Origin of the sequence: Tahibacter aquaticus (assembly GCF_004363655.1) — a bacterium.
Classification (GTDB): Bacteria; Pseudomonadota; Gammaproteobacteria; order Xanthomonadales; family Rhodanobacteraceae; genus Tahibacter; species Tahibacter aquaticus.
In genome coordinates, this window is sequence record NZ_SNZH01000008.1 from 210392 (window position 1) to 268062 (window position 57671).

Sequence of the window (57671 nt, forward strand, 5' to 3'; positions counted from 1 at the left end):
AGCTGGCCCAGTCCAAGAACGGCGTCAAGGTCAAGGGTGCCAATCTTTTCTTCCGTATTTCCAATGGCAACATTGTGCAATTCGGCAGCAACCTGGTCGCGCCGGTGGAAATCGACACGGTTCCGGTGTCGCGTCCGGTCAAGGCCTTCGACCTGGCGTTCGCCGAGCTGGGCTTCCCGGCCGGTACCAAGGTCGTCGAATGGCTGGAACAGGGCGAGCTGCAGCTGCTGCCGTTCGCCGCCGATGGCAAACAGGCCGGCGAAGGCTTCTCCGGTGCCGACGGCAGCGGCTATTCGCACCGCCTGGCCTGGCACTTCACCTTCCGCATCGACGGCGATGCGACCACCTACGACATCCGCGTCGACGCCAAGACCAACCGCGTCATCGACGTGGGCGCGCTCGACCGGAACGTCAGCGCGGTCGTCGACGGCGGCATCTTCGAAACCTTGAACACGCTGCCGGAAGTGATCAAGCCGATGCCGTTCGCGGCGGTGACCAACGGCACGGCCAAGGTCACCGATGCGCTGGGCATCTATGACTACAGCGGCGGCGCGGCCTCGGTCACGTTCGACGGCAAGTTCTTCAAGATGACCGACACCTGCGGTGCGCTCAGCCTGAGCAACTCCAGCGACGGCAACCTGCACCTGGGCACCGATACCGGTACCGATTGCGGCGCGGCCGGCGGCGTCGGCGGTGCGGGCAATACGCGCGCCTCGCGCAACGGCTTCTACTATCTGACCAAGATCAACCGCAAGGCCGCTACCTTCCTGCCCGGCAACAGCTGGATCGCAGGCAAGGTCACCGCGAACATGAACGTCAACGACGTCTGTAACGCGAACTGGAACGGCTCGACGATGAATTTCTTCAAGTCCGGCAGCCTGCAGAACAACGTCTGCGCCAATACAGGCGAACTCCCCGGCGTGTTCCTGCACGAGTGGGGCCACGGCATGGACCAGAACAGCGGCGGCGCCGCCAACGAGAACGGCACTGGCGAGGCTGTCGGCGATACGTTCGCCTTCCTCGAAACCAAGCAGGCCTGCATCGGCAACGGCTTCTTCACCCCTGCGGGTGTCAACGGCTGTGTCAACTGCGCCAGCACCTGCTCCGGCGTGCGTGATCTGAACGCCTTCAGCACCCTGGGCAGCCGCACCGTGGCCAAACCGTCGACCATTACCGACGACAACGGAGCGAACTGCGACCGTCTGGCCTGTCCGTTCCTCGCCAGCGGCATTTTTGCGTACCAGGGGCCGATGGGTTACGAAGGCCATTGCGAGTCCTACATCGCCGGTTCGGCCAACTGGGATCTGGCCCAGGCGCTGGTATCGGCGCACGGTTCGACTGCAGGCTGGGCGCAGATGGACAAGATCTGGTACGCCAGTCTGACGCCGAGCAAGAGCGCCTACCAGGTCACTGCGGGCGGCAAGTGCAATACCGCAGCGACGGTGAACGGTTGCGGCGCGAACAACTGGTACACCGTCTACCTGGCTGCCGATGACAACGACGGCAACCTGGCCAACGGCACGCCGAATGCCTGCCGCATCTGGGATGCGTTCAACGCCCACGGCATCGCCTGCGGCACGCGTCCGGCCTGTTCCGGCGGCGGCAGCAATGTGCCGCCGGTGGCAAACTTCGCCTCCAGCACCAGCGGCCTGACCGCCAGCTTCACCGACAGCTCCACCGACAGCGACGGCACGATTGCTTCGCGCGCCTGGAACTTCGGCGACGGCGGCTCTTCGACGGCGACCAATCCGACGCGCACCTATGCGGCGGCCGGCACCTATACCGTCACGCTGACGGTGACCGACAACGGCGGTGCGACGAATACCAAGACCGCTTCGGTCACGGTATCGGGCGTCAGCAGCAATGTGCCGCCGGTGGCGAACTTCACGTCCAGCACCAGCGGCCTGGTCGCCAGCTTCACCGACAGCTCCACCGACAGCGACGGCACGATTGCCTCGCGTGCCTGGAACTTCGGCGACGGCGGCACCTCGACCGCGACCAACCCGAGCCGCACCTATGCGGCAGCCGGCACCTATACGGTCACATTGACGGTGACCGACAACAGCGGCGCGACCAACACCAAGAGCGGTTCGGTGACGGTTTCGGGCGGCGGCGGCAACAACCCGCAGACCTACAGCAACCCGGCCGACTTCAGCATCACCGACTTCGCCACGGTGGACAGCCCGATCACGGTGTCCGGCCGTAGCGGCAATGCACCGAGCAACGCCTCGGTCACGGTGGCGATCGTGCACACCTACCAGGGCGACCTGAAGGTCGACCTGGTCGCGCCGGACGGCACGCTCTACAACATTCACAACCGCACCGGCGCGGGCACCGACAACATCAACAAGACGGTGACCCTGAACCTGTCCAGCGAAACGCTGAACGGCACCTGGAAACTGCGCGTGAACGACAACGGCCCGGGCGACACGGGCAAGATCGACAGCTGGAGCATCACGTTCTGACGGCAGCCGCAAGGCCAAGCCAGCATTGAAGCAGCCCCGGCCTGGCCGGGGCTGTTCCTGCTTGAATTCCCGCTTGAAGTCCCTGCTGCAGGCGGCGTAAGACGCCGCCTGCACATTGTCCACTTCCGGATAAATCCCGTGCGCCGAACGCGCATCGGTGGATCCGATCCGGCTTACTCTCAGGACCACGTCATGACTTTGCATCATCGTCTGCTGCTGTCGATCTCCGCTGCGCTGCTGGGCGCTGCGGTATGTCCGTCCACCCTGCTGGCCCAGGCAGACACGCCGCGCGCCGGCTACGACGCCGAACGCGATCCGTTTGCCGCCGTCTTCATCGTCACCTCGCGCGATACCTACAAAGGCATCGCCGACCTCGCCCATAGCGCCGCCGAGATGCGTGACAGCAGCGGCACCGGCCTGGTCATCGCCCAGGCCGAAAACGGCCGCCTGTCCGAAATGACCGCACGCATCCACGAGAAGGAGCTGCGCTGCGGCGGCTATTTTGCTTTCCGCACGCGCGCCGAAGCCGAGGCGTTCGTACGCGCCGACCGTTCCGGCACGATCGCCAGGCAGCTGCTCGCCGCGGACTACTCCATCGACAACCAGACCACGGTCAATCCCTGGCTGGGCAGTGCGCGCGAGGCCGATATCCGCGCCACCATCACCCAGCTGTCGAGCTACAAGAACCGCTACTACTCCTCCAGCTACGGCCGCGCCGCAGCGGAAGGCATCCGCAACCAGTGGGCCGGCCTGATCGGCTCGCGCACCGATGCGACGGCGGACCTGTATACGGCCTGCACCAACTGCTCGACGCAGCCGTCAGTGATCCTGACCATCCAGGGCAACGAGCTGGCGAGCGAAGTCGTCGTGCTGGGCGCGCATCTGGATTCCATCAACACGGCCGGCAACGGCAGCACGGAACAGACCGCGCCGGGTGCGGACGATGATGCGTCCGGTGTGGCCAGCCTGACCGAAGTCATCCGCGTGGCGCTGGCCAGCGGCTGGAAGCCCCGCCGTACGGTCAAGTTCATGGCCTACGCGGGCGAGGAAGTCGGTCTGCGCGGCTCCAACTCGATTGCACAATCGTTCAAGAATTCCAATGTGAACGTGGTCGGCGTAATGCAGCTGGACATGACCAACTACAAGGCCGGCAGCGGTCCGGACATGCGCCTGATCACCGACTTCTCGAACGAGACGATCAAAGACTTCCTGGTGCGCCTGTTCGACGCCTACCTTGCGCCGCGGGGCTATACGCGCGGCACGTATACCTGCGGCTACGGCTGTTCCGACCACGCTTCCTGGAGCAGTGCCGGCTATCCTTCGGCGATGATGTTCGAGGCCGGCAACAGCAGCGGCGGCTACTTCGGCTCCATCCACTCCGCCAACGACACCCTGGCGAACATGGGCGCCACGGCGCAGAACAGCGTGAAATTCACCCAGCTCGGCCTGGCCTTCCTCGGCGAACTGGGCAAGACCAGCGGCGGCGTGACGCCGCCGGTGAATGTGCCGCCGGTCGCCAGCTTCAGCTCCAGCTTCAACGGGCTTGCCGGCACCTTCACCGATACGTCCAGCGACAGCGACGGCAGCATCGCCGCACGCAGCTGGACCTTCGGCGACGGCAGCAGCTCGACCGCAACCAACCCGGCCAAGACCTATGCGGCCGGCGGCACCTATACCGTTACCCTGACCGTCACCGACAACAAGGGAGCTACGAATGCCAAGTCCAGCCCGGTCACGGTGGTTGCCGGCGCTGGCGGCAATGCCTTGAGCAACGGCGTGGCCAGGACCGGCATCGGCGGTGCGCGCAACAGCTCGCAGGTGTTCACCCTGGTGGTGCCGGCTGGCGCGCGCAACCTCAAGTTCGTTACCAGCGGCGGCAGCGGCGATGCGGACCTGTACGCGAAGCTGGGGTCGGCGCCGACCACGACCAGCTATACGTGCCGTTCCGAAGGTGGCACAAATAGCGAAACATGTACGATTACTAATGTTCAGGCGGGCACCTACCATGTGCTGGTCTACGGCTATGCGGCGTACTCCGGTCTCAGCCTGACCGGCAGCTACACGCCGTAATCGCCGCAATCGGGCGGGGCTACGGGCCAGGGACGGCCCGGCTTTGCCAGCAGAAAGGGGCCGGCCGGCCAGGCCGGCACCGCACTGCAGGCAAGAAAAAACCCCGGTTTCGGCCGGGGTCTTTTTGCCGCAACGGCAGGCGGCGTTGCCGCGGCTATTGCCCCGCAGGGGGCTGCCACAGCTCGATCTTGTTGCCTTCGGGATCGACCACCCAGCCGAACTTTCCGTATTCGGATTCATCCACCTTGTCCTCGACGGCACAGCCTTCGCTGCGCAGTGCCCCCAGCAGGGCATGCAGGTCGTCGACGCGGTAGTTGACCATGAACGGCGCAGTGCTCGGCGCGAAGTAAGTGGAGCTATCGGCAAACACGCTCCACACCGTGGTGCCGCTGCCGCCGGGATTGCCGGCGTCGTTCCAGCGGAACGCCACGCCGCCCCATTCGCCGATCTCCAGCCCGAGGTGACGGCGATACCAGTCGCGCAGTGTGTCCGGGTCTTTTGCCTTGATGAAGATGCCGCCGATGCCGGTGACGCGTTTCATGCGCTTGCCTCAGGGGATGGGTGCGCATTTGTAGCGCCGCTGCCGGTGCTGCGTCTACCGGCTGGCGGCCGGCCCGCGGCGGCTGGGGTGCGAGCCCGAGGCGGACATGGCTGGTGCCACCGGCTCCGGCGCCGTTGCGCGCAAGGCCGGCCGTCCCGGGTGCGGACGCGGCGCCGAAAAGCCGGCAGCAACGGCCTTGTGCCCGGCCGGCTGCCTCAGTCCGGCGCGAAACCATCGCGGAAGATACCGACCGCAACGCTGCGGTTGATGCCGTTGTCGCCTCGTTCGTCCTCGATGGCTTCCGGCGCGGCAACGCTGGCTGCGATGGCCAGCGGCAGTTCGGGAACGGCCGCGACCTGGCCGCTGACGACGAAGGCGACGCTGCCGAACGGCTGAATAGCGACGAGCTGGTCGATGTCGCCGACGCCGCTGGCCGCGCAGTTGGCGGCGACGGCGCTGCAATGCCATTGCGCGCTGCTGACATTGGAGGGCAGGGCACTGCTCACGTGGCCGCCTGTGACGGGGTGTGGGCCTTGGTTGCGAAGTTTCAAAGTACACCGAAGCGGCTTGCCGCCCACCGCGAACGGGCCGATCCCGACCAGCGACATGACCAGCGCCACGCGTGGCAGGACGGTGACCGCGATGGCAGGCGATGTGCTGCCGGCGCAATTGGCATCGCCAGCGTAGCGCAGCGACAGGGCATGCGTACCCAGCCACAGCGCCCGCGATGCGAGCACGATGAATACCGTAAAAAGCGCGGCCCGCGTGATCAGCGGGCCGGCGGGGCATTGCCGATGGCGTCCGGCTGCGCCGGGGTATGCGGCGCAGCGCGAAACCTGTTGCCGGCGCGGGCTGCTGCCCGCGGCGTGTTCAGCGTTTGGCTTCGGCGACCAGTTGGTCCAGCACCGTATTCCAGCCGTCGTGGAAACCCATTTCCACATGCCTGCGTGCGCTGGCCTCGTCGCCGTGCCTGACCACGACGCGATAGCGCGTGCCTTCGCCCTGCGGCTTCAAGCTAATGATGGCGGTGAATTCGATGGTGTGGCAGCCGTCGCTGCCGTCGGTCGCGGCAGCGACGGGGCGGAAACCCGGCAGCAGTGCGGTAGTCCAGACCAGCTTTTCGTTGGGCACGACTTCCAGGTAGCAGCCGACGCTGTGCGGCATGAGTTCGCCCTCGGGTGTGCGCATCACGGTGCGGAAAATACCGCCGGGACGCAGGTCGATATCGCATTCCACGGTTTGCCAGGGCTTGGGGCAGAACCATTTCATCAGGCGCTCGGGTTCGGTCCAGGAGGCCCAGACCAGTGCGGGCTTCACGTCGACGACGCGTTCCAGTTCCAGGTCCAGGGCGGAGTCGAAAGGGTCTTCGCGGCTCATGGGCTTTCCTTCAGTTCGTTGAGGTAGTTGTCGAGGCGGTCGAGGCGGCTTTCCCAGGTCTGGCGCTGGCGCGTCAGCCAGGTTTCCGCGGCTTTCAGCGGGCGTGTCGCCAGGCGGTAGACACGCGTGCGGCCGGTCTTGCGCGAATGCACCAGGCCGCAGTTCTCCAGCATGGCGAGGTGTTGCGAGAACGAGGGCAGGGCCATGGCGAAGGGCTGCGCCAGCTCGCTGGTGCTGGCCGGGCCGCTGCTCAGGCGTTCCAGCACGGCACGCCGGGTGGGATCGGCAAGGGCCTGGAAGAGGGTGTTGAGCTGTAGCGATTGGTTAGGCATGTGCCTAACTATCCATGCGGGCTTTACTTAGGTCAATGCCTTTGTTTTGCCGGGCCTGCCAGATCGTGCCGACCGCTGCGCGCCCGACGCACCGCTCACTCTCGCGCGGGCCCGGCCTGGTCAGGCACGTTGCTGCTGGAGGCGCTGCGCAGCGCACGCTACGCTTGGCGACCCCGTCTTCGGTGCTGTGCCATGTCCGATTCCACGCCGCCCAGCGTCGCTGCACCGTCGCTGAGCCGGGATATTTCGCTGTCGGCGGTGGTTGCCGGCTTCGTCACCGTGCTGGTCGGCTTTACCAGTTCCGCCGCGATTGTCTTCCAGGCGGCGCAGGCGGCCGGGGCGAATGCACAGCAGATCGGTTCCTGGATGTGGGCGCTGGGCCTGGGCATGGGGCTGACCTGCATCCTGCTGTCCTTGCGCTACCGCATTCCCGTGGTCACGGCCTGGTCTACGCCGGGTGCGGCCATGCTGACTGCCAGCGCTGCCGGCGTGCCGCTGGAGCAGGCCATAGGCGCGTTCGTGGTGTCTGCCCTGCTGATCGCTCTGGCAGGTTTCTCCGGCGTGTTCGAGCGCATGATCAGCCGCATCCCGGTATCGATTGCGTCGGGCATGCTGGCTGGCGTGCTGCTGCGCTTCGGCATGGATGCGTTCGTCGCGCTGCAGACGCAGCTGGCGCTGGCCCTGTGCATGATCGCCGCCTATCTGCTGTTGCGGCGCTGGCAGCCGCGCTACGCCGTCGTGGCGACACTGGCGGTGGGCATCGCCATCGCTGCATTTCGTGGACAATTGGATTTTGCCCATTTGCGTCTGGAGCTGGCGCAGCCGGTCTGGGTGACGCCGGTGTTGTCCTGGCATGCGCTGGTCAGCGTGGCGATTCCGCTGTTCATCGTGACCATGGCCTCGCAGAACGTGCCGGGCGTGGCTGTGGTGCGCGCCTCGGGATATAGCCTGCCTATATCGCCGGTGATCGGCTGGACCGGCCTGACCAACCTGCTGCTGGCGCCGTTCGGTGCCTTTGCGCTGAACCTGGCGGCGATCACTGCGGCCATCTGCATGGGACGCGAGGCGCACGAAGATCCGTCGCGGCGCTATGTGGCGGCGGTGGCCGCCGGCGTGTTCTATTGCATCGTCGGCATTTTCGGCGCCACGGTCGCGGCCGTGTTTGCCGCATTTCCGGCCGAGCTGGTCATGGTCATTGCCGGGCTGGCCCTGCTCGGCACCATTGGCAACGGCCTGGCGGCCGCGATGGGCGACGAAAAAGAGCGCGAGCCGGCCGTGCTGACGTTTCTGGTCACGGCCTCGGGCATCAGCCTGTTCGGCATCAAGTCGGCATTCTGGGGGCTGGTCGCGGGTGTGATTGCCCTGCTGCTGCGCAAGCGCAGCTGAGACAGCAACGAAGAAGTACTGCGCGGCCACGCCGGCAGCATGGCATTGCTGCCATGCAGGGCCCCGACTTGCGCTCGATGGACAGATCGGGACTTGCGACCTTGGCACGGATCGGCGGCCGATTTGGCAGCAGGGCCGGGCTGCTGTGGTCTTCACCCTTGCCAGGCTGTGGACTGCCGGCGGGCGAAACCATCGCAATACCGCCGTTGCCGCGCGCTGCCGTCGCTGCCAGCTTGGTCGTGTCAGCCAGGCAAGCGTCTGGCTTTCGCTACACCCTGGTCTGCAGCGGCGCGTACCTGCAGCGGCCTTTGCGCCAGGTAACCGGTGGCAATGCGCGGCGCTCAGCCCGCTGACGGCGACTGCCGCAGATACACCTCGCTGTCGTCGTCCAGCGGCGTATGCAGCCGGGTCTTGTCGTCGAGGTTTTGCCCATCGATCACGATGGCGACCTGAGCGCGCAGCCGGCCGTGTTCGTCCATCACGTAGCCGCGTAGCTGCGGATGCAGGCCGAACAGCTCGTCCAGGGCGGGTTTCAGCGAGGTGCCGGTGACGGCGAAGCGCGGCTCGCCCGAGGGCGGCGGCGACAACCAGCGGGCCAGCGCAGTGGCCAGGACTATGGTCGGCATGCAGTACTCCGGCGGGCGCAATGCGGCTGCAAGCCTAGCCTATCTGCTGTTGCTGTTGCTGTTGCTGTTGCTGTTGCTGTTGCGCTGCGCTGGCGGGGCCGGGCGCGTTGCCGGCCGCCGGCTCGCTGTCGGTGGCGCGCAGCGATTTTCGCAACATGCGCAGCAAAAGTGCGGCGACGACGGCGTGCAGCAGCGTCAATACGGCGATGGCGGCAATCTTGACGTCCATGTACGTGCTCCTGGTGCGGTCTATTCCTTGTGGTCGCGCGAATAGCGCCGCTGGATTTCCTCCAGCCGCCGGCGCGCCTTGTCGAGGTTCTGCTGCAGGGTCTGCGCCAGTTCGGCCACGCGCGGCGTGATGCGCCAGCGGCCGTTGGCCAGCATTTCGGCCAGCCCGGCCAGGCGCAGGTTGGCCAGGTCGCGGGTCGTATTGCTGGGCAGGGTCGCCAGCAGGCGGGCAATTTCGCCCGGTGTAAGACCGTCGAGGTCGTGGTCGGCCAGTATCAACAAGGTGCGCAACGCACGTTGTTGGGCGGCATTGATGTACTTCTCGCTGCTCATTGCAAATCCCCGTTCGTCGTCCATGAATTGGCGTGCATGCAGTGACGTCGCGCTTCCGTACGCGCGCGTACTGAATAAAACTTCCTGTTTTTCACTAGGGGTGGTGGGGGTCCGTGGCCCGTGCACGGCGGAGGTACAAATTCCTGGGCGGTTGAAGAACTGACAAAAATGTCCGCTTGCAAATATCTCGTATTCCGTACTCACGCGTTTGCATAGGCGACTCCGTCGCCACAGCGGTTCGCGCGGGTGAATTTTTGGCAAGCGGTGAGTTTGCGTGGGGGTTTTCCCGCAATTTTCCTATTGCGCAATGCGCTTGCAGCAGGTGAAATGTCGGTCGCCAGGTTCGCTGCTTTTTTTGATGCAGCCGTATCGGTGCGTTGCGACTTGCGGGGGCAGGTCGCGCAGGGCGAAACAGCGATAGCAATGCCGGCAGGCAAGGGCGGACAGCTCCCGAGTCGGGAGGGGAAGGCCCGGAAGCTGCCACCGGTTGAAACCCGTTAGGCAATGCGTCATGGCGTCGTCGTCTAACATACGGGACAGAACTGTCCCTGTTGATAATCATGGGCCGGTTATGGGCTCATCGTCAAGTGGTGTACTCATGGACTTTTTTGGACGGTTACGGGAAGAGCGCGCGCGGCTGGGGCTGACCCAGCAGGAAGTTGCCGACACGGCGAATGTGCACGTCAAGACCGTACGGCGATGGGAATCCCAGGTCGCCATTCCGCTGGATGCGATGGTGCCGCTGCTCGGCATCGGCTATGACGTGCAATACGTCGCCAGTGGTCTGCGCAGCAAGAACGTGCACGAATTGCGCGAGAAAGGCATCGATTACGAAGTGGCGCCGGGCTCGACACGCGATGAAGTGGAAATGTTGAAAGCGTATCGCGCGCTCACGCCGGCGCAGCGCGATCAGGCACGGGCGATGCTGAGCGTGCTGGCAGTGAAGAGTTCGGGCGAGCGCAGTCCCCGTTCTGCGGCGGCGGCCGGCAAGGCCGAGCGTGGCGAGGCGCCTGCGGCGAAGGGGCGTCCGCGCCGCGGCAAGGGCTGAGCGGCAGCCGCGCGACAGCTTGCGCAGTCCATAGGCCGCCCTGCTTTGCCCGGCATCGATCGAAGAATCAAAAAAAAACCGGGCGGCCAAGCCGCCCGGTTCCCTCCCCGGCGAACGGGTCGCCGTGTAAAGCGCTGGCTCAGAAGCGGATGCTCCAGCTGTCGATCTTGCCGACATCGCCGGGGCCGTTGTCGTTCACGCGCAGCTTCCAGGTGCCGTTCAGCGCTTCGCTGGACAGGTTCACCGTATACGTGGCGACGATGTTGGCGGTGGCGCCGCCGGTGCGATTGTGCAACACGTATACACTTCCATCCGGCGCGACCAGGTCGACCTTGAGGTCGCCCTGGTAGGTGTGCTGGATGTTCACCGACACCGAGGCGTTGGACGGGGCATTGCCGCTTCGGCCCGATACCGCGATCGGGCTTTCCACCGTGGCGTTGTCGCTGATGGTGTAGTCCGTGGCATTGCTGTAGGTCTGCACGCCGCCGCTGCCGCCGGTGCTGTAGTCGCCGACGATGCTCAGGCCCGAGAACGCCGCATACGCCTTTACTGCGACGTAGTAGGTGCCGGCGCTGGGCGCGGCGATGGTGCAGGTTTCGGCATTGGTGGAGTTGGTCGACTTGCAGTCGTTGACGGTGTCGGTCGGCGCGCTGCCGAACTTCACGTACAGGTCGGCATCGCCGCTACCGCCAGAGGTGGTGAAGGTCAGGTTGGTGGCACCGGCGGGCACGGCCAGGGTATAGCTCAGCGTCGCATTGGTCGCGGCCGCTTGGCCGGTCTTGGCTACGCCCTTGGTCAGGGCGCCGCCTCCGACCGGTCCGCCGTCGCAGTTGTTCAGGCAGCTGCCGGCTTCGACGCGGTTGCGGATCGTCGTTGCCGGCTGCGTGCCGAAGCCGCGATTGAAGTTGATGCCGACGCTGGTCAGGTGGCAGTAGCTCATGATGGTACCGCCGCCAGAGGGGTTGCCGGGCAGCGGGCAGCCGCCTTCGGTGGCGCCGGAGCAGCTGTCGATGGCCGTGTTGTTGCCGTTCCAGACGCAGGCATGCGTGTGACGCGAACCGAGCAGGTGGCCGGCTTCGTGGGTCACTACGCTGACCGTCCACGAATAGGTCGGCACCGTGTTATAGGCCGCCTGCACGCCGCTGGTACACATGCTGGCCGAGCGCGAGGCATTGCAGATGCCGGCGAAGCCTGCGGCCACGCCGCCGCCGAGCGAACGGAAGGTCAGCAGCTGGGCGATGGTGCCGGTGAAGCTGCCGGCGCGGTTGCTCTGGAAGCTGGACAGGTTGGCGGTGGAGCTGGAACCGTTGTACGGATCGTTCGTGGTCCAGATGTACGCCTGCTGCAGCTTCAGCGAAATGCCGTCATTGGCATACAGCGTGGCCGAGTTGTTGAACACGCCGGTGACGTAGTCCGTCGCCGCCTGCAGGCTGCCGCGGTTCTGGAAAATGTCGTATTCCGCTTCCATCCACTCGGTAGCGCATTTCACCGTTTCCAGCGCATCGATGCCGCTGCCGCCGTCGGCCTTGACTGCTTCGGGCAGCGTGCTCTTGGCGCTGGCAGAAACGCTGTGGCTGGGTTCGTCCCAGAACTTGGCGAAGGTTTCGCGGCCCACGCCGGCGGCGTCCATCGCGCAGCCCGGCGCGCCGCTCTTGTCGAGCAGGGCCGATTCGGCATAGACGATATGGCGGTGATTGCGATTCAGCCCTTCCAGCTTGCCGACGACCCAGTTGCCTTCGGTCGGCGTGGAGAAGGTGCCGATGATTTCCTGGTCGAACACGCTGATGGCGGCGAAGGACTGTTCCTCGCCCTTGACCATGCCGCGGTAATGCAGGCCGCGTTTGATGGTGCTGGTGTCTTCGCCGCCGCTGGCGGTGACCTGGTAGTCGTGGGCAAAGATATCGTGTGCGAACAATTCCAGTTCTACTGTGCCGCGCTCGCGCGTCGGCAGGCGCAGGGTGATCGAGCTGGGCCGGCTGCGCTGCAGTTCGGCGATGCTGGCCAGATCGAGATCGAGCAGGGTGCCGCTGCTGACGGCGAGCTGCACCGAAGCATCGCTGGTGGCCCTTTCGCTGCTGCGGGCGGAAAAGAGTTCCACCGGACGCAGGCTGTCGGCCTTGCCGCGGTAGGTGTCTACCTGCAGCGACAGCAGGCTGGGCTTTGCCGCTTCGGATTCGGCGGCATGCAGGCTGGCGCCGGCACCCAGGGCGAACAACAGGCAGGCGGGCAGAGCAGCGCGCCACAGGCCAGTCAATGTTTTTGTTGCGTAGTTCATTTGTACAACTCCCTCCCGGATTGCAAATGGCCGCGGATGCGGCATGCAGACCTCCGTGTCGTTGACGACCCGGCGCGGGCAGGCAGCACGGCGGCGCGCCGGTTCCGCAAGACGCAGCAGTTCGCCACGGCCGCATTGCGGCCATGCCCGTTCTGCCTGACTTGCGGTACCCGTTGGCGCTTCCGTGACTGCAGCGCGTGGAGCCCCCGCCCCATGCGGCCTTGCGTCTGCGGCGAACAGCAGGTGCGACGGGCTGCAGCGTCGAATGTGCGCAGGCCGTTCTTGCGTACCCGTGTTGTCTACTGCCGCAGGCTTAAGGCCTTCTACCCGTTGCCGAGTACCTCTCCCAGCCCGACGATGTACACCAGGGAGGAAATGCGTTGCAACCGCCAACATAGGACAAATGCGTATATGTGATTACAGTCACTTTCCACTTTGTCGGGATGAAAGCGATTACCGCGCCCACCGGGTTGCGTCGCACCATGGCACGATACTGAACTGTGCAGGGATCGTGCGGACAACGTGCATTCTCAGGCCGTCTGCCTGCGACTGCGGCCATGTTTGTCCAGGGCGTTGATGCGGCGCAGCACGGCGAGGCCAGGCGACCACGAAGTCGGCCTGGCCTCGCACGGTGTGCTGGGCGACGTTCACGCCAGCGTCGCGGTTGTGTCCGCGGCGGCAGGAAAGGGCGGGCTTTCCGCCCGGTCCTGCTGCTGGCGATGGCACTGTCGCCACTACCTGGCGTGTTAGCGGTAGTCGCCGACGATGCTCAGGCCGGCAAACGCCGCATACGCCTTCACGGCGACGTAGTAGGTGCCGGCCCGGGGCGCTGCGATGGTGCAGGTTTCGGCGTTGGCAGGGCCGGTCGACTTGCAGTCATTGGCCGTGTCGCTGGGCGCACTGCCGAATTTCACGAACAGATCGGCATCGCCGCTGCCGCTGGAGGTGGTGAAGGTCAGATTGGTTGCGCCTGCCGGTACGACCAGGGTGTAGCTCAAGGTCGAGTTGGTCGGCGCGGCCTGGCCGGTCTTGGCCACGCCCCGGGTCAGGGCGCCTCCGCCGACCGGTCCGCCACCGCAGTTGCTCAGGCAACCGGCAGATTCGATCCGGTTACGGATAACGGCTGACGGCTGCGTGCCGAAGCCACGATTGAAGTTGGTGCCGACATTGGTCAGGTGGCAATAACTCATGATATTGCCGCCGTTGGACGGGATGCCCGGTCGCGGGCAGCTGCCTTCGGGTGCGCCGCAGCCGTCGATCGCCGTGCCGTTGCCGTTCCAGACGCAGGCATGGGTATGGTTGGAACCGAGCAGGTGGCCGGCTTCGTGGGTCACCACATCGACCGTCCAGGAATAGGTCGGCACGGTGGAATACGCGGCGTTTACGCCGCTGGTGCTCATGCTGGCCCGGCGCGAGGCGTTGCAGATGCCGGACAGGCCAGCCGCCACGCCGCCGCCGATGGAGCGGAAGGTCAGCAACTGGGCGATGGTGCCGGTGAAGCTGCTGGCGCGGTAGTTCTGGAAGCTGTTCATGTTGGCGACGGAAGCCGACCCGTTGTAGGGATCGTTCGTGGTCCACACGTACGACTGCTGCAGCCTCAGCGAAATACCGCTGTTGGCATACAGCGTGGCCGAGTTGTTGAACACGCCGGTGATGTAGTTCGTCGTTGCCTGCAGGCTGCCGCGGTTCTGGTAGATGTCGTATTCGGTTTCCAGCCATTCGGTTGCGCACTTCACCGTTTCCAGCGCGTTGACGCTGCCACTACCGCTGCTTCTGTCGCTGCCGTTGGCCTCGACCGCCTTGGGTGGCGCATTCAGAGTGCTGGCGGAAGCCGTTTCGTTGGGCTCGTCCCAGAACGTGGCGAAATTCTCACGGTCGCTGCTGTCCATCGCGCAACTCGGTGCGCCCTTCTTGTCGAGCAGGGCCGATTCCGCATAGACGATATGCCGGTGATTGCGGTTCAGCCCTTCCAGCTTGCCGACGACCCAGTTGCCTTCGGTCGGTGTGGAGAAGGTGCCAATGATTTCATTGTCGAACACGCTGACGGCGGCGAAGGACTGCTTCTCGCCCTTGACCATGCCGCGGTAGTGCAGGCCGCGCTTGATCGTGCTGGTGTCTTCGCCGCCGCTGGCGGTGACCCGGTAGTCGGCAGCAAAAATATCCTGGGCGAACAATTCCAGTTCTACCGTGCCACGCTCGCGCGTTGGCAGGCGCAGGGTGATCGAGCTGGGCTGGCTGCGCTGCAGTTCGGCGATGCTGGCCAGGTCGAGATCGAGCAAGGTACCGCTGCTCACCGCGAGCTGCACCGAAGGGTCGCTGCTGGCTCTTTCGCTGCTGCGGGCCGAGAACAGCTCTACCGCGCGCAGGCTGTCGGCCTTGCCGCGATAGCTGTCTACCTGCAGCGACAGCAGGCTGGGTTTGGCCGCTTCGGAGTCGGCGGCATGCACGCTGGCGCTGGTGCCCAGGGCGAACAGCAGGCAGGCGGGCAGCGCGGCGCGCCACAGGCCGGTCAAGGTTTTGGTTGCGTAGTTCATTTGGATAACTCCCTCCAGGTTTGCGAATAGCCGCAAAAATTGCGGCAGGCAGACCTCCGTGTCGTTGACGACGCGGCGTGGGTAGGCAGTACGGCGGTTCGCCGGTGCCGCAAGGCGCAGCAGTCCGCCACAGCCGCATTGCGGCCATGTCTGTTCTGCGTGACTTGCGGTACCCGCTGGCGTTTCCGTCGCTGCAGCGTCTGGAGCCCCCGCTCCATACGGCCAGGTACCTGCGGCGAACAGCGGCTGCAAAGCACTGCGGCGTGGAATCTGCGCAGGCCGTTCTTGTGTAGCCGTGTTCTCTACTGCTGCAGGCGTATGGCCTTCTACTCGTTGCCGAGTACCTCTCCTGGACCGCAGATGTACACCTGCGCGGAAACGCGCCGCAATTAAAAACGCAAAACCAATTTATATATGTGTTCGCAATTTGCGTTTTCGTGCCTGTCGCCGGCGCTTGCGGCAAATTTGTGAAGAATTTTTTCGCCGCTCAGCCCGCCATTGCTCGGGCGGACGAGAGGGCATCGATGTCCCGGACGCGCAAAGGCTGTGGGAAAATCGCCTTTCACATCGGCAGTCGGGGCGGCTTCATGGCAGTGGCATTTCTCATCGGCGCAGCAATCGGATTCGTCGCGGCCTGGCTGTTGCTGCGTACGCCGGCAAGACCGCCTTCCGACGCGGTCACCGCCAGTACGCCAGCCCACCCGCCAATAGATACGCAACCGTCCGTCGCCGAGCCGGTCGCCTTGCCGGCGGCCGAGCCGCCAGCACAGGTGCCGATGCCATCGCCGCGCGACCAGCTGAATGCCTTGCTGCGTCCGCTCGGCGAGCGCATGGACAGCTTCGATCATCCGGACGAACTGGCGGGTTTCGGCGAATTTGCCGCAGCGGTGGAACTGTTCGCCGGCCCGGCTTTCAGCCCGCGCGACCGCCTGGACGCGGTGCCCTCGCGTGCGGTGCCGCTGAGCTGCGCCGCGCTGGCCGCGCTGCACCAGGCCGGCGACGTGCTGCCGCTGGACGTCGTGCGCACCGTCGACCGCATGGGCTACTTCAGCCTGCACTACGCACTGGGCTATCTCGCCGCACATCCGCATCCGGCCACGCTGGAGGCCGTAGTGCTGCGCATGAGCGAATGGTGGATAGACCATCCGGTCACGCGCAGCGCCCTGCAGCGCTATTTCGACGCACTGCCGGCCGAGGCCGGCCTGGGCGCTGCGGTCGATGCCGCCGATCCGGAACACCTGGCGCGGCTGCAGGCCTGGCTGCGCAATTGTGGCCATGTGCGTGGCCAGCTGCTGGCCGACGCGCTGGGCGAGCGCCTCGGCGCGCGCGCCGACTACCAGACGCTGATGGAAATTGGCCGCCTGGTCGAGGTGCCCGACGACAGCGAAATCCTCGCTCCGGCCGACGACGAGGCGCTGCAGCGCCTGCTCGCCGTGCTCGGCCGCGAGCAGCGCACCAGCCCGGTGCTGGTCGGCCCTGAAGGCAGCGGCAAGACCACGCTGATCCGCCAATGCCTGTACCGACTGGCCGAACAGGGCTGGCGCGTGTTCGAGGCGACGCCAGCGCAGGTGCTGGCGGGGCAGAAGTACATCGGCGAGCTGGAAGGCCGCGTCGCTGCGCTGGTCAAGGCGCTGAGCCGGCCGCGCACCGTGTGGTACGTGCCCGAAGCGCACCAGTTGCTGGAGAAGGGCCGCACCACCAGCGATCCCACCGGCATTCTCGACCTGCTGCTGCCGCACCTGGAAAAACGCGAAATCCAGCTGATCGGCGAAAGCCCGCACGATGCCTGGAGCCGCGTGCTGGCGCAGCGGCCGCGGGTGCAGAACCTGACCCTGGGCCTGAGCGTCGATGCGCTCGATGCCGCGGCAACGCGTGCCCTGGCGGTGGCCTGGGCGCAACGGGCGCAGCAGCGGCATGGTGCCGCCGTGGCCGCGCCGGAACTGATTGCCGAAGCCATGAACCTGGCCACGCAACAGTTCCCCGAACGCGCCGAGCCGGGCCGCAGCCTGCGCCTGCTGCAGGAAACCCTGCGCGCAGCCCTGCAGTGTGACCCGCCGCAACTGCCGCTGACACGACAGCAGGTACTGGAAACACTGGCTGCGCAATCGGGCCTGCCGCTGGAAATCCTCGACGGCGGCGCGCGCCTGGACCTGGCCCAGGTGCGCGACTTCTTCGCCCGCCGCGTGATCGGCCAGGACGAAGCTGTCGACAGCCTGGTCGACCGCATCAGCATGCTCAAGGCCGGCCTGACCGATCCGCAGCGGCCGCTGGGCGTGTTCCTGTTTGCCGGCCCTACCGGCACCGGCAAGACGGAGCTGGCCAAGGCACTCGCCGAATACCTGTTCGGCTCGCGGGAAAAACTGCTGCGCTTCGACATGAGCGAATACCAGTCGGAAGACGCCTACTGGCGCCTGATCGACGAAGGCAGCGGCGAGCGCAGTACGTCGCTGACCGGCCGCATCCGCCAGAGCCCGTTCGCCGTGGTGCTGCTGGACGAATTCGAAAAATCCCATCCACGAATCTGGGATCTGTTCCTGCAACTGTTCGACGACGGCCGCCTGACCGACCGCCAGGGAAATACGGCCGACTTCCGCCACAGCCTGATCATCCTGACCAGTAACGTCGGCTCGACGGTGAGCCGGCGCAGCGGGCCGGGTTTTGTCGCCAGCGGCACTGCCTCGGCGCGCGGCGATGCGGAACAGGCCCTGTTCGCCACGTTCCGGCGCGAATTCCTCAACCGGCTCGACCGCATCGTCATCTTCCAGCCGCTGTCGCGCGCGGTGATGCGCGACATCCTGCACAAGGAACTGGCCCAGGTATTGTCCCGGCGCGGTTTCCGCGCCCGCGACTGGGCGGTGGAGTGGGAGCCGTCGGCGGTGGATTTCCTGCTCGAACGCGGTTTCACGCCTGACCTCGGGGCGCGCCCGCTGCGCCGCGCCATCGACCAGTTCCTGCTGGCGCCGCTGTCGCGCACTATTGTGGAAAACCGCGCGCCCAGCGGCGGCCAGTTCCTGTTCGTCACCGGCGCCAGCGATGCCTTGCAGGTGCGCTTCGTCGATCCCGATGCGGCGGCCGAACCACGCGCCGTTGCCAATCCACCGGCGGCGCGTGCCGACCTGCGCGCGCTGGCGCTTGACCCGTCCGCCGATGCCACGGCGCGCGCCGCATTGCAGCAGGCCCTGGCCGAAACCGAGCAGCGCCTGCAGCAGGCGGGCTGGCTGGCGCTGAAGGAACAGGCAGCCCAGGCCATGCAGGCACGCGATTTCTGGAGCAGCGAACAGCGCCAGGGCGTGCTCGACCGGCTGGAACGCATGGACCGTATCGAAAACGCCGTGCGCGGCGCGCATTCGCTGACCCAGCGCCTGACCGGCGGCGGCCGCGGCGTGCTCGACGTGGTGCGGCACCTGGCCATCCGGCTGCATCTGCTCGACCTGGCCACGACGGCTGTGCTGGCTGGCGAACCCGAAGACGCACAGCTGGAACTGGTCAGCGCCGACCGGCCGAACGCGCAGGCGCGCGCCTGGACCGAGCGTCTGGGCCAGATGTACCAGGACTGGGCACAGGCCCGCGGCATGCGCGTGCGCGTGCTTGAACACGAGCGCGAACCGGCGCGCCTGCGTCTGCTGATCGGCGGTTTCGGCGCCTGGCAGGTACTGCGCGACGAACGCGGCCTGCATGTGCTGGAACGCGGCGACGCGGCACCGAACGAACGTCTGCGCGTGCGCGTCAGTGTCATTCCCGACGGCGTCGGTGGAGCGGCACAGGAAGCCGACAGCGAATCGCGCCTGTGCCGGCGCTACCAGGAACTGCCGGCGCCGCTGGTACGCGACGCCGTGCGCGGCTGGCGCAGCGGCCGGCTCGATGCAGTATTGCAGGGCGATTTCGATCTGATGGCGTGAAGCGCGCCGGCCGCGGCGGCTCTCGCGTCACGCGGGGGGCGTGCTGGCGCGTGGTGCGAGCCCGGGCCGCAGCCGAGCCACCGGCACGCCGTCGTCGCGTTGGGTGCGGCCGCCTCGCCGGGCGCGCCGCTTGACCTTGTCCCAAGGGCAGACCGGAGTCTGGAGTCGATGTCGAAACCCGCTGCCACCGTCCGTTACCTGCGCATCGGCGATCTGGCCAGGCGCAGCGGCCTCAGTGCCAAGGCGCTGCGTCTGTACGAGCAGCGCGGCCTGCTGCGGCCGTCGGCGCATTCGCCTGCCGGCTATCGCCTGTACGGCGCCGAGGCATTGGTGCGGCTGGGCCAGATCGTCGTGCTCAGGCGCGCCGATTTCAGCCTGGCCCAGATCGCGCAACTGCTGGCGCGCGATCCGGCCGCGGCGGCGCATCTGCTGGGCCAGCACATCGCCGTGCTGGAACGCGAATGCGCCCAGCGCCAGCGCGCGCTGGATGCTCTGCGTGGACTGGTGCAGCGCGTGGTTTCTCCATCGCACATCGACCTGGATGAACTTGTGGAGACTATTGCAATGAGTACGCAATTGAACGTGGACTGGAGCGCCGCCGAGCGCGAGGACTTCCGCCGTCGCGCCGCGCAGCTGGGCGCCACCGGCATGGCCGAAGCACAGCAGCTATGGCCGGAACTGATCGCCGAAGTACGCGCGGCGCGGCAGGCAGGCGTACCGGCACAGGCAGCCGAAGTACAGGAACTGGCCCGGCGCTGGTATGCGCTGGTACAGACCTTTACCGGCGGCGATGCCGCCGTCGCGCAGAAACTCGGCCAGGCCTGGCAAAGCCAGCCCGCTGCCATGGCAGCGCAGGGGCTGGACCCGGCGCTGTTCGCCTACATCGGCGAGGCGATGCAGGCCGCAGGCTTGAGCCTTGCGCCGCCGGCAATACCGTAGGGCGCGATGAGCGCAGCGAATTGCGCCGCAGAACCCCCAGCGTCGCTCCGCCGTGCGCGTCGCGGTGCAATTCGCTGCGCCCATCGGACCCCGGGTGATGCCAAAGCGTCGATACCCATGCGGCGCACCGCACAGCAAAACCTGGCGTTCCTGCTGCTCAAGTCTGGCGTAAATGCCGCGCCTGCCGCGTCGGCGTCGCGCCGCTGTTCTTGCGTTCGCGCGGCGCCGGCATTGGTGCATCGGCGGCTTCGAACGGCAGCCGGCTGCGGCCGCCGGCGGCGTGGTAGTCGCCGGCCAGCTCGCTGCCGACTTCGCCGGCATCGAAATGGCGTATTTCACAAAGGAAATCGTACAGGGCGCGCACCAGGCGTTCCTGTGCCAGGGCATGGGTCTGGCCGGTGCGGGCATACAGCCAGTCGCTGAAGGCGAGGAAGTGCGCGAACGGACTGTCGCCGAGCAGGCGCCGGAGGCTGCGTGGATAGCGGCCGGAATTGGCCAGCAGATCCCAGTAGCGCGAAAAACGCGACAGGCGCTGCATGGTGGCGAAATCGATGACGTTGGTCGCGAGGATGTTGTACGGCGGGTCGGGATTGAAGCGCAGGCCGAATTCCTGCGTGTGCCGCGCGATCGGTGCGCCGCGCAGGCGTTTCAGGATGCCGAACTGGATTTCGTGCGGCGCCAGTTCCACCAGCTTGTCGAAGCCGCGGGCAAAGGTGTCGACGTCTTCGCCGGGCAGGCCGGCGATCAGGTCTACGTGCAGATGCGCATTGCACTCGTCGCGCAGCCAGCGCAGGTTGCTGGCGGCGCGCTCGTTGTCCTGGCGGCGGGAGATGCGTGTCTGCACGGTGGGATCGAAGGTCTGGATGCCGATCTCGAACTGCAGGGTGCCCGGCGGGAACTGCTGGATTGCGGCTTTCAGGCGTTCAGGCAGGTGGTCGGGAATCAGTTCGAAATGCACGAATACCGGGTCTTGCGGCGCTGCAGCGAGCTTGGCCAGGAAGAAGCCGAGGATGGCGAGCGAGGTATCGACTTTCAGGTTGAACGTGCGGTCGACGAATTTGAACTGGCGCGCGCCGCGCGCGTACAGCGTTTCCAGTTCGGCCAGGAACGGCTCCAGCGGAAAGGGCCAGGCGGTCTTGTCCAGCGCGGACAAACAGAACTCGCATTTGAACGGGCAGCCGCGCGAGGCTTCGACGTAGAGATAGCGCTGGCGCACGTCCTCGTCGGTGTATTCCGCATAGGGCAGGGCCAGTGCCGGCAGCGGCGGCTGCACGCCGGCGATGATGCGCGGCTCGGGTTTTTCGCCGGCCAGCAGCTTTTCCACCAGTGCCGGAAAGCTGACTTCGCCCCAGCCGGTGATGACGTAGTCGGCCAGCATGGCGATGCGCTGTTCCTGCGTTTCGTAGCTGACCTCGGGGCCGCCGAGCACGATGACCATCTCCGGCATCAGCGTCTTGAGCTGCGCCACCAGGCGCGCGGTTTCTTCCACATTCCAGATGTATACACCAAGGCCGAGGATGCGCGGCGCGTCGGCGAGGATCTTCTCGGCGATATCCTCGATCTTCTGGCCGATGATGAATTCCTGGATGCGGCAGTCGTCGCGGTGGCGGCCGAGGTTGGCGCGCAGATAGCGCAGGCCCAGCGAAGCGTGGGCGTAGCGGGCGTTGAGGGTGGCAAGAACGATGGCAGTCATGCGCCAAGTATGCGGGACGGCGCGCCGCGCGGCGATTCGCGCCGGCCGCGACGGCGGTCGATACCCGGCGCAATACAGGCTACCTCCCGCGACCGGCTTCGGCTTTTGCCCCTGGCCCGAAACGGATGAATCGGACAAACGAGCGGCTTTCGAGCTGGCCGCCGCCGGCCATCAGCCCAGTCGCTGAGCCAGCGGGCAGCTGCTGACGGGCTTGTCGTCGCCACGATGTTCCTTGAATTCACGCCGCCAACGATCACCATGCCGTTGTCCTGGCACTGCGGGCCGGGGCAGCATTGACCTCTGAAGAAGTACGCGGCTCGAATCGTCGGCGATGCTGGGGCGAGCGTGCACGCCGCCCATCCGGTATTTTCTGTCTTGAAGTGACCGTTGAAGAGGAAACATGCAGCCGACCCAGATTTTCGAACTCGTCATTGCGATGTTCCTGGCAGTCATCGCACTGCACTACCTGGCACACCGGATCGGACTGCCCCCTTCGGCGGCGCTTATGGCGGGCGGTGGATTGCTCGCTTTCGTTCCCGGGCTGCCCGCGATCACGGTAGACCCCAGCCTGGTACTCACCATCTTCCTGCCGCCGCTGCTGATGGATGGTGCCTGGTCGATCGCGATCAGCCCCTTGCGCCGGCATCTGTTCGGCGTTCTGTCGCTGGCTGTCGGAGCGGTGCTTTTTACCTGCGCCCTCGTGGCGTTCGTGACGCACCTGCTGTTTCCCTCGCTGCCCTGGGCCGCCTGTGCTTTGCTGGGCGCCATCGTCTCGCCGCCGGATGCTGTTTCCGCGAGAGCGGTGCTGGAACGGGTCAAACTTCCCCAGAGACTGCAGATCCTTCTCGAAGGCGAAAGTCTGCTGAATGACGCCAGCGGGCTCGTACTCTTTCGTTTCGCCGTTGCGGCCAGTATCACGGGCATGTTCAGCATCGTCGATGCCGCAGGCAGTTTCCTTCTGCTGGCCTTCGGCGGCGCACTGGTCGGCGCGGCAGTTGGCCTGGTCTGGGTGAAGATCGTTCGTCGTCTGGGCGACGAGTACATCATCATCGTTGGCACTGCGCTGATCTCGTGGACGTCGTACATCCTCGCCGAGTTCTTGCATTTGTCGGGCGTCATCGCGACCGTCACGGCAGCGGTCATTGCCAGCTGGAATCAGTACACCGTGCTGTCCGCATCGAACCGCGTGCGCGGCGGGTCGTTCTGGACGGTGATGGTCTTTCTGATGGAAGCCGCCGTCTTCATTCTGATCGGCCTTTCGCTGCGCGGCGTGATCGAACGCGCTGGAGGATTCGGCGTCGTGGCGGCAACGATGACCTGGCCCATCCTGGCCATCCTGGGAACCTTGATTCTTGCCAGATTCGCCTGGGTATTCGGATCGGATGGCGTGATCCGATTGCTCAATGCGTTGGGCATGCGGAAGTACGGCCCGCTCGGGGCCCGTGCGGCAACCGTCGTGGGCTGGGCGGGTGTGCGTGGTGTAGTCACGCTGGCGCTGGCGCTCAGCGTTCCCGAGGGCATACCGGGGCGCGACTTTATCCTGGTCGCATCGTTCTCTGTCATTGCCGGAACTCTGCTGATCCAGGGCATGACGCTGGGCAGAGTGATCGAATGGGCGCAATTGAAGGAGGTCGACAGCCACTTGCCTCGCCTCAATTTGAACCAGGCCGAAGCAGCCATGGCAAAGGTCCAGCTGGAGACGATGACGCGCCTGGCCTACGACGCGGAAGGCAAGCTCATTCATCCCATGCTGCTCGATCAATTTCAGAGAAGAGCGGGCGCGATAGCCAGGCTGGCGGAACGCACGGAAGAGCTGAGGCCGCAACTCCATGCGCATTTCGATACGCTTCTGGTAGTGGTTGCCGCCGGGAGAAAGGAACTGCTGCGGCTTCATCGTGACGGCGACATCGATGACGACACGCTGCATGAGCTGGAGCGCGATCTCGATCTCGAAGAGCTGATTGCCATCTCGAACAAGGCGTGATCGTCGCTGGCGCGGGTCTCTTGGGGAAATCCCGCGCGAACAACACCGAAGCCTGTTGTTCTGCCAACTTCGGTGTTGTTCGATTTTACTCAGTGCAAGCAGCGGATCGGGTCAGGCCTGCGGCGCAGGCTGCCTACAGCCGCGTCCATGCATCCGCCCACACCGTGCCTGTACCCGGCGCGTAGTGATACGCGCTGTTGATATTGCACCAGCCGCCCTCCGGCGCCGGGCGGCAGCGGTAGCGGTTGCCGTCGCTGCCCAGTACGACGGTGATGCCAGGCTTGTAGCTGCCGATGCCGGCGGGATAGACATAGTCGTAGCTGCCGCCCCCAGCCGGCTGGTGGGCGATGGAGACGGTCTTGGTCGCCGTGTTCACGCCGTCGCTTACGCTCAGGCGTGCGACGACCGTCTGGGCCTGCGCCGGTGCGGTCAGCTGCAGCGTGGTCTGCACGCCGCTGTTGCTGCTCAGGCTTGCGCCGCTGCCGCTGGTGACGGCCCATTGGTAGGTGAGCACGGCGCCTTCGGGATCGCTGGAACCGCTGCCGGTCAAGACCACGTTGGCCGCGCCGCTGACGCTGGTGCTGCTGGCGCCGATGACGGCAAGCGGCGGCTGGTTTGTCGTGGGCAGGCGAATCTCGACCTGGTGGCTGAGGTTCTGGCTGTTGCTGGTATAGACATGATTCGCCGTCGCGCTCTGCTGCGGCGTGATCGTGCCACCGGCCAGTACGCCGATGCGGGCATAGGCCGATTGCGCGTTGATGGTCTGGGCGAAGCGGAACGGCCATTCGCTGGTACTGCCCTGGCCCTGGGCGACGGTGTGGGCCGTGCTTTCCACGTCGTTGCCGGCGGCGTTGAACAGGCGCAGGGTGACGACGGTGCCGGCGGGCAAAGTGCTCTGCGCCGTGAGTACACCTTCGTCGACCCAGCCCGGGTTCGATCCGTTGCCGAGGTTCACATCCATACAGGTATAAAATGCCTCGGTGCTGTCGGCGCGCTGCCATACCGTGTAGATGACGCGCTTGCCGTTGCCCTGCGGCAGCGGACAGCGCAGGTGGTAATTGCCGTTGTTCAGCGGCACATTGCCCAGGCGGCAGAACTCGAACATGTCCGACCAGCGCAGCGGCTGGGTCGGCGACCAGCCGTCGCGGCTGATGAAGAAGATCCAGTCCTTGGTCGAATGCGGTGCGGTGCCGCGGAAGATGAACTCGAAGCTGCCGTCGGCGGCGGGGCCGATCGGCGTGGACTGCCAGTCGTTGCGCGGCAGGTCCAGCCCGCTGAAGGTGGGGTTGTTGCCGCTGCACAGCTTGCCGTCGGGCACCACAGCCTGGTGATTGCTGTTGGCATTGGCCTGGTTGACGCTCATCCAGTCGTAGAACGGCGCAGTGCCGTTGGCGTTCTTCAGCGCGACACAGGCCGGATCGGTCGTGGTTTCGGGCCCGCTCAGAAAGCAGGTATAGATGCGGCTGGGCGGCGTGGTCATGCTGCCGTGGCTGTGCGCGGGCACAGGGGCGAGCAGGGCGGCGGCGCAGCCGAGCAAGGCCAGCGCAAGCGGTGTTCTGATGGTCGGATTCATGGTGCTACCTCAAGGGTGGGAACGACGGACGACAGGCCGCGCCGGCGCGATGGCGAGCGTCGCCGGTGCGGCTATGGTCCTGTCCTGAGGTGGATAGACAGGGGTGCGACGGTGCATGCAGGGCATGCGCAAGGCATGGCGCGAGGCGCGGCATGCGGTAGTGCTGTTTTTATCTACGGACCGTCTCTGTCATCGCAGGCGGCCCGTTGCGTGGTGTGCTTGGTGTTACGGCGAGACGGCCTGGAAGCCCGAGGCGAAGATGGCATCGCCGCCATTGCCGAAATCTACATCAATACAGGTATAGAAAGCCTCAGGGCTGTCGGCGCGCTGCCATACCGAATAGATGGTGCGCTTGCCGCGCAGCGATGGCAGCGTGCAACGCAGGTGGTAGTTACCTTCGTCCAGCGCGACATTGCCCAGGCGGCAGAATTCGTCGAGGTCGGACCAGTGCAGCGACTGCGCCGGCGAATAGCTGTCGCGGCTGACGTAAAAAATCCACTCGCGCGTGGCGTGTGGCGCCGTGCCGCGGAAGATAAACTCGTAGCTGCCGTCGGGCCCGGCGGCTATCGGCGTTGCATGCCAGTCGCTGCGCGGCAGGTCCAGTCCGGCGAATACCGGCTGGTTGCCGCTGCACAGCGTGCCGTCGGGAACCACGGCCTGGTGATTGCCGTTGGCCTGGCCCTGGGCAATGCTCATCCAGTCGTAGAACGGCGCGGTGCCGCTGTGCTGGCGCAGGGCCTGGCAGGCCGGATCGGTGGGGTTTTCGGCGCCGTTGAGATAGCAGTAGTAGATGCGGCTCGGCGGCGTGGTCATGCTGCCGTGCGCACGCGCGGTCTGCGCGGTGAACGTCGCCGCCGCGCCCAGTGCGGCGATAAAAAGAAACTTTGTCATCATTTAACAATTCCTCGGGGTATGCGGCAGGTGCAGACTGCCCGTGGCGTAGGTGCGCCGCAGAGCTGAATTGGGTTGCGCTGCCCGGAGGTGGATAGACAGGCGATGCGGATGCATGCAAACGCATGCGTCAAACCTGCGGATGCGTATGCATTCCTGCAGGCGATGAAGCAATTTCTCTGTTTTTCGGCGCGGATTATCCGTGTCCGCGGCGGATTATCTAGATTCACGCCGGTACGGCTGTGCGCCAGTTACCGCTTTGGGTGCGTAGTCTCGCTTATGAAAAATGTGCCGGCCGTCTTGCAGAACGGCCGGCACGATGCCCTGCTTACGGGCTCAAGTAGCTGCTGAAGCTGGAGTACACATCGGCAAAGCGCGAGTAGTAGTCCGGGTCGCTGGGCGCCGAGCAATACGAAGTACCGCCGTACAGGCCGCCGCGCAGTTGGTAGCTGCCGCCGCTGACGGTGAACAGGCCCGAGCCGGACGAGCCGCCTTCAGTCACGCCGGTGGTCCAGCGTACGCGGTAGAACGGACCCTTGCCGTCGATGCTGCCCGACAGCTGCGTCACGGTGCCCAGCGAATACTTCTTCACGTCGCCGGCAGGATGGTGGATGCCTTCGATCGCGGTGCTGGTGGCTGCGATGGCGCTGCTGCTCCAGCCGGAATAGATCGCACCCGCCGGCGGTGCGGTCTTGAGTTCCAGCAACGCGGTATCGCGCGCGCTGTTGTTATGGCGCAGGAACGCGCCGCCGGTCAGCGTGCGTGCCGAAGAACTCACGGTAGAGCCGTTGCAGGTGGTCACTTCGTAGAACCAGTAGGTCTGCAAGGTGTTCGCCACGGTCTGCGTGCCGATGCAGTGGTTGGCGGTCCAGAACATGTGCTTCTTCGGTGAATTGCTGTTGTTGAGCAAGGTGCCCGTGCACAGGTAGGAGCTGCCGCTCTTGGTGAACACCATGCGCGCGACCGAGTTGGCCGTGCTGCGGAAACCCGACGGCGGGCTGGTGCGGCAGACGATGTCGCGCTCGCAATAGTCGCTGTCGCCGACGGCGCGGCCGATGGTGTTGTCGGTCGAAGCCGGGTTGACGTCGAAATGCGACAGCTGCGGCAGGCGCAGGCCATAGCGCGACAGTTCCTCGCCGGCGGCGACGACCAGCTCCACGCTGAGTGTGTCGCCCTGCACGATCGGCGACCAGTTCAGTTCGCTGCTGCTCAGGTCGGCGCCGTTGATTTCGAAGGTCTGGCCGTCGCCGCCGCGGAAGCGCAGGGTCAGGGCACTGAGGTCGTTGACGCGGCGCTGGCCGGCCGGCGGGCTGAAATCCAGGGCGGCGCGGATTGCGGCGGCGCCGGCGGAGCTCAGCGACAGCTGGGTGCCGCGGCTGCCGTCGGCCAGGGTTTCCCACTGCAGCTTGGTCAGGTCGATGGCCTGGGCATTGGTCTCGCGGCCGTAGGCGACTTCCAGCGGCTCGCCGCGGCGATCCTGCAGGCGGCGGCGTTCGGCCAGCAGGCCGAGTTCTTCGGCCGCCGGTGCGCCGAGGGCCGCAACCGGCAGCGGTGCCACCAGGGTGGCAAAGCGCGCATTGCCGGTACTGGCGTCAGAGGCGCGCGCGGCAACAGGCTCGGAGCCCATTTCGGCGGCGCCGCGAGTCTGGGCGATGGCGGGAATGGCAGACAGCGACAGCAGCGCGGCCACGGCCACGGCAAGATGGTGTGAGCGGATCATGTACGGTATTCCTCCCGGTTGATGTAACGGGCCCCCCGACCCGTGCCGCGGCAATGGCCGCGGCCGCGCCACTGTACGGAGCGGCATGGGCAGCGCACGTTGCGATGCAGCAGTGTTGTCCCGGCGGTACGCAGACGGCTGCGTACGGCTGGCGGCGAAAGTCAGCTGGGCCGCTGGGCGGAGAAAAACGGCTCACGCGATTGTTGGCCGCTGACGCGAAAGTCTATTTCCACTATGTAGATAGTGGCGGCGTTACCGGGCGGCTGCGCCCTCTACACCCGCGTGCCGGCCGGCTGGGCGCGCAGCGGTCATATATCGAGGTGGATATATGACCGCTGCATGCTCTGGCTGGTTTGCACATTTATTTAAAAATAGGGTTGGGTACAAAGTCCGTAATGCCACAGCTGCGGCTGTCGTTGTCCGTAACGTTGCTCGCTGACGTTGCCAATGTGCGGGATGTACAGCCGGATCTGGATTTTTTTATCAAGTGCAGCTGAACCAGGCCGCCTGTGTCGCCCGAGAGCTGCTGCGGGCGCGCTCATGAAGCCTTGCGCGAACAGGAACAGTCATCCAGTCCTGCCCTGCGGGGTTGGGTCGAGATCGTCTAGAAGCGTCGTTCCACTCATGAGCCGCTCGAACATCGTTCGCCGCGTCAGCGCGTCATCGAGCCGGTCCAGAGCGGCCATCAGGTCACCGGCTTCCGCGGTCAGTTCCAGCGCTACTTTCTCGCAGGTTCGCCAAAGCGGTTGCAGTCGTTCGATCAGCGCAAGGCCTGCGTCGGTGAGCATCAGCCTTCGCCGCCGGGCGTCCGAAGGATCGGCTTCGGATACGACAATGCCGGCTTTCTCGAGTGAATTTCGGGTCTGGCTGACCGAAACATGGGTAATCCGCAGCGTCGATGCCAGTTCGCCCACGGTTGCTGGTCCGTTGAGCGCGAGCTGATTCAAAACACCGAACCACCGTTGCTCGAACTGGACTCCCAACGCGGCGTACGCCCGCATGGTGTCGCCGTCGATCGATTCCGACAGCCGTCGCAACCGCGCCCCGATCGCAGCGCCTCCGCAGCTTCGCGTGTAGTCCATGGGTTCGATACCTTCGCCATTCGCGATTGACATTGTGTAGGCGCCTACATAACCATGCAAGCCCATTCATTTGTCGGCAGGCCACACATGACGGACTCCTTCCTGATTCAGCGGCGCCGTTTCCTGGGCGCCGGCCTGATGGCTCTCGCCGCTCCGGCAATTGGCAAGATGGGCGTCCAGCGCAGGACTACCGAAGAACTCGACGCCTACATCGCCAGCGAAATGCGCCGTGCCAACATTCCCGGTCTGGCGCTGGGCCTGGCCCGGGAGGGAACGGTGCGCTTCGTGCAGGCGTATGGCTATGCCGACATCCAGCGGCAGCGCCCGGCGAGCACCGACACCATGTTCCACATCGCCTCGATCACCAAGACGGTGACTGCTACCGCCGTCATGCAGCTGGTCGACGACGGCCGATTGAAGCTCGATGAACCGGTCTCCGGCTATCTCGACTTCCCCCTGGAAAATCCGCATCACCCGGCCGTGCCGATCACGTTCCGTCAGCTGCTGATGCATACCTCGAGTCTTTCCGACGCGAACTACTACGCCATCGATTTTCGCCAGCAAGGCCGCGATGCGACGTTGCCGCTGGCCAGCTTTCTCAAGGACTACCTGGTCCCGGGCGGCCGCACGTATTCCGCAGAAACGTGCTTCTCCAAGGCCGCGCCGGGTTCGGCCTGGGACTACAGCAATGTCGGCTATGCCCTGCTTGGCTATCTCGCCAGCCGTATCGGCAGTCAGGACATGCGCGAGCAGACTCGCGAGCGGATTTTTGCCCCGCTTCGCATGCGTCATACCAGTTGGACGATCAGCGGCACGCCGGAGCCGCTGCGGGCGATACCTTACGATGACGTCGACGGCGCGCTTGCGCCGGTCGAACCCGTCGGCTTTCCTGACTGGTCGGCAGGCATGCTGCGATCCTCCATTGCCGATTTCACACGATTTGTGGCTGCATCCGCGAACGGCGGAATCGCCGAGCGCAACAGGATCGTCAGCGCGCGAAGCATGGCGCAGATGCTCGAGATCAAAACGCCGCCCGAGCTGCCGGACTGGCTGACGGGACAAGGGCTCGGCTGGATGGCCTCCCAGCTGGACGCTGCGGCGATGCCGAATCATTGGGGCGGCGACCCGGGCGTTTTCACGGCCGCCTATATCGACTCCGCAAGCCGCGCCGGCGTCGCCATCTTCACTAACGCGACGGCATCTGCCGAGAGAAGGACGGCCGTGAAAAACATCGCGAGCCGGATGCTGAAGTCCAAAGCGCCTTGATGCAGTAGCCGGGCAAAAACGGCACCCTCCGCGGGCTTCCCGTACGCGTTGGTCGATCCGTCTTGCTGCACGCGGCGCGCGGCAAACGCGGTCGATTTCCTGCCGGCCGGGAACGCCTCTTCGCTCCCGGTTTTTTACACGTGGATAGTGGCCGCGCGCGACAGGGTTTGCGCACAGCAACAACGGCCGAACGGATGATCGCCGCGTCTTGTCAGTGCCGACGCGGCGATCCTACTGGGCTGCGCCGCATTACTCGCCCGGCTGCTTGTACTGCTCGATGCCGCGCTTCTTCTTCTCCGTCGCAACCATCTCGCCCACTTCGGCCAGCAGCTTCTTCGCATCGAACACGATGCCGTCCTTGATGGTGTATTCGACGCCGCCGACGCGGCCCGGCTTGCCGTCGCTGCCCAGGCGGATATGGCCGGTGCCGTAGAGCACCTTGAGGTTGGCCAGCGGGTTTTCCTTGAGCACGGCGATATCGGCCAGCTTGCCCGGCTCCAGCGAACCGAGGCGGTCGGCGGCGCCCAGGGCTTGCGCGCCGTTGAGGGTGGCGGCGCGGATCACTTCCAGCGGATGGAAGCCGGCTTCGCGCAGCAGTTCCAGTTCCTCGATGGTGCCGAAACCGTAAATTTTATAGATGTAGCCAGAATCGCTGCCGACCGTGACGCGGCCGCCGCGGTTCTTGTAGTCGTTGACGAAGGCCATCCAGCGGCGATAGTTGTCGCGCCAGGCGACTTCGTCCTCGGTGCCCCAGTCGAAGAAGAAGCTGCCGTGATGGTCGCGGTTGGGACTGAAGAAATCCCACAGCGCCGGCCAGGTATAGCGGTTATGCCATTCGGCCGTGCGTGCGCGCATGAGGTCGCGGCTGGCCTGGTAGATGGTGAAGGTGGGGTCGATGGTGAAGTCCAGCTGCAGCAGTTCCTTGATCACCGCCTCGTATTTCTCGCTGCCTTTTTCCGCCGCCTGCGCCCACAGGCGGCCGGCCTGGCCGAAGCGGTGGGCTTCGTTGCTGTAGTTGTAGTCGGCCGGGTAGTCCTGCACGGTCTGGCCGTCGAACAGGGCTTCGGGCAGGCCGTACCAGTGTTCCATCGAGGTGAGGCCCCAGCGCGCGGTCGTCAGCACGTTGACCCGCGACACGTCGAGCTGGGCGTGATGGCAGGCGCTGCGCATGCCCTGCTTGGCCAGTTCCTCGAACGCGGCCTGCAGCACTTCGGGACGGTAGCCGAAGCACTTCATGCCCACGGCGCCTTTCTTCTTCATCTCGCGCACCCATTCCCGCGCCTGCTCCGGCGTGGTCATGGGCTGGTCGCGGCCCATGCCGAAATAGGCGTAGGGAAAAATGCGCGGCGCGGTGATGGCATTGGCTTCGCTGCGCCGGGTTTCCTTGACGCACCAGTCGATGCCGTTGCCGCAGGCCGGATCGCGCACCGTGGTGATGCCATGGGCCATCCATAATTTGTATACATAGTCGGCGCTGACGGCCTGCTCGTCGCCGCCGATATGGCCGTGCATGTCGATAATGCCGGGCATGACGTAGTGGCCGGCCAGGTCCATCTCGCGGCCGCCGGGCTTGAGCTTGGGACGGTCTTCCGGCTTGATCGACTGGATGTCGGCGCCGACCATGCGGATCTCGCGGATATGGTTGCCTTCGATGACGATGTCGGCCGGCCCGAAGGCCGGGCTGCCGGTGCCGTTGATCACGTTGACCCCGCGCAGGATCAGCTGCGTATACGGGCCGTCGCCTTCGTGGCGGTCGGCGCCCGGGGCGATGGCGGCCATGGCCGGTGCGGCCAGCAGGGAGGCAAGAGCAAGCAGCAGTCGATTCATCGGAACTCCGCGGGCACGGGCCGCCGATGCAGGCTGCACCGGGACGGGACGGCACATGAGGCGATGCCGCCGCCTATGCTCGCACGTGCCGGATGTCATGGCTTGGCGTATGCCCGCAGGCAGGCTGCAACGCAGGGTGCGATGAGCGCAGCGACTTGCACCGCAAGGCGTTGCCGGCGCCTGTGTCCCTGTCGCGCGCGGCGCAATTCGCTGGCGCTCATCGGCGCCCTACGGAACTGGGTTTACTGGCGCACCAGTTCGACGCGGCGGTTCCTGGCGCGGCCGGCTTCGTCGTCGTTGGACGCGACCGGTTCGGCCGCGCCGGCGCCGCGCGCGCTCAGGCGGGCGGCGGCGACGGCGTAGTCGCGCGTCAATGCCGCGACGACCGCCGTGGCACGGCGGCGCGACAGGTCCTGGTTGTAGTCGCTGCCGCCCTTGGCATCGGTATGGCCGACGATGGACAGGCGCAGTTGCGGCTCGGCCTGCAACAGGCGCGCGACTTCGTCGAGGGTCGGTTTGGAATCGGCGCGGATGCTGTCGCGGTCGAAATCGAACTGGATGCCGTACAGGCTGATGCGGCCGGACGATTCGATGCTGCGGCGCATTTCCTCGGCACCGACGAAGCTGATCTTGTCGGTCGCCATGGCCTTGGTCTCGACCACGCGGATGATGGCGAGGTTGCCGCGGTCCTTGTCTTCGGCGATGGACAGGCTGACGTAGACCTGCTTGCCGTCCTGGTCCAGCCGCGCCAGCAGGTAGCGCGCGTTGAGGTCGAAATAGTTGCGGATGAAGTCGCCGTCGAGGCGCGGCAGTTCGGGCGCGGCATCCAGCGCCAGGGCGAAATCGTAGGGCGCATTGTTGCTGTTGCTGCGGCCGGGAATGTTCACATAGCAGCTACTGTCGGAAGTTGCACAAGTGAATATGGTCTTGAAGCCCTTGCCCTGCAGGCTGCTCTGGTAATTGCGCAGTACTTCCAGGCTGGAGCGGCCGGCGGGCAGGCGGTAGTAGTAGAGGTCGGTCTTGCCTTCCAGCTTGAGCCAGCCCGGCATGGCCGGGCCACGTCCGCTGCCGCCGATGGGCTCGTTGATCAGTTCGACTTCGTCGAATTCGCTGGAATAGTGGCCGACCTGCCTGGCGCCTTCGTAATGGCCGACCAGGGGATGGTCCTGTGCCAGGGCCAGGCTGCTGCCTGCGGCAGCGAGCAGTCCGATCAGCCAGTGCAGTACACGATTCGCGCGCATGAATTTCTCCTTGGCCCGCCTGGATCAGGGAAAAAACAACGCCCGCGGGCAAGGCGCAGCAAGGAAACGCGAAAGCGCCCCGGCGTGTGCCACGCGCCGGCACGGGGCGGTAAAACGCAAACGCCCCGGACAGTGCCGGGGCGAGAGAAAAGCGTCGTGCAAGTGCATCGCGAGGCCAAGAGGCGGACTGACCTCGCCCCCCGCCCCTCTCCTCCCGGCGGTGGAACCGGAAGGAGAGGGGCGCCAGGCCGCGCCATCCCGAGAGTGCGGAGCAGACCTGGCCCGGTGCTGCGGCAGTCTGATGACTACCGCATCACCTCAACGTGCCGCGTTGCTGTTCATGGTCGCATTGCGCGACGCATCCAGGTACTGGGCCGGATCGCGCATGCCGCTGGTATGGCACTGGCCGGTGGTATGGCCGCGGTTGACGCCGCCGCTGAGCTGGCCGTTGGCCTGCTCGGTGGTGCCGTCTTCCGGATCGCTCAGCACCAGGTCGGTGGCGATCTGGCAGTAGTCGTTGGTCCACCAGTTGGTGGTGCGGAAGGCCGTGGTGTAGTAGTTCACCTTGGCGCGGCGCGAGTTCGGAATGCCGGCCAGCCAGGCCGCGGCGCCGTTGTAGCTGAGGTTGTCGTTGGTGCCGCAGCCGACACCGAACCACGAGCCCAGCGTGGCCAGGATGCCGGCCAGGTTGGTGCCCTTGTACGGCGTGCCGACCGACTGCATCAGGCGTGCGCCGGTGGCGTTGTCCAGGCCGCTCCAGTAATACGTATACAAATGCAGTGCGGCGGCGCCGCCCTGGCTGTGGGCAACCGTGCCGAACGAGTTCCAGGTGCTGCCGAAGGTCTGCAGCAGGCGGGCGAACTGGTCGTGGCTGCGGTTCTGGTTGACGTCGAGGAAGCTGGACGCGGTGCTGAACTGCGACGCCGGCCAGACGCCGCCGGAACAGTAGCCGTGTACCAGCAGCAGGCGCTGGCCTACGCCTTCGCTGATGCGTTCGGCGGCCGGACGCGGGCCTACCGTCATGGCCTCGTCGATGGTGCGCGGCGCGGCCGGCGCCTTGAATTTCTCCGGCATCTGCAAGGCCATGCGCGAGGCGCCGGCCAGGGTGACGAAGTGATCGGCGTCTTCGATGCGCAGGTCGCGCAGTTCGAACGGTCCCTGCGCCTTGCTGGCGGAGATCCAGCGCGGGTCGAGGCTCAGGCTGAGCTTGCCGGCCGCCGGCGTGACCATGCCGCTGACCCAGGCCACCGGCGCTTCGGCGCCGCGGCTGTCGCGGCCCCAGACCTGGGCAAAGGCGCGGTAGTGCTGGCTGACGCGGGTGATCTGCACCACCGGCACGTCGATGGACAGGCGGCCGTTGTCGGTCGCATGCACTTCGACCAGGGATTCGAGATTGCTCAGGTGCAAGGTGTCGTCGACCACCGGCAATACATGCTCGGCGGTGCGCAGCACGTCGACGCCGTCGCGGTTGGCGCCGCGGGCCTGTACCTGGGCGACATAGTTGCCGCTCATCTCGGCGCGGAAGCCGGCGCCGTAGACGCCGTCGCCGGCAATGCCGTCGGCATGCTGGCCGTCGTCGAACATCGGGTAGCTCTTGATGCTGCCGTCGGGCGCGGTGACGCGCAGCTGGGCCGTGGCGATGCGGGCGGCGGCCGGTGTCAGCGTGTCGCTGGCGCCGTCGTTGCTGGTCAGGGTGGCGACCACGTCGAGCTGCTGGCCGACAATCTGGCGCCGGTGCGCCGGATACGACATCAGCTCGGTGCGCTTGTCGCCTTCGATCAGCAGGAAGCCGCCGCCGGCGCGTGCAGCGGCGCTGTCGACGCGCACCTGCCAGCTACCGTTTTCCAGGCCTTCCAGGGCGTAGTAATTGGCCGGCACGCTGGCCTGCTCGATGCCGAAGCGGGTACTGCGCGCAGCTTCGGCAAGCTGCTGCGACAACACCTGGCGGCCCGAAGGCGCCGTCATCTGCAGCTGCCAGTCGCTGGCCGTGGCAGGGGAAAAGGTCAGGAAGCGCACCCGGCCGTTCTCGACCGGAATCTCGCCGCGCCAGTTGCCGCTTTCGTTCAATTCCACCGGCATCAGCGCGCTGTGCGAAAACACCGCCGCGTCGGCCGGGGCGGGCACGCGCAGTTGCGCGAATTCCTCGGGCGGACCGGACAGCTGCTTGGGAACCGGCTCGGTAGCGGCCTGCACCAGCGGTGCGGCGAACAGCAAGGCAGAAACAACGGCCAACGTCAGGGGACTTCTGGTCACGGTTTTCCCTCCCAGGAACTGTGATCTTGTGGAATTGGGTGGTCAGGTCTTGCGTATTACCCCAGGCAAATGACTCCGGCGAGACGGAGCTGAACGAGTACCGTACTCAAACGCTCGTTTGATGCACGCCGCGGTGCAGCAAAAAGTGTACAGCGCGGCGGCCGGCAGGGCTGTTGTGTCCGCTGCCGGCCACAATGAGTGGCGAGGGCTGGCAGGGTCAGGGTGTCTTGCCGGCTTTTTCCCGCGCCAGCCGTGCGTCGAGTTTTTCCCGTGCGGCCTGAGCATAGCGCTGGCAGCTGCTGCGATCGATAAACGGATCGGGCTGCGCGCCGGCTGCCCGCCGCGCGAGCCTGGCGTCGATCTCGGCAAAGCCCGGGTGTACCGGAATCAGTATGTCGCAGGGCAGCTGGGCGACGAGGTCGATGCTGTGGCGAAAAAGGTCGGCGATACCCGGCTTGCCGGCATTGCCGCTGAAGCGGAACGTGTCGTCGGAGACGGCATTGAGGCTGTCCGCATAGACCAGGTCCAGGCAGGCCGGTGCCGACTCAGTCGCCGCGGTTTCGTCGCAGGCCTGCCAGGTCCAGCTGGTGGCGCCGGGCGTATGGCCAGGCGTGTAGTGCGCCGTGATCGCCAGCTTGCCCAGGCGCACGCTTTCGCCGTCGGCGACGCTGCGCACCGTCGCGACTTTCGGAAAGCTGTTCGCCTTGGCGCCGAAGCCGGCCTGCGGGTCGTCGGCCGGCGCGGTACCTGCCTGCAGCGCCTGCGCACTGCGTTCGCTGGCCAGTACTTCTGCGCCGCTGGCGCGGGCCAGCGCGGCCACGCCGCCGACATGGTCGTAGTGCGCATGCGACACGGCGATCAGCTTGATCTGGTCGAGGCGAAAACCGAGTTTTTCGATATTCGCGGCAATCAGCGGCGCCGATTCGGCGACGCCGCCGTCGAGCAGGATCAGCCCGTCGGGCGAGGCGATCAGTACGGCCGACAAACCCGTGGTGCCCACATACCAGCTATTGCCGAACAGGCGGAACGGCGCCTGCGGCTGGTTCCATTCGGCGCACTGGCTGCAGTTCTTGGGCGGGTCGGGGACGAGTTCGGCGGCGCTCAGCGATGTTGCGGCTGCAAAGAGAGCAAACGCGGCAAGACGGGGGAGATGCATGGACGGATTCCGGTAGCGGCGGGCGACGCCGACCATGCCCGCCAGGGCTGGCGTTGCCGGGGCGCAGATATGGCGAAGTTATGCCGCGCGGCGGTGTTGCTCAATGCCGCGGTACTTGCTCCGGTGCCGTGGCCTCTGCCGCAACGACGCGATTGCGACCGGCGTATTTGCCTTCGTACAAGGCGAAATCGGCGCGGGCCAGGGTTTCTTCCACCGGTTCGGCCGGCAACATGGTGGCCACGCCCAGGGTTGCACTCAGCGTCAGGAACTTGCCACCGACCAGCGGCGGCAGATTGAGCACGCGCTGGCGGATGCGTTCGGCGACCAGGCGTGCGCTGTCCAGGTCGGTGTGCGGCAGCAGCAGCAGGAATTCCTCGCCGCCCCAGCGGCCGACGCGGTCGGCGCTGCGCAGTTCTACCTGCAGTATCTGGGCGATATGCCGCAGCACGGCGTCGCCGCTGGCATGGCCGTAGCTGTCGTTGATGCGCTTGAAGTGATCCAGGTCGAACAGCAGCAGCGACAGCGGATAGCCGTGGCGGCGGCTGTCGGAGGCCGCTTCCAGGGTTGCGGCCTGGATGCGGCGCCGGTTGGCCAGGCCGGTCAGCGCGTCGGTGGAGGCGTGCTGTTCCAGTTCGTATTGCAGCCCGGTGGCGATGCGGAAGTAGTGCATGACCAGGCCGGCCAGCAGGCAGGCCAGCACGCCGAGATTGATCGCGCGCAGCACCGAAATCAGGTAGGGGCTGAGCGTGGTCATGCCCTGTACGCTGATCTGCTTGTCCAGATACACCAGCAGCAGGGCATGCAGCAGCATCAGCAGCCATTTCATCGTATAGCCGATGCGTCCGCTGATCGCGATAAAAGGGAAAAAGCTAATAAGCAGGAAATGGAAGCCGGCCTCGCGGCCGAAATGCAGCGCGAAATACACCACGGCGGCATCGATGATGCAGACAAAGCCGAACAAGCTGGCACAGAACACGCCGAACGGGCGCTGTGCCGACAGCAGCGAGTGGAACGGCAGGCAGGCCAGGGTGAATATCAGCGTTGCCTGCCAGACGGGCTCGCCCAGGCCGAGAAAGACCAGGCTGTGGATCAGGCCGACGGCGATGGCCATCAGTACGGCGCGCTGCATCATCATGCGGAAGATGGTGCGGACGAACGGCGTGTCGGATTCGTGCTCGCCGGCCGCCTCGTCGGCAACAGCATTTGCGTTGTCCTGCGGCGGGCAGCGGCGGGTCACGCGTGGCGAAGGCATCGCCGGAGAATCCTGGGCAAAACGAGTGGCGCTCATGTGGCGTGGCATTCCGCGGCGCAGCCGGCCGTAGTGTTGCGGCCGCTTTCTGCGTCTCTCCCTGAGGCAGCCCTGTGCTTCCGCCCAGGGGCCGCCAGCATGATGCCGCGGCAGGGTCACCATAGCGCGGTTAGGCAGCGATTAATTCCGCCGAATAGAGGTTTTACAGTTGCTGAGATTCCGGCGCTTTTTTCAACGAACCATGGCGATTTTTTTACAAATTAAGCGTGTATTTGTTACAGCGCGCCACGCCGCGCGCGTCGGTAGGTGGGGGTACGCCGCAGGCCGCACTCCCACATCGAGGTATTGCACCATCGAGCAACGCATGCCGAAGAAAAATGCCGGCCAGACGAAATGCCTGCAAAAGCGCCGCTTCGGCGCTCGCCTTCGCGGTCAGGCCCTTCCTTCGGCACTCGCCTTTTTGCGGCGAGTGCATAGTGATGCCGGGGTGCGCCTGCGGCTTACCCCAGCCTACCTTGCCGTGTTCGCTCAGGCGTTGACGCTGGCCATGCCGGCGGCGGGGTAGCGCGTACCGGCGACGGCATGCGACTGCAGCACGGCGGCGATCGCGGCGAGTTCGCCCGCATCGAGACGAATCTGCGCCGCTGCGATATTTTCGTCCAGCCGGCCGATTTTGCGTGTTCCGGGAATCGGCACTATGTCATTGCCCTGGTGCAGCAGCCAGGCCAGTGCCAGCTGTGCCGGCGTGCAACCGCGCTTTTCTGCCAGCGCAGCCACGGCGGCCACCAGGCGCCGGTTGGTATCCACATTCTCATCGTGGAAACGTGGATTATTGCGCCGCCAGTCACCGGCGGCGAGTGCGTTCGCGTCGGCGATGGCGCCGGTGAGAAAGCCGCGGCCCAGCGGGCTGTATGCGACGAAGCCGATGCCCAGTTCGCGGCAGGCAATCAGCGCATCTTGTTCCACCTCGCGCGTCCACAGCGAGTACTCGCTCTGCAGCGCGGCGATTGGATGTACCGCATGGGCGCGGCGGATGCTGTTGCCATTGGCCTCGGACAGGCCCAGATATTTCACCTTGCCAGCGTCGACCAGGCGCGCCATCGCGCCGACGGTTTCCTCGATCGGCACGTTCGGATCGACGCGGTGCTGGTAGTACAGGTCGATCTGTTCCACACCGAGCCGGCGCAGGCTGGCATCGCAGGCCTTGGCCACATAGGCCGGGCTGCCGTCGATGCCCAGCACGCTGCCGTCGGCCGCGCGCACCACCGCGAACTTGGTCGCCAGCACGATCTCGTCGCGCCGTGTGCGCAGCAGCGTGGCGAGCAGTTCCTCGTTGCGGCCGACGCCGTACATGTCGGCGGTATCGAGGAAATCGAGTCCCTGGTCGAGGGCATGGTTGAGCACGGCGAGGTTTTCCGCCGCGTCACTGGGGCCGTAGAAATCCGACATGCCCATGCAGCCCAGGCCGAGCGCGGAAACGGTCAGGCCCTGGCGGCCCAGGGAACGGCGAGGGAGCGAAGGCGTCATGGGGCGATCCTCGATACAGGGGTGGGCAGCATAGGCAGGGCAGGCCTGCCGGGCTTAGATCAAAGCTGCTGCAAACTTGCCCGATCCTGCAGGCCTCCGCCGCAGCCGCTTCCCGCGCGGGCGAGCCGCCGCATAATCAGCTCCATCGAAATTCCGAGCCAGGCCGATGACATTTGCCAACAACCCGACCCCGGTCGCGCATCTGGACAACCATGCGCCGCAACGCGAGCTGGCTGCCCGGATTGCCCGATTGACACCGCAGGACGGCATCCATCGCAGCGCCATCGAGGCCTTGTGCCTGATCCGCGCCTCGGCGCCGTCGCAGCCCTTGCCGTCGGTCTACCAGCCCAGCCTCTGCGTCGTGGTACAGGGGCGCAAGCAGGCGCGGCTGGGCGAGGAAGTCTTCGTCTACGACGCGCTCAATTATCTTGTCGTGTCGGTCACCTTGCCGATGATCGGCCAGATCATCGAAGCCACCGCCGCGCAGCCCTACCTGTGCCTGCGCATCGACCTCGACCTGCGTGCGATCGGCGAACTGGTGCTGCAGGCGGCGCCGCCGCCGCCGCCGCGCGCCATAGACCGCGGCCTGTTCCTGGCGCGCACCGAGGCGCCGCTGCTGGACGCGCTGCTGCGGCTGGTGCGCCTGCTCGATACGCCGGCGGAAATCGGCGTGCTGGCGCCGCTGGTGCTGCGCGAGATCAGCTACCGCGTACTGCATGGCGAACTGGGCCACCGCCTGCGCGATCTCGCCGTCAGCGACGGCAACAGCCAGCGCGTAGGCCGTGCCATCGACCTGCTCAAGGCGCGCTATGCGGAAAACCTCAGCATCGAGGAGATCGCCGACAGCGTGCACATGAGCGCCTCGGCACTGCATCACCGCTTCAAGGCCGTCACCAGTTTCTCGCCGCTGCAGTTCCAGAAAAGCCTGCGCCTGCACGAGGCGCGCCGGCTGATGCTGAGCGAAGGGCTGGAAGCGGCCGTGGCGGCGCACCGGGTCGGCTACGAAAGCGCCTCGCAGTTCAGCCGTGAGTATCGCCGCCTGTTCGGCGCACCGCCGCGGCGGGAAATCGTCGCCTTGCGTCTGCTATCCGCCGCCGGGGCGGATTGAGTTTCCGCCGCGGCACCCCACGCTTGCACTCCCTCATCGGAGTACTGCCATGGATACCCTGCACGCCGTCACCCCCCGGCTGTTGTTAATCGGCGCCAGCGGCACGCTGGGGCGCGCCGTGGCGGCCGAACTGGGCCAGCGGCACGACCTGATCACCGCCGGACGCAACAGCGGCGACTTGCGCCTTGACCTGACCGATGCCGTGTCGATCCGCGCCGCCCTGGCCCAGGCCGGACCGCTGGACGCCGTCGTCTGTGCGGCGGGAAATGTGCATTTTGCGCCTTTGCTGGAAATGTCGGCGGCGCAGTGGAATATCGGTCTGGCGGACAAGCTCATGGGCCAGGTCAATCTGAGCCTGCTTGCCGCGGAATACCTGCGCGACGGCGGTTCCATCACCCTGACCGGCGGCATCCTCGCCGAGCAGCCGATCCGCCAGGGCGCTTCCGCCGCGCTGGTCAACGGCGGCCTGGAGTCGTTCGTACGCGCCGCGGCCATCGAACTGCCCCGCGGCCTGCGCATCAACCTGGTCAGCCCCAACGTGCTTACCGAGGCCATGCCGGCGTATGCGCCGTACTTTCGCGGCTTCGAGCCGGTCAGCGGCGCGCGCTCGGCGCTGGCCTACAGCCGCAGCGTGGAAGGCGCGCAGACCGGGCAGATCTACCGCGTGCACTGACGCCCGTTTTCAGGCCTGGGCCGGCGCGGTCGCGCTGGCCGGCGTTTCGCGCCAGATCATGTAGACGTCCGAGCGGCTGTAGTGCGAATCCGGCTTGAGCGTGGGCTGGTGTTCGAAGCCCATGCTCAGGTACAGGTTCAGCGCCGGCGTCAGCTTGGTGCTGGATTCGAGAAACAGCGTCTTGCCCTGGCGCTGGCGGAAAACCTCGATCGCGCGCGCCAGCAGGCGGCGGCCTACGCCCAGGCCCTGGTGGCTTTCGTCCACCGCCATCTTGGTCAGCTCGAATACGCCAGGCGACTCCACCTTCAGCGCACAGGTGCCGACGACCTGCTCGCCCAGCAGCGCAAACAGTACCTCGCCGCCGCCGGCGAGGATTTCCTGTTCCGGCTGCGACAGCACGCGGTGGTCGATCTCTTCCAGATAGAAATACTTGCGCAGCCAGTCCGCATTGAGGCGGTAGAAATGCTCGCGCAGCGCGGCATCGAAATCGACTACGCGCAGATTGGCCCGGTCGCTGGCCTGGCAGCGCGCGGCAATCGCCGGCGCGAGATCGGCGCCGATCAGGGCTTCGAACGTGCTCAGGGTCTGCAGCATGTCGATGCCGGCGGCGGCGCAGCGCTGCTCCAGTTCCTGCACGATGGCCTGCCAGGCCGGCCTGGCCTGGCGTATCGCCTCGCGCGAACGTTCGCCCAGGCTGAGGCAGCGCCGGCGCCGGTCGGCCGGGTCGTCGACCACCTCCAGCCAGCCTTCGGTGACGAGCCTGTCGGCCAGCTGGCTCACCGCCGAATGGGTCTGCCCAATCTGCGCCGCAATGCTGCCGACGCTCTGCGGCCCCTGGTCGTGCAGCAGGCGCAGCAGCGGAAACCAGCGCCCCTGCAGGCCCAGGCCGCGCAGCCGGTAGACCTCGTCGGCCAGGGCATACAACTGTTCGCTGATCGCGCGCAGGCGGCTGCCCAGGGCGAGCAGGCCATAGTCGGCAAGAGCGTGCATGGTCGTATCCAAGGTATTTACGTAAGTACTAACATAAATCCCCGATAGCAACCGGCGCAAGCGTCCGGCAGCGATTATTCGTAGCGGATCGCGGCAATCTCCAGGCGCAGGTCGCCGGCCGGGCGGCGCCAGACCACCTCGTCGCCGACCTGGGCACCCAGCACCGCCTTTGCCAGCGGCGAAAACCAGCTGACGCTGCCGTGTTCCGCGTCGGCCTCATCCTCGCCGACGATGCGGTAGCTGGCGCGCACATCGTTCTCGTCGATCACCTCGACCGTGGCGCCGAAGGCGACGCGGCCGCGCGGCTGCGTGGCCGGGTCGATCACGACGGCGGCGGCGATACGCGCTTCCAGCCAGCGCATCTCGCGCGCGAGGTTCTGCGCGGCCAGCTGGTCCTGCAGCGAGGCGTCGCTGCTGCTGTGCATGCGCAACTGCGCCAGCCGCTGCTGCTGGCGCTGCAGGCCCTGGGGCGTGGTGCGATTCGGATGTTCGCTGAGCGGAATTTCCGGCAGCGGCTCGATCTGGTCGGATTCTTTGGTAAAGGCGCGGCTCATGCGGTGGAGCATGGCGCCGGGGGCAGGGAAATCAAGCCGACGTGCGTTTGTGCAATTTTCACTATGGGAAAACCACGCAGAAGCGATGAGCCCGCTGGCGGTCGATGCCCGGTCCGGCGTCGCGATATCGCAGGCGCCCCGGCGCGGACCGTCCAAAATGCTAAGGTGGCGAAGCCATCCATTCCATCTAGGAAGTCGTCATGAGTAGTCATCTGCCCGCCCTGGTCGTCGTGCTTACCGTGTTGTTGCTGGTGCTGGCGACCTGGATGGTCGGCCGGGCGCGCGGGCGCTACGGCATCAAGGCGCCGGCGACCAGCGGCAACGAGAATTTCGAGCGTGTCTTCCGCATGCAGATGAATACCGTGGAAAGCACGGTCGCATTTCTGCCCTGCCTGTGGCTGGCGACGCAGTACTGGTCGCCGTTGTTTGCCGGTATCGGCGGGCTGGTGTGGGTAGCTGGGCGGGTGTGGTACGCGTTTGCGTATGCGCAGGCGGCCAACAAGCGCGGCATGGGGTTCATGATTGCGTCGGCGGCGGCCGGGGTTTTGTTGGTGGGGGGCGGGGTTGGGGTTATTCGCGCGTTGGTGGGGATTTGATGGGTTTCTGCTTTGCTTGAGCGGTGATTTGTTTGTGTGTTCGCTCGTAGCGCGCCGTGAGATGACGATACGGCTTTCGCTCCCTCTCCCCCGACAGCTGTCGGGGGAGAGGGTTGGGGTGAGGGGGCGGCGCTGTGTTGTGCTTCGCCATCGGGTTTTTGGGGAATGAGTCCGCCGTTGGCGGATGTTGCTTGTGCGCCTGGCGGCGCGTTTCGCGCGCCGTGGGCGCGCGACCAAGGAGGGGATGCTTGTCCATCCCCTCCTTGGATTCTCCTAGGACACCCCGGATGCCGCGGTTGCAGGCCATCCATGGCCTGCAACTGCGTGAGTCCGCTACGGCGGTCGACGCACGGGACATCCTGTCCCCTGCGCCGACTCGCGGCCATCCCTGGCCGCGACCCTTCGGGCTTTTCCCTGCGCGGCCTCACCGCGGCATACGGGGCCCCGAAACAAGCGCGCGCTTCCTGCGCGCAGAAGCAACAGCAACAGCAACAGCAACAGCAACAGCAACGGCCAAGGCCACAGCCACAGCAAAATCCCAGACAACGGCAGCAGCAAACCATCGCATTCCGCGCACTCGCGCACCAATCCGCCAACTGTCCCCAAGGATTCACGACGCTTAAACCTGCCTGCAACACGTGGCTTCGACCATGCGCAGCGTCGCGCCATGTCGCGCGCTTTTCGTGTGTTCGGGAGCAGTGTCATGGCAGGGACCAACCGGCGCGAGTTTCTGCGCCTGGCCGCGCAGTCGGCCGGTGCGGCGGCGATCATGGCGGCGTTGCCGCCGGCAATTCGCGAGGCGCTGGCGACGCCGGCGGCGCGGGTGACGGGCACCATCAACGATGTGGAACACGTCGTGGTGCTGATGCAGGAAAACCGCTCGTTCGACCACTATTTCGGTACCTTGCGCGGTGTGCGCGGTTTCGACGATCCGCGCGTGATCCGGATTCCCGGTGGCGCCGATGTCTGGCAGCAGCCGCGCAATGGCAGTGGCACGACGCCGCCGTTCCGGCTGGATACGACGCTGAGCGGCGCCCAGTGCATGGACGATATCGACCATAGCTGGAAGGGTACGCACACGCGCTGGAAGGCGTTCGACCGCTGGGTGCGCGAGAAGGGCAATATGTGCATGGGCCACTTCGCCCGCGCCGATCTGCCGTTCTATCACGCGCTGGCGGATGCGTTCACGGTCTGCGATGCGTGGTTCTGTTCCATCCACGGGCCGACCAATCCGAACCGCATGCATCTGTTCACCGGCACCAGCGGGCTGGCGGTGAACCGCCCGGGCAATCATGCGGTGAACAATGTGGACGATGGCAACTGGACGGCCGACATGAGCCGCGACAATGCCGCATTCGCCGCCTACGACTGGATGACGTATGCGGAACGCCTGCAGAACGCCGGCGTCAGCTGGAAGGTCTATCAGGAATACGACAACTACGGCGACAACTCGCTGGCGTATTTCCGCAATTTCCGCGGCATTGCCACCAGTTCCCCGCTGTATGCGCGGGGCCGCGCCTATGCGCCGGGCTCGAACGCAAGCAATGCCTATACCACGCTGGGTCTGCCGCTGATCGAGCAATTCCGCAACGATGTGCAGAACGGTACTTTGCCGCAGGTGTCCTGGCTGGTCGCGCCGTTTTCCATGTGCGAGCACCCGGAAGCCGCGCCGGCCTACGGCGAACGCCTCACGGCGCAATTACTCGCGGCGCTGGCGGCCAATCCGGCGGTCTGGTCCAAGACGGTGTTCATCATCACCTACGACGAGAATGGCGGCTATTTCGACCATATTCCCTCGCACGTGCCGGCGCTGACGGCCGCCCAGGGCCTGAGCACGGTGGCGACGGGCAGCGAAGATCATGCCGGCGTGCCGGTAGGCCTGGGCATACGCGTGCCGACCCTGATCGTGTCGCCCTGGAGTCGCGGCGGCTGGGTCAATTCGCAGGTGTTCGACCACACCTCGGTGATCCGCTTCCTCGAAGCGCGCTTCGGCGTGAGCGAGCCGAATATCGGCGCCTGGCGCCGTGCCATGACCGGTGACCTGACCAGTGCATTCGATTTTTCCATCAGCGATGTGCAATGGCCGCCGCTGCCGGATACCAGCCACAGCATCGCCAATGCCGATCTGAGCTGCCAGCTTGCACCGGCGAATGCGCCGGCCGCGGGCGTGCTGCCGGCGCAGGAAGCCGGCCAGCGTCCGGCGCGCGCGCTGCCGTACGAGCTCAACGTCAACGGCCGCGTCGAGGCGTCCAGCGGCCGCTACTGGCTGGATTTCTACAACGACGGTGCCGCCGGCGCTGGTTTCAATGTGTATTCGTACAATCGTAGCGACGGTCCCTGGTATTACTCGCTCGAAGGCGGCACCACGCTGTCGGACTATTGGAGCGCCCAGGCCGTCAGCAGCGGCATCTACGATCTGGAAGTGCACGGGCCGAACGGTTTCCTGCGCGGCTTCGGCGGCGACGTGGCGCTGGCGATCGGCGGCGCGAATCCGGAACTCACCCTGCTTTACGACAGTGCCAATCACGCGCTGATGCTGCGCCTGCGCAATACCGGCACGGCAGCCTGTCGCGTCAGTCTGGCGCCGAACCGCTACAGCAGTGCCGCCGTGCAGCAGTTCGAACTGGCTGCCGGCGCCACGCTGGATACGCCCTGGCAGCTCAATGCCACCTCGCGCTGGTACGACCTGAGCCTGCGCAGCGACCACGATGCGCGCTGGCTGCGCCGTTTCGCCGGACATCTGGAAAACGGCCTGCCCGGCGTCAGCGATCCGGCCTTCGGCAGCCGCGGCGACAAGCTGTTCGGCGATGCTTTCGAGGCCGCAGCGCAAGCCGCCTGAGAGGTTGCCGGCGGGCGTCGACGCATCGTTGGCTAGCGGGGCGCGGTGTGCGGGGGCAGTGCCACTGCCGCTGCGGGCACGCAGCGCTGCGCAACGGACGGCGGTGCATCGCGGCAGAACCTGGCGCGTCGGCCCGCGCCGCGGCGTTGCAGCGCCTCAGCGCAGGAAATAGCACTCCATCGTGCGGCGGTAGTCGGTGGCCTGGCTGCGCGCGTCGAGGTTCTCGGCCATGCAGCCGGCCAGCTTGGCGCTGTTGGGCGAGATGGGGCCTAGCTGCTTGGCCAGCTGGTTGATGATGTCGTAGGCCAGCATCTGCTGGTCGACGCAGTCGTACAGCGAGCCCCGGGTGTCCTGGCGGAAGCAGTACATGGACAGGCGGTCGCGCACGTCGCGCCGCTGCTTGTAGACCGCCTGGCGCAGGCGCTGCTGGCGGATGTAGTCGGATTCGGGCAGCGGCGCGGCGCTGATGCAGGCCTGCGCAGTCCAGTTGCCCTGGGCATCGCGGCACTTGTAGGTGGCGCCGGGCAGCGACACGTTCAGTGCCAAGGCGATGGCGAATAGTGTTTGCATCACGCTTCCCCCCGGCAGCCGAGTTGCCCGACGACGGTAACGCGTTTCGACCCTGCGTCAAGCCGGCGCCTGCGTACAGCGTGGCGGCAGTCACGAAACCGTGCAGAAGCGGGCCGCTGCGTCGTCACTGCCTTACTCCGATCGCTGTCGATAGAAGAAATCTGCTTGCACAAGACGTGCCGGATCAGTCCGCTTGGCGCGCACGCTGGCGCTGCAGCCACCACAGCAGACTCAAGGGAACCAGCCAGGCCAGGAACCAGGGCCAGCGCGGCCCGGGCTGTTGCGGTGGGGTGTGGGCGTGGTCGCCGCGGCCGGCCAGGGCCTGCGTCGCCGCCTGGCGCTGGGCGCGATACAGGCTGGGCAGGCTGGCGGGATCGTGTACCAGTACGCGGCGCTGCTGGTCACCGGCCTGCAGCAACTGCCAGCCGCTGCGGCGTGGCCAGTAGCCGGCACACCAGCGCGCCTCGTCGCTGCGCTGGGCGATCAGCGCGACGTTGCCGCCATCGTCTTCGCGCACGCTCAGGGCCGCGTCGCCGGCGCAGACCATGCTGCGTTCGCCACGCCAGAGCCAGTCGGCACTGGCGATCGCGCGCGGCTGGCGTGGCCGGGTCAGCGCGTCGAGCGCGGCCGACCAGAGCGCATCGTGCAGCGCCGACTGGCCGCTGGTGACCAGGCTTTGCGTGCCCAGCAGCCACCAGGCACCGACACGGCCCAGGCCGCGATTGGCGTAGACGCCCAGCACCTTGCCGTCGGCGGCGCGCGCCAGCGGTGCCAGTGCCGCAGCGTCGGCCTGCAGCGGCAGCCGCTGCAGGCCGTTGTCGACGCTGGCCGACTGGCCGGCAATCTGTAGCTTTGTATCCATCTCCACTGATTTCAGGCCAAGGCCCAGCGCTTGCCAGTCGGCAAGTACTGCCGCGCTGGGCGTGCCGCCGAGGCGCAGCAGCAGGCCCAGGCCGTTGTCGACCGCGGCGAGCAGGCGGCTGCGCGCAGTTTTGTCCAATTGCGCCCAGGCGCGTTCGTCGATGACGACGATGTCGGCTTCGGTCAGGCTGGCGTCGTCCAGTTCGCCGTCGCCGCGCTGCTGCGCAATGCCGCGGCTGAGACTGATGCGCGAACGCACTTCGTGGCCGGCGTCCAGCGCCCAGCGCTGCAGATACTTGAGATCGGGGTCGGGGCCGCCGGAGAGCAGCAGCAGGCGCAGGCGGTTGCCGTTTTCGATCTGCAGCGGCAGGGTCAGGCTTTGCTCGGCCTTGCCGTCGGCACCGAGCAGTTCCAGCGTATACGGCAAGGTAGCCGCCTGCCGCGCGACGGCGCTGAAGCGGAATTCGCCCTGGGCGTCGGCTTGCGCGCGCTGCGCCTGGGTGCTGCCCGGTTCGCGCAGGGCCAGCAGGCCGCCGGCGCCCTGCTGTACGCGGCCTCGCAGCTCGAAGCCGTGGCCGCGGCGGATCTGCGGCGGAATCTGCAGCTCGACGATGCCGCGCGGCAGCGCCGCCGGCTCGAACTGCAGCGGCAGGCCGCGGGCTGCATCGCGGTCGGCGGCGCCCAGGCCGTCGCCGAACACCTGCAGCGAGGTGCTGCGGGGGCGGCGGCGCAGGGCCGTGGCGAGGTCGGGCATGCGGGCAACGCTCGCGTCGGCCGCGCTGCCCGGCAGGGCGACGCGGTTCGGTTGTCCGGCCGACGCCGCCAGCTGTTCGGCGGTCGCGCCCGCCGTCAGCACGACCAGTGGCAGTCCTGCGGCATTCTGCAGGGGTGGAAAAAGCACAAAGTAAAGCAATGCCGTGGCGGCGACGCTGGCGGCCAGGCCGGCATAGCGCCGCAGGCCGCGCAGACGCCAGCATTCGGCCAGGCCGAGCAGTCCACCCAGCAGCAACAGCGCGACAATCAGCAGGTGCTGGTTCATGGCTGCGCTCCGCCGGCCTGCAGCGCCTGCAGATAGGCGCGGCCGCGGCTATCGGGCTGTTCGCGTCCGCCGGAGGCCGCGCTGGCGCGGGGCAGCAAGGGCCACAGGCGCGCGCGCAGGTCGTCGCGGCAGTGCGTGCAGGCCTCGTCGCGGCGCCAGCTGTCGGCGGCGGCGGCGAGGTCCAGCGCCTGCTCCGAGGCCAGGCCGCTTTGTGCCAGCCAGCGGTCGAAGCGGCTCCAGTCGGGCTGCTCGCTGCCTTGCAGCGATTGCCACAGCGTGGCCAGTTCCGCATCGCCGGCGCTGGCCGGCACGGCGGCGCTGCTGCTGTTGCGCAGGCCGGCACGTTCGCCGCTGAGGCGGCGCGATTCGTCCACCGGCGGCAATTCCAGCCCGACCCGGGCCAGGTAGATGCGGGTGGACTGCTGCACCAGCTTGATCTGTTCCAGCGCCTTGTACTCGTAGGGCAAAGCCTGCTGCGGCCGGCCGCTGCGCAGATGCAGCTCGGCCTGCCACATCTGTTCCAGCGCTGCCTTGAGAATGCGCTTGGTTGCCGGATCGAGCAGTGTTGCTGCCTCGGTGTGATCGTGGGTATGGCCGAACTCGGCCAGCACGTTGCCGGCGTCGCCGAAGCGTCCGGGCGGCTTGGCCGTGGCGTGGTCGTGTTCGTCGGGCAGTTCCGGCTTGGGCGACGATTTCTTGCCGTCCTTGCCGTCCTTGCCGTCCTTGCCGTCCTTGCCGTCTTCGTTGGCGTGTTCGTCTTCGCCAGCGTGTTCGTGTTCCGCGGCGGCGGCGGGCGGCCTGCCGCCGCTTTCGAATTCCTCGCCGAGGAACTGGCCGTAGCGCAGGCGCAGGATTTTCTGCTCCACGCCCAGCGCGTCGGAACGGTCGACGAACTGGTCTTCGCTCAAGGCCGGCTTTTTCGCGATGAGTGCTTCGGTGTCGATGATGAGCTGGCGCTGGCTGCGGAAATACGCCGGCAGCGTGGTGCGCACCAGGCCGTCCATGCCGACGCTGTCGTCGCCCAGCGGCGGCGGCAGGCGCAGGATGTAGCTGGCGCTGCGGCTGTGCTGTGGCTGCGGTTCGCGCCGGTCGCTCACGTCTAGCCGCACGATCACTTCGTCGCCGGGTGCCAGCGCCAAGGCGGCCAGGTCGATGCGGTGACGGTAGCGCCGCTCGCGCGCATCGCCTTCGCCGCGCAGGCGCACGCTGTCGCGCTTGACCGCGATATTTTCGCCGCTGCCCTGGGCGCGCACGATTTCCAGACTGGCCTCGCCCAGGCCGTAGTCGTCGCTGGCGCGGATGTCGAAATCCCAGCTGTCCTGCGTGCTTTCGCGCAGGCTCAGGGTCTTGTCGGGCAGTTCCACGCGGATCGACGGCGGCTGGTCGGCAATCGTGTCCAGGCGATGGCGCAGGTCGGTGGCCAGTGGCATGGCCGCTTCTATCTCGATACGGTACAAGACTGCATTGTCCAGTTTGTATTCTGCGCTCCAGTCCTCGCCGCTGCGCGCCAGTGCCAGCTCGCGTCCGTCGTGGAAGCGCAGGCGCACGGCCTGCGGCTGCGGCGCCAGGGTGAGGTGCCAGCGCAGCAGCGAGCCTTCGGGCACGCGGGCGTCCAGCGTCTGCTGCTGGCTGGCGGCCAGGCCGGTATAGCGCGGCGGCGCGATGTCCAGGCGCTGCGCCACGATCTGCACCGGGCCTGCCGCGGGCGGCGCACTGTCGGTGCTCGCCAGCGGCGGGCGCACCGGCGCCGATTGCCACAGGCTCAGCAGCACCAGCACCAGCGCGACGGCGGCGCTGCCGGCCAGCGCGGCACGCGGCCAGGCCGGGCGCAGGTCGGGCGCGGACTGGTGCAGGCGCGTCTGCAGGCGCTGCTGCTGCAGCTGGGCCAGCGGCTGCAGCGTCTGTACATCGGCCAGCAGCAATTCGGCGCTGTCGTCAAAGCGCGCGTCGGCGCGGTTCAGCGCGCGCGCATACCAGCGCGCGTCGATGCGTACCTGCTCGCGCCGCCACCACAGCAGCAGTGCCAGCACGGTGGAGACCAGCACCAGGGCCAGGGCCGGCACGCCCGAGCGGTGCCAGGCCAGCCAGGCCAGCGCCAGCAGCGGCGGCAGCGCGACGGCCAGTGCAATCGCCAGGCGGCGCCGGCGTATCGGTTGCAGTCCGCTCAGCAGCAGGCGGTTCATGCGCGGCGCCTAGCGTAGAAGAACGACAGGGCGCGTTCGGCCAGGGCCAGCAGCGCAATCAGCAGGGCCAGGGACAGGCCGAGGTCGTGCAGGCCGGCGTCGCCGCGCGGTGCGCCGGTCACGGGCTGCACGGCGGCGGCGCTGGCCTGGTCCAGGCGCAGCGGATTTTGCCGCAAGGACAACAAAAGCCATTCGGGAAATTGTGCATCCAGCAGCGCCGGCAGCAGCGCCGGCTGCGGTGCCGCGGCGAAGGCGAGCAGGCGGCCCTGGCCGAGTGTGCGCACTTTCAGCAGCGCATTGCCGTTGCCGTCGCGTACCAGCGTGGCGAAATCCGCCGTCGCCGCCTGCGCCAGCAAGGCCGTGCCGCCGGCTTCCACCCAGTGCTGCAGCGGCGGCGGCAGGTCGCCGCCCAGCCAGAACACATACGCCGTCGCCGCATCGATCGCCGCGGCGGCATCCTCGCGTTCCAGCCGGTAGCGCGCCTCGCCATCTTCGTTCCAGGCGCTGACGGCGGCCTGCAGATAGACCTCGCCGGGGGCATCGCCGCTACGGCGCAGGGAAATTTTCTGCACCGGCGTCTGCCGCGGTGCGGCGGGGCCGGCGGGAGCCAGGTCGACGCTGAGCCAGTCCACGGCGCGGCTCAGCGCGATGGCGCCACCGTCGAGTCCGCGCACCACGCTGGGCACGATCACGTGCAGGCGCGTAGCCGGATCCAGTTCGCTGTCGAGTTCTCGCAGCAGGCTGGCCACGTCACGGGCATCGGCGGGCCCGGGCTGCACCGTGTCCAGCGCGGGAAAGCCCGGCTGCAGCCAGTGCCATTGCGCAGCACCGGCGCTGAGGCGCGCCCGGGCTGCGGCCGCGTCAACGCCGGGTACGACGACCACCCAGTCGCGCGCACCGTGGCCCGCGCCCGGGCCGAACGGCCGCGCCAGCAGCAGCGCCACGGCCGCCAGCAGCAGCAGGCGCAGCAGCAGCAGCGGCCACTGTTCGAGGCGCAGGCGCCGGCGCGGCTGCGCCGGCGCGGCAATCCAGCGCAGTGCCGCAAACAGAATGGCGCGCTGCTGCTGGCGCCGGTTCAGATGCAGCAGCAGCGGAATCGCCAGCGCTGCCAAGGCGGCCAAGCCCAGCGGCAGCAGCAGGGTCAGGCTCATGTGCCCTCGCTTTCGCCGCGCTCGGTGACCGCGTGCGTGCCGAACAGCAGGCGCAGCACCTTGTCGGCCGGCTCGTCGAGGTAGTGCACGGCGTGGCGTATGCCGCTGGCCGCCAGTCGCGTATGCAGGGCCTGCTGCGCCTGGGCAAACTGCTGCAGGTAGTTGCTGCGTGCGGCGGCCGCGTCGGCGACGACTTCGGCGCCGCTTTCCGGATCGACGAAACGATGGCTGCCACGGAACGGAAAATCGCGTTCCTCGGCCGTCAGCACCTGCAGCACGATCACCTCGCGCCGTGCCGCGGCCAGGCGTTCGGCCAGCAGCGGCAAGGTTTCGTCGAAGGCATCGCCGATCAGCAGCACCAGCGAGGACGGCGCTATACGTTCCCACAAAGGCAGAAGTTGCTTTTCCGGCGGGGCGCCGCCGAACGCGCGGAAGCGCAGCAGTTCCTGCAGGCAGCGGTCGCGCTGGCGCGGGCCGCTGCCGGCGTTGACGAAGGCGAGCGGCTGGCTGGACAGCGCGGCCAGGCCGAAGCGGTCGCCCTGGCGCAGCGCCAGTTCCATTGCGCAGGCAGCCAGCGTGCGCGCCGCATCGAGGCGTTCGTGGCCGGGGCGCGCTTCATCGCCCTGGCCCATGGAGGCGCTGGTATCGAGCAGCAGCCACAGCTCCAGCGGTGAGTCGCGTTCGGATTCACGCACGAAATAGCGGTCGGAACGCGCGTACAGCTTCCAGTCGACGCGGCGCGGCTCGTCGCCGGGCGCATAGGCGCGGTACTGGGCGAATTCCAGGCCGACGCCGCGGCTGCGGCTGCTGTGCTGGCCCAGGCCATGCGCGCCCGCGGCCTGGCGCGGCACCAGGCGCAGGTCGCGCAGGCGTGCGCGCAGGGCCGGATCGATCAGTTCAGGCGTCATGGGCAGGCAGCACCAGGCAAGCGACGGGTTCCGCGCCTGTTTTGTGCACGTTGCTTCAACGCGGGAATTCCACGCCGGCCAGCACGGCGGCGACCACATCGTCGGCGCTGCGGCGTTCGGCCTCGGCGACGAAGGACAGCAGCAGGCGATGGCGCATCACCGGTGCAGCCAGCGCGCGCACGTCATCGCGCGTGGCGGCCAGGCGGCCGTGCAGCAGCGCGCGCGCCTTGCACGCCAGCACCAGCGACTGGCCGGCGCGCGGGCCCGCACCCCAGCGCACCCATTCGCGGACTTGTTCAATCGGCGAGGTTTGCGGCCTTGTGGCGCGGACCAGCCGGGTGATCCAGGTCAGCACGTCGTCGCCGACGCTGACCTGGCGCACCAGCTGCTGCAGGGCGATCAGTTCGTCGCCGCCCATCACCGCCTGGATCGCGGCGCCGGCCTTGCCGGTGGTCTGCTGCAGGATGGTGCGTTCCTCGCTTTCGTCCGGATAGTCGACGCGGATATGCAGCAGGAAGCGATCCAGCTGCGCTTCGGGCAGCGGATAGGTGCCGGCCTGTTCCAGCGGATTCTGCGTGGCCAGCACGAAGAACGGCTGCGGCAGTTCGTGGGTGACGCCGGCATAGGAGACGGTGCGTTCCTGCATCGCTTCCAGCAGCGCGGCCTGGGTCTTGGGCGGCGTGCGGTTCAGCTCATCGGCCAGCAGCAGGTGGGTGAACACCGGGCCGCGCTGGAACTTGAAATGGCGCCGGCCGGTGCCGTGGTCTTCTTCCAGGATCTCAGTGCCGAGAATGTCGCTGGGCATCAGGTCCGGCGTGAACTGGATGCGGTGGAAATCCAGCGCAAGCGCCTGGCCCAGGCTGCGCACGAGCAGGGTCTTGCCCAGTCCGGGCACGCCTTCGAGCAGGCAATGGCCGCCGGCGAGCAGGCCGGTCAGCAGCTGCTCGACCACGTCGTGCTGGCCGACGATGGCCGTGGCGATGGCTTCGCGCAAGGCGGCGAGGCGGGTGAGCTGGGCTTGCAGCGTGTCTTCGGTCATGGCGCTCATGCGGTTTCCGTGCGGCGGCTTGCTGGGGTTTGCTGGGCTTCACACCATCCCCGCCCCAGCCCTCCGGCCCGTTGGGCGTTCAAGGCAGTCAGAACCTTCGGTTCCCGACGACTGCCTCTCACACCTTGAAGGGGAGGGAGTGGACCTTGGCTTCGAACAACAGCCTGGCGTCGAACCTGGGATCGGCCGGATTCAAAGCCCTCCTCTTCAAGGGGGTGAAGGACGATGGTGTAGAGCCGAAGGCTCTCATCGTCCTGAACGCCCAATGGGCCGGAGGGTTGGGTGGGGATGGTGTGGGGCTGCGATGAACTGTGATTTCTCGGCCGGATAAATGAATGTGACTAACGTAATGCGCGCCGCAGAATTCACTGCCGAGGCCGCGGAAATTCACGCCGTCAGCGCATAAACGACAATATTCACCGCGAACTTGGTGTTGTCTTCGGCCAGCCAGCGCTTGTTGCGCCAGTCGTAGTCCCATTCGCAGCCGTAGTCCTTGTTGCTGTAGAGCAGGCCCAGGCGGCCGTCGATCTCGATGCCGCGCAGGTAGTCGTGGACCAGGTCGTCGCCCCAGCCATTGAGTTCGAAGCCGGTGGCCGGCGGGTCGTCGAAATGAAAGAAGCTGTGGTAGATCGGATGTTTCTTCGGCAGCTTCTTCAGGGCATCGGCACCGAAGATCGCCGCCATCTGCGCTTCGAAGGATTTGGCGAACAGGCCGTCGATGTCGTGATTGCAGTCGTCGACGAAGACGAAGCCGCCGTTGCGCACGTAGCGTTCGAAATTGCGTTTCTCTTCCGGATTGAATTCCACCAGCTTGTGCCCGGCCAGATAGCAGAAGCTGGCATTGAGCATGCGCGGATCGGCCAGCGGCAGCACCTGTTCCTGCGGGTCAACGCGCAGGGTGGTGTACTGGATCAATGCGTCGATCACGTTCGACGGCATGCGCTGGTCCACGTCCCAGTCGCCCGATTCGTACATCAGGCGGGTGAAGCGGAAATCGTAGGTCTTGGCCTCGGCACCCAGCAGCCGCGGCGCAACGGCGGCACCGGCGCCGGCGGCGAACATCAGGCGGAGGAATTCGGCGCGGGTCATGAGGGGTCGCTAGTGCGCAAATGCAGCGAAAGCAGCGAAGGCGCAATTTTTCCTGGCTCCCTCTCGCCCGGGTTTGCTTGGGGGAGAGAGTAAGGGTGAGGGGGCGGAATGGCTGCCAGCATCGGTGACGGGTTGTCGTGGATTGTCTGGGTGATAGCGCAACGCGAAAATCCAGACGGCGAGTAGAAGTGGAGCACCGCCCCCTCACCCCAACCCTCTCCTCCAAGCGAGCTGGGAGGAGAGGGGGCTAAGGCAGGGCCGCGAAAGCGCAAATTTGCCAGCCCTCACCCCCAAGCGAGCTTGGGGGTGAGGAAGCCAGGATCAAACCGCGTCCGACAACGACGTAAAGGTGAAATCGCGGATCTTCATCGGCGGAATCATCATCACGAACGGCGATTCGTCATCGCCCACGCGAACCGGCTTGCCCAGTTCTTCGATGTTGTTGAGCATGATCACCGGCGATTCGTTGAAGCGGAAATTCTTGATCGGGTACTTGATCTCGCCGTCTTCGATATAGAAGGTGCCGTCGCGGGTCAAGCCGGTCAGCAGCACGGTCTGCGGATCGACCATGCGGATATACCAGGTGCGCGTGACGAGGATGCCCTTCTTGGTGCTCTTGACCAGGTCCATGGTCGACTTGTCGCCGCCGATCATGATCAGGTTGCCGGGCTGCGCCGAGGCGGTCTTCTTTTTCTGCTCGGCCCAGTAGCGCGAATACTGCAGGTACTCGACCTTGCCCTTGCTGATGATGTCCAGCTTGCCGCGCGGCAGCCCGTCGTTCTGCGAATCCCAGGGGAATACCGCGGAATCCTTGTCCCACGGATCGGCGTAGATGGTCACGCGCTCGTCGAACAGCTTTTCGCCGAGCTTGTTGCCGCCGCCTTTCTTGGACAGGAAGCTGCGGCCTTCGTCGGCCTGGCGCGCGTCGAAGCCGAACATCATGAAGGAGATCAGGCCCGCACTGGCGGCCGGTTCCAGGATCACGGTGTACTTGCCCGGTTCCAGCGCCTTGGCATCGGCCGAACGCTTGGCCTTGTCGATCGCCACGGCGATTTCGGTCTTGGCGTCGAACGCGTCCACGTCGCGCAGGTTGCGCGCGACCCAGCCCGAACCGCGGCCATCTTCGGTGCGCACGGTGCAGGTGAAATCGATGCTGGCCGATTTCTGGTAGGCGAAGTTGCCCTTGCTGTTGGCCATGGCAAAGAAGCCCTGGGCATCGGTCAGGAAGCCCGCGGCGACCAGCTTGTCCTTCTTGCACGGCTCGATGCTCGCCGCCGCGGTGTTGGCGCGGTATTCCGGCGTGATCGCGGCGGTCTTGGCGTTATAGGTTTCGCTGGGCTTGTAGGTCTGCTTGTCGATGGCCGGCATGAACTCCGGATTTTCCGGCGCCAGCTTGGCCAGCTCTTCGGCGCGCTGCACCACTTTCGCCAGCGAAGCGTCGTCGAATTCGTTGATGGTGGCGGTGCCTACGCGCTTGCCGTAGGCGACCTGCACAGCCAGCTGCAGGTCTTCGACGATACCGCTGGTGGACACGCTGTTGAGCGCATAGCGGATATTGCCGGTGATGCTGCCGGTCAGCTGCGCGCTGCACTCGTCGGCCTTGGACAGTTTGATGACCTTGTCCAGGATGGCCTTGGCTTCCTGCTCGGTAAGAATACCCATGATCAGTTCTCCTGCGCCGCTCAGCCGAGGCTGCGTGCCGTGTTGATGACGTTGATGCCGTTGAAGCGCGCGGTGGACGAGCCGTGCGAGACCGCCGAGACCTGGCCCGGCTGGCCCTTGCCGTCGAAGAACGAACCACCCATGCGGTAGTCGCTCTTGTCGCAGACCGCCACGCAGGCGTTCCAGAATTCCGGCGTGCGGATCTGGTAGGCCACGTCCTCGATCATGTCGGTGACCTTGCCGTTCTTGATTTCATAGAACAGCTGGCCGCCGAACTGGGCGTTGTAGCGCTGCTGGTCGATGGAGAAGGAACCGTCGCCGATGATGTAGATGCCGTTCTCGATGTCCTTGATCATCTCGGCCGGGCTGAGCTTGGCTTCGCCCGGTTCCAGCGACACGTTCGCCATGCGCTGGAACTGCACGCTGGACCAGGAATCTGCATAGCAGCAGCCCTGCGATTCGGTCAGGCCGAGGATGTGGGCCTGGTCGCGGATGACCTGGTAGTTGACCAGCTTGCCCTTGGAGATGAGATCCCAGCGCTGCGTCTTGACGCCTTCGTCGTCGTAGCCGACCGCGCCCAGCGAGGTGGGCTGGGTCTTGTCGGCGACGATGGTGACCTTGTCGCTGCCGTACTGGAATTTCTCTTTCCACTTGTCCAGGGTTGCAAAACTGGTGCCGGCGTAATTGGCTTCGTAGCCGAGCACGCGGTCGAGTTCCAGCGGATGGCCGACCGATTCGTGGATGGTCAGCCACAGGTGCGAGGGGTCGAGCATCAGGTCGTACTTGCCCGGCTTGACCGAACGCGCCTTCAGCTTGGCCTGGGCCTGCTTGGCTGCGGCCACGGCGTCCTCGACCATGTCGTAGGAATTGCCGTAGACCACCGCG

The 57671-nt window shown here is 66.3% G+C and carries 44 protein-coding genes (1 of these 44 cut by a window edge); 13 read left to right on the forward strand and 31 right to left on the reverse strand.

Annotated elements, in window-relative coordinates:
- Positions 1-2 precede the first annotated feature (2 nt).
- Positions 3-2465 (forward strand): PKD domain-containing protein, encoded by a 2463-nt coding sequence (locus tag DFR29_RS14785; protein ID WP_425598838.1) that lies wholly within the window; start codon positions 3-5, stop codon positions 2463-2465.
- A 192-nt stretch (positions 2466-2657) separates the two neighbouring features.
- Positions 2658-4535, forward strand: a complete 1878-nt coding sequence (locus DFR29_RS30085) for a M20/M25/M40 family metallo-hydrolase (protein ID WP_133819390.1) — start codon at positions 2658-2660, stop codon at positions 4533-4535.
- A gap of 154 nt (positions 4536-4689) precedes the next feature.
- Here DFR29_RS30085 and DFR29_RS14795 read toward each other — a convergent pair whose 3' ends face one another.
- From DFR29_RS14795 to DFR29_RS14810, 4 genes are all read right to left on the reverse strand, one after another.
- Complete coding sequence (locus DFR29_RS14795; RefSeq protein ID WP_133819391.1) at positions 4690-5076, reverse strand: VOC family protein; 387 nt, start codon at positions 5074-5076, stop codon at positions 4690-4692.
- 215 nt (positions 5077-5291) lie between these two features.
- The gene (locus tag DFR29_RS14800; protein WP_133819392.1) at positions 5292-5813 is read right to left on the reverse strand and encodes an Ig-like domain-containing protein; all 522 of its coding nucleotides are present in this window, start codon (positions 5811-5813) and stop codon (positions 5292-5294) included.
- Positions 5814-5946: 133 nt separating this feature from the next.
- A complete protein-coding gene (locus tag DFR29_RS14805; protein ID WP_133819393.1) occupies positions 5947-6453 on the reverse strand; it encodes an SRPBCC family protein in 507 nt (168 codons plus the stop codon).
- Entirely contained in the window at positions 6450-6785 is a 336-nt protein-coding gene (locus tag DFR29_RS14810; RefSeq protein WP_133819394.1) for an ArsR/SmtB family transcription factor, read from the reverse strand. The genes DFR29_RS14805 and DFR29_RS14810 overlap by 4 nt, the downstream gene beginning before the upstream one ends.
- Before the next feature lie 192 nt (positions 6786-6977).
- Here DFR29_RS14810 and DFR29_RS14815 point away from each other — a divergent pair, with 192 nt between their 5' ends.
- Positions 6978-8171 carry a benzoate/H(+) symporter BenE family transporter gene (locus DFR29_RS14815; protein WP_133819395.1) on the forward strand — a complete coding sequence of 398 codons (1194 nt, stop codon included), beginning with the start codon at positions 6978-6980 and terminating at the stop codon, positions 8169-8171.
- Positions 8172-8512: 341 nt separating this feature from the next.
- Here DFR29_RS14815 and DFR29_RS14820 read toward each other — a convergent pair whose 3' ends face one another.
- Genes DFR29_RS14820 through DFR29_RS14830 form a run of 3 tightly spaced genes read right to left on the reverse strand, consistent with a single transcriptional unit; the run spans position 8513 to position 9358 of the window.
- Positions 8513-8797 carry a ubiquitin family protein gene (locus tag DFR29_RS14820; protein ID WP_133819396.1) on the reverse strand — a complete coding sequence of 95 codons (285 nt, stop codon included), beginning with the start codon at positions 8795-8797 and terminating at the stop codon, positions 8513-8515.
- 34 nt (positions 8798-8831) lie between these two features.
- Complete coding sequence (locus DFR29_RS14825) at positions 8832-9026, reverse strand: hypothetical protein (RefSeq protein ID WP_133819397.1); 195 nt, start codon at positions 9024-9026, stop codon at positions 8832-8834.
- 20 nt (positions 9027-9046) lie between these two features.
- Positions 9047-9358, reverse strand: a complete 312-nt coding sequence (locus tag DFR29_RS14830) for an IclR family transcriptional regulator (protein ID WP_133819398.1) — start codon at positions 9356-9358, stop codon at positions 9047-9049.
- 598 nt (positions 9359-9956) lie between these two features.
- Between DFR29_RS14830 and DFR29_RS14835 the strand changes: the two genes are divergently transcribed.
- The gene (locus tag DFR29_RS14835) at positions 9957-10406 is read left to right on the forward strand and encodes a helix-turn-helix domain-containing protein (RefSeq protein WP_166654103.1); all 450 of its coding nucleotides are present in this window, start codon (positions 9957-9959) and stop codon (positions 10404-10406) included.
- A gap of 139 nt (positions 10407-10545) precedes the next feature.
- Here the strand turns inward: DFR29_RS14835 and DFR29_RS30395 are convergent, their stop codons facing one another.
- Together DFR29_RS30395 and DFR29_RS14845 are read right to left on the reverse strand one after the other, a co-directional pair.
- The gene (locus tag DFR29_RS30395) at positions 10546-12681 is read right to left on the reverse strand and encodes a proprotein convertase P-domain-containing protein (protein WP_166654104.1); all 2136 of its coding nucleotides are present in this window, start codon (positions 12679-12681) and stop codon (positions 10546-10548) included.
- Between the two features lie 746 nt (positions 12682-13427).
- A complete protein-coding gene (locus tag DFR29_RS14845) occupies positions 13428-15215 on the reverse strand; it encodes a M12 family metallo-peptidase (protein WP_133819401.1) in 1788 nt (595 codons plus the stop codon).
- Positions 15216-15802: 587 nt separating this feature from the next.
- Here DFR29_RS14845 and DFR29_RS14850 point away from each other — a divergent pair.
- Both DFR29_RS14850 and DFR29_RS14855 read left to right on the forward strand, forming a co-directional pair.
- Positions 15803-19114, forward strand: a complete 3312-nt coding sequence (locus tag DFR29_RS14850) for an AAA family ATPase (protein WP_133819402.1) — start codon at positions 15803-15805, stop codon at positions 19112-19114.
- A 168-nt stretch (positions 19115-19282) separates the two neighbouring features.
- Positions 19283-20053, forward strand: coding sequence for a MerR family transcriptional regulator (locus DFR29_RS14855; protein WP_133819403.1), 771 nt, complete (start codon positions 19283-19285; stop codon positions 20051-20053).
- A gap of 157 nt (positions 20054-20210) precedes the next feature.
- Here DFR29_RS14855 and DFR29_RS14860 read toward each other — a convergent pair whose 3' ends face one another.
- Positions 20211-21746, reverse strand: a complete 1536-nt coding sequence (locus DFR29_RS14860) for a B12-binding domain-containing radical SAM protein (protein ID WP_133819404.1) — start codon at positions 21744-21746, stop codon at positions 20211-20213.
- 400 nt (positions 21747-22146) lie between these two features.
- Between DFR29_RS14860 and DFR29_RS14865 the strand changes: the two genes are divergently transcribed.
- Positions 22147-23730 (forward strand): Na+/H+ antiporter, encoded by a 1584-nt coding sequence (locus DFR29_RS14865; RefSeq protein ID WP_133819405.1) that lies wholly within the window; start codon positions 22147-22149, stop codon positions 23728-23730.
- Positions 23731-23863: 133 nt separating this feature from the next.
- Here DFR29_RS14865 and DFR29_RS30105 read toward each other — a convergent pair whose 3' ends face one another.
- The 4 genes from DFR29_RS30105 to DFR29_RS14890 all read right to left on the reverse strand — a co-directional run bounded on the left by DFR29_RS30105 (position 23864) and on the right by DFR29_RS14890 (position 28996).
- On the reverse strand, positions 23864-25303 hold the full coding sequence (locus tag DFR29_RS30105) for a lytic polysaccharide monooxygenase auxiliary activity family 9 protein (protein ID WP_243746061.1): 1440 nt from the start codon (positions 25301-25303) through the stop codon (positions 23864-23866).
- A gap of 225 nt (positions 25304-25528) precedes the next feature.
- Positions 25529-26197 (reverse strand): lytic polysaccharide monooxygenase auxiliary activity family 9 protein, encoded by a 669-nt coding sequence (locus DFR29_RS14880; protein WP_133819406.1) that lies wholly within the window; start codon positions 26195-26197, stop codon positions 25529-25531.
- Between the two features lie 325 nt (positions 26198-26522).
- Entirely contained in the window at positions 26523-27914 is a 1392-nt protein-coding gene (locus DFR29_RS14885) for a trypsin-like serine peptidase (RefSeq protein WP_133819407.1), read from the reverse strand.
- A 566-nt stretch (positions 27915-28480) separates the two neighbouring features.
- Positions 28481-28996, reverse strand: a complete 516-nt coding sequence (locus DFR29_RS14890; RefSeq protein ID WP_243746062.1) for a MarR family winged helix-turn-helix transcriptional regulator — start codon at positions 28994-28996, stop codon at positions 28481-28483.
- An 87-nt stretch (positions 28997-29083) separates the two neighbouring features.
- On the opposite strand from DFR29_RS14890, the gene DFR29_RS14895 reads away from it, so the two are divergent.
- A complete protein-coding gene (locus tag DFR29_RS14895; protein ID WP_133819409.1) occupies positions 29084-30262 on the forward strand; it encodes a serine hydrolase domain-containing protein in 1179 nt (392 codons plus the stop codon).
- Positions 30263-30511: 249 nt separating this feature from the next.
- Here DFR29_RS14895 and DFR29_RS14900 read toward each other — a convergent pair whose 3' ends face one another.
- The 6 genes from DFR29_RS14900 to DFR29_RS14925 form a co-directional block, all read right to left on the reverse strand.
- Positions 30512-32089, reverse strand: coding sequence for an amidohydrolase family protein (locus tag DFR29_RS14900; protein ID WP_133819410.1), 1578 nt, complete (start codon positions 32087-32089; stop codon positions 30512-30514).
- Positions 32090-32331: 242 nt separating this feature from the next.
- Complete coding sequence (locus tag DFR29_RS14905; RefSeq protein ID WP_133819411.1) at positions 32332-33330, reverse strand: OmpA family protein; 999 nt, start codon at positions 33328-33330, stop codon at positions 32332-32334.
- 318 nt (positions 33331-33648) lie between these two features.
- A complete protein-coding gene (locus DFR29_RS14910; RefSeq protein ID WP_133819412.1) occupies positions 33649-35583 on the reverse strand; it encodes a choice-of-anchor X domain-containing protein in 1935 nt (644 codons plus the stop codon).
- 217 nt (positions 35584-35800) lie between these two features.
- A complete protein-coding gene (bla, locus tag DFR29_RS14915) occupies positions 35801-36739 on the reverse strand; it encodes a subclass B3 metallo-beta-lactamase (RefSeq protein WP_166654105.1) in 939 nt (312 codons plus the stop codon).
- Between the two features lie 100 nt (positions 36740-36839).
- Positions 36840-38027, reverse strand: coding sequence for a GGDEF domain-containing protein (locus DFR29_RS14920; RefSeq protein WP_166654106.1), 1188 nt, complete (start codon positions 38025-38027; stop codon positions 36840-36842).
- Positions 38028-38516: 489 nt separating this feature from the next.
- On the reverse strand, positions 38517-39515 hold the full coding sequence (locus DFR29_RS14925) for an aldo/keto reductase (protein WP_133819415.1): 999 nt from the start codon (positions 39513-39515) through the stop codon (positions 38517-38519).
- Positions 39516-39681: 166 nt separating this feature from the next.
- On the opposite strand from DFR29_RS14925, the gene DFR29_RS14930 reads away from it, so the two are divergent.
- Both DFR29_RS14930 and DFR29_RS14935 read left to right on the forward strand, forming a co-directional pair.
- Positions 39682-40623, forward strand: a complete 942-nt coding sequence (locus tag DFR29_RS14930) for an AraC family transcriptional regulator (protein WP_133819416.1) — start codon at positions 39682-39684, stop codon at positions 40621-40623.
- 49 nt (positions 40624-40672) lie between these two features.
- A complete protein-coding gene (locus tag DFR29_RS14935; protein ID WP_133819417.1) occupies positions 40673-41296 on the forward strand; it encodes a short chain dehydrogenase in 624 nt (207 codons plus the stop codon).
- Between the two features lie 9 nt (positions 41297-41305).
- Here the strand turns inward: DFR29_RS14935 and DFR29_RS14940 are convergent, their stop codons facing one another.
- A complete protein-coding gene (locus DFR29_RS14940) occupies positions 41306-42286 on the reverse strand; it encodes a bifunctional helix-turn-helix transcriptional regulator/GNAT family N-acetyltransferase (protein ID WP_133819418.1) in 981 nt (326 codons plus the stop codon).
- A gap of 74 nt (positions 42287-42360) precedes the next feature.
- Positions 42361-42840, reverse strand: a complete 480-nt coding sequence (locus DFR29_RS14945; RefSeq protein ID WP_133819419.1) for a GreA/GreB family elongation factor — start codon at positions 42838-42840, stop codon at positions 42361-42363.
- Between the two features lie 200 nt (positions 42841-43040).
- Here DFR29_RS14945 and DFR29_RS14950 point away from each other — a divergent pair, with 200 nt between their 5' ends.
- Both DFR29_RS14950 and DFR29_RS14960 read left to right on the forward strand, forming a co-directional pair.
- A complete protein-coding gene (locus tag DFR29_RS14950; protein WP_133819420.1) occupies positions 43041-43436 on the forward strand; it encodes an MAPEG family protein in 396 nt (131 codons plus the stop codon).
- Positions 43437-44139: 703 nt separating this feature from the next.
- Positions 44140-46275: a phosphocholine-specific phospholipase C gene (locus tag DFR29_RS14960; protein WP_133819422.1), complete on the forward strand. Its 2136-nt coding sequence runs from the start codon at positions 44140-44142 to the stop codon at positions 46273-46275.
- Positions 46276-46431: 156 nt separating this feature from the next.
- On the opposite strand, the gene DFR29_RS14965 is transcribed toward DFR29_RS14960, so the two are convergent.
- The 6 genes from DFR29_RS14965 to DFR29_RS14990 form a co-directional block, all read right to left on the reverse strand.
- Positions 46432-46845 (reverse strand): hypothetical protein, encoded by a 414-nt coding sequence (locus tag DFR29_RS14965; RefSeq protein WP_133819423.1) that lies wholly within the window; start codon positions 46843-46845, stop codon positions 46432-46434.
- A gap of 184 nt (positions 46846-47029) precedes the next feature.
- Positions 47030-48745 carry a hypothetical protein gene (locus DFR29_RS14970; protein WP_133819424.1) on the reverse strand — a complete coding sequence of 572 codons (1716 nt, stop codon included), beginning with the start codon at positions 48743-48745 and terminating at the stop codon, positions 47030-47032.
- On the reverse strand, positions 48742-50928 hold the full coding sequence (locus DFR29_RS14975) for a hypothetical protein (RefSeq protein ID WP_133819425.1): 2187 nt from the start codon (positions 50926-50928) through the stop codon (positions 48742-48744). Before DFR29_RS14975 ends, DFR29_RS14970 begins: the two co-directional genes overlap by 4 nt.
- Positions 50925-52079 carry a BatA domain-containing protein gene (locus DFR29_RS14980; RefSeq protein WP_133819426.1) on the reverse strand — a complete coding sequence of 385 codons (1155 nt, stop codon included), beginning with the start codon at positions 52077-52079 and terminating at the stop codon, positions 50925-50927. Before DFR29_RS14980 ends, DFR29_RS14975 begins: the two co-directional genes overlap by 4 nt.
- The gene (locus DFR29_RS14985) at positions 52076-52987 is read right to left on the reverse strand and encodes a DUF58 domain-containing protein (protein WP_133819427.1); all 912 of its coding nucleotides are present in this window, start codon (positions 52985-52987) and stop codon (positions 52076-52078) included. Before DFR29_RS14985 ends, DFR29_RS14980 begins: the two co-directional genes overlap by 4 nt.
- A gap of 55 nt (positions 52988-53042) precedes the next feature.
- Positions 53043-54035: an AAA family ATPase gene (locus DFR29_RS14990; RefSeq protein WP_133819428.1), complete on the reverse strand. Its 993-nt coding sequence runs from the start codon at positions 54033-54035 to the stop codon at positions 53043-53045.
- A 146-nt stretch (positions 54036-54181) separates the two neighbouring features.
- On the opposite strand from DFR29_RS14990, the gene DFR29_RS29210 reads away from it, so the two are divergent.
- On the forward strand, positions 54182-54343 hold the full coding sequence (locus DFR29_RS29210; protein ID WP_166654107.1) for a hypothetical protein: 162 nt from the start codon (positions 54182-54184) through the stop codon (positions 54341-54343).
- A gap of 79 nt (positions 54344-54422) precedes the next feature.
- Here DFR29_RS29210 and DFR29_RS14995 read toward each other — a convergent pair whose 3' ends face one another.
- The 3 genes from DFR29_RS14995 to DFR29_RS15005 all read right to left on the reverse strand — a co-directional run.
- A complete protein-coding gene (locus tag DFR29_RS14995) occupies positions 54423-55124 on the reverse strand; it encodes a DUF4159 domain-containing protein (protein WP_133819429.1) in 702 nt (233 codons plus the stop codon).
- Between the two features lie 321 nt (positions 55125-55445).
- Positions 55446-56786 (reverse strand): TldD/PmbA family protein, encoded by a 1341-nt coding sequence (locus DFR29_RS15000; protein WP_133819430.1) that lies wholly within the window; start codon positions 56784-56786, stop codon positions 55446-55448.
- Between the two features lie 20 nt (positions 56787-56806).
- Positions 56807-57671: the 3' portion of a TldD/PmbA family protein gene (locus DFR29_RS15005; protein ID WP_133819431.1), read on the reverse strand. The gene runs 767 nt beyond the window's last position; only the last 865 of its 1632 coding nucleotides appear in the window; the start codon falls outside the window, past its right edge; its stop codon occupies positions 56807-56809.

Bases quoted from the DNA above. Each gene is read 5' to 3' on its own strand.
- DFR29_RS30085 (WP_133819390.1), top strand. From the start codon at position 2,658: ATGACTTTGCATCATCGTCTGCTGCTGTCGATCTCCGCTGCGCTGCTG.
- DFR29_RS14795 (WP_133819391.1), bottom strand. From the start codon at position 5,076: ATGAAACGCGTCACCGGCATCGGCGGCATCTTCATCAAGGCAAAAGAC.
- DFR29_RS14805 (WP_133819393.1), bottom strand. From the start codon at position 6,453: ATGAGCCGCGAAGACCCTTTCGACTCCGCCCTGGACCTGGAACTGGAA.
- DFR29_RS14810 (WP_133819394.1), bottom strand. From the start codon at position 6,785: ATGCCTAACCAATCGCTACAGCTCAACACCCTCTTCCAGGCCCTTGCC.
- DFR29_RS14815 (WP_133819395.1), top strand. From the start codon at position 6,978: ATGTCCGATTCCACGCCGCCCAGCGTCGCTGCACCGTCGCTGAGCCGG.
- DFR29_RS14820 (WP_133819396.1), bottom strand. From the start codon at position 8,797: ATGCCGACCATAGTCCTGGCCACTGCGCTGGCCCGCTGGTTGTCGCCG.
- DFR29_RS14825 (WP_133819397.1), bottom strand. From the start codon at position 9,026: ATGGACGTCAAGATTGCCGCCATCGCCGTATTGACGCTGCTGCACGCC.
- DFR29_RS14830 (WP_133819398.1), bottom strand. From the start codon at position 9,358: ATGAGCAGCGAGAAGTACATCAATGCCGCCCAACAACGTGCGTTGCGC.
- DFR29_RS14835 (WP_166654103.1), top strand. From the start codon at position 9,957: ATGGACTTTTTTGGACGGTTACGGGAAGAGCGCGCGCGGCTGGGGCTG.
- DFR29_RS30395 (WP_166654104.1), bottom strand. From the start codon at position 12,681: ATGAACTACGCAACAAAAACATTGACTGGCCTGTGGCGCGCTGCTCTG.
- DFR29_RS14845 (WP_133819401.1), bottom strand. From the start codon at position 15,215: ATGAACTACGCAACCAAAACCTTGACCGGCCTGTGGCGCGCCGCGCTG.
- DFR29_RS14850 (WP_133819402.1), top strand. From the start codon at position 15,803: ATGGCAGTGGCATTTCTCATCGGCGCAGCAATCGGATTCGTCGCGGCC.
- DFR29_RS14855 (WP_133819403.1), top strand. From the start codon at position 19,283: ATGTCGAAACCCGCTGCCACCGTCCGTTACCTGCGCATCGGCGATCTG.
- DFR29_RS14860 (WP_133819404.1), bottom strand. From the start codon at position 21,746: ATGACTGCCATCGTTCTTGCCACCCTCAACGCCCGCTACGCCCACGCT.
- DFR29_RS14865 (WP_133819405.1), top strand. From the start codon at position 22,147: ATGCAGCCGACCCAGATTTTCGAACTCGTCATTGCGATGTTCCTGGCA.
- DFR29_RS30105 (WP_243746061.1), bottom strand. From the start codon at position 25,303: ATGAATCCGACCATCAGAACACCGCTTGCGCTGGCCTTGCTCGGCTGC.
- DFR29_RS14880 (WP_133819406.1), bottom strand. From the start codon at position 26,197: ATGATGACAAAGTTTCTTTTTATCGCCGCACTGGGCGCGGCGGCGACG.
- DFR29_RS14885 (WP_133819407.1), bottom strand. From the start codon at position 27,914: ATGATCCGCTCACACCATCTTGCCGTGGCCGTGGCCGCGCTGCTGTCG.
- DFR29_RS14890 (WP_243746062.1), bottom strand. From the start codon at position 28,996: ATGGACTACACGCGAAGCTGCGGAGGCGCTGCGATCGGGGCGCGGTTG.
- DFR29_RS14895 (WP_133819409.1), top strand. From the start codon at position 29,084: ATGACGGACTCCTTCCTGATTCAGCGGCGCCGTTTCCTGGGCGCCGGC.
- DFR29_RS14900 (WP_133819410.1), bottom strand. From the start codon at position 32,089: ATGAATCGACTGCTGCTTGCTCTTGCCTCCCTGCTGGCCGCACCGGCC.
- DFR29_RS14905 (WP_133819411.1), bottom strand. From the start codon at position 33,330: ATGCGCGCGAATCGTGTACTGCACTGGCTGATCGGACTGCTCGCTGCC.
- bla (WP_166654105.1), bottom strand. From the start codon at position 36,739: ATGCATCTCCCCCGTCTTGCCGCGTTTGCTCTCTTTGCAGCCGCAACA.
- DFR29_RS14920 (WP_166654106.1), bottom strand. From the start codon at position 38,027: ATGAGCGCCACTCGTTTTGCCCAGGATTCTCCGGCGATGCCTTCGCCA.
- DFR29_RS14925 (WP_133819415.1), bottom strand. From the start codon at position 39,515: ATGACGCCTTCGCTCCCTCGCCGTTCCCTGGGCCGCCAGGGCCTGACC.
- DFR29_RS14930 (WP_133819416.1), top strand. From the start codon at position 39,682: ATGACATTTGCCAACAACCCGACCCCGGTCGCGCATCTGGACAACCAT.
- DFR29_RS14935 (WP_133819417.1), top strand. From the start codon at position 40,673: ATGGATACCCTGCACGCCGTCACCCCCCGGCTGTTGTTAATCGGCGCC.
- DFR29_RS14940 (WP_133819418.1), bottom strand. From the start codon at position 42,286: ATGCACGCTCTTGCCGACTATGGCCTGCTCGCCCTGGGCAGCCGCCTG.
- DFR29_RS14945 (WP_133819419.1), bottom strand. From the start codon at position 42,840: ATGAGCCGCGCCTTTACCAAAGAATCCGACCAGATCGAGCCGCTGCCG.
- DFR29_RS14950 (WP_133819420.1), top strand. From the start codon at position 43,041: ATGAGTAGTCATCTGCCCGCCCTGGTCGTCGTGCTTACCGTGTTGTTG.
- DFR29_RS14960 (WP_133819422.1), top strand. From the start codon at position 44,140: ATGGCAGGGACCAACCGGCGCGAGTTTCTGCGCCTGGCCGCGCAGTCG.
- DFR29_RS14965 (WP_133819423.1), bottom strand. From the start codon at position 46,845: ATGCAAACACTATTCGCCATCGCCTTGGCACTGAACGTGTCGCTGCCC.
- DFR29_RS14970 (WP_133819424.1), bottom strand. From the start codon at position 48,745: ATGAACCAGCACCTGCTGATTGTCGCGCTGTTGCTGCTGGGTGGACTG.
- DFR29_RS14975 (WP_133819425.1), bottom strand. From the start codon at position 50,928: ATGAACCGCCTGCTGCTGAGCGGACTGCAACCGATACGCCGGCGCCGC.
- DFR29_RS14980 (WP_133819426.1), bottom strand. From the start codon at position 52,079: ATGAGCCTGACCCTGCTGCTGCCGCTGGGCTTGGCCGCCTTGGCAGCG.
- DFR29_RS14985 (WP_133819427.1), bottom strand. From the start codon at position 52,987: ATGACGCCTGAACTGATCGATCCGGCCCTGCGCGCACGCCTGCGCGAC.
- DFR29_RS14990 (WP_133819428.1), bottom strand. From the start codon at position 54,035: ATGAGCGCCATGACCGAAGACACGCTGCAAGCCCAGCTCACCCGCCTC.
- DFR29_RS14995 (WP_133819429.1), bottom strand. From the start codon at position 55,124: ATGACCCGCGCCGAATTCCTCCGCCTGATGTTCGCCGCCGGCGCCGGT.
- DFR29_RS15000 (WP_133819430.1), bottom strand. From the start codon at position 56,786: ATGGGTATTCTTACCGAGCAGGAAGCCAAGGCCATCCTGGACAAGGTC.